The sequence below is a fragment of the Actinoplanes sp. CA-051413 genome (assembly GCF_050955795.1).
Taxonomy (GTDB): domain Bacteria; phylum Actinomycetota; class Actinomycetes; order Mycobacteriales; family Micromonosporaceae; genus Actinoplanes.
Genome location: NZ_CP192100.1, coordinates 5136385 through 5190796 on the forward strand (window position 1 = coordinate 5136385; position 54412 = coordinate 5190796).

62 protein-coding genes and 1 riboswitch (2 of these 63 running past the window's edge) are annotated in these 54412 nt (G+C 72.4%); of the genes, 25 read left to right on the forward strand and 37 right to left on the reverse strand.

The features are described from left to right. Window positions 1–601 carry the 5' portion of an endonuclease/exonuclease/phosphatase family protein gene (locus tag ACQP2Y_RS24245; RefSeq protein ID WP_433717135.1) on the reverse strand. The gene continues 191 nt to the left of window position 1, outside the view, so 601 of the gene's 792 nt are visible here — the first part of the coding sequence; its start codon is at window positions 599–601; its stop codon lies beyond the left edge, outside the window. Window positions 602–767: 166 nt separating this feature from the next. Here ACQP2Y_RS24245 and ACQP2Y_RS24250 point away from each other — a divergent pair, with 166 nt between their 5' ends. The 5 genes from ACQP2Y_RS24250 to ACQP2Y_RS24270 all read left to right on the forward strand — a co-directional run bounded on the left by ACQP2Y_RS24250 (window position 768) and on the right by ACQP2Y_RS24270 (window position 4297). Continuing rightward, window positions 768–1238 (forward strand): heme-degrading domain-containing protein, encoded by a 471-nt coding sequence (locus ACQP2Y_RS24250; RefSeq protein ID WP_433717137.1) that lies wholly within the window; start codon window positions 768–770, stop codon window positions 1236–1238. A 3-nt stretch (window positions 1239–1241) separates the two neighbouring features. Further along, on the forward strand, window positions 1242–1631 hold the full coding sequence (locus ACQP2Y_RS24255) for a VOC family protein (RefSeq protein WP_433717139.1): 390 nt from the start codon (window positions 1242–1244) through the stop codon (window positions 1629–1631). After that, a complete protein-coding gene (locus ACQP2Y_RS24260; RefSeq protein WP_433717141.1) occupies window positions 1628–2167 on the forward strand; it encodes a GNAT family N-acetyltransferase in 540 nt (179 codons plus the stop codon). Before ACQP2Y_RS24255 ends, ACQP2Y_RS24260 begins: the two co-directional genes overlap by 4 nt. A gap of 220 nt (window positions 2168–2387) precedes the next feature. Then, window positions 2388–3404, forward strand: a complete 1017-nt coding sequence (locus tag ACQP2Y_RS24265; protein WP_433717143.1) for a beta-ketoacyl-ACP synthase 3 — start codon at window positions 2388–2390, stop codon at window positions 3402–3404. A gap of 17 nt (window positions 3405–3421) precedes the next feature. Then, window positions 3422–4297, forward strand: coding sequence for an aldo/keto reductase (locus ACQP2Y_RS24270; RefSeq protein WP_433717145.1), 876 nt, complete (start codon window positions 3422–3424; stop codon window positions 4295–4297). Here the strand turns inward: ACQP2Y_RS24270 and ACQP2Y_RS24275 are convergent. The 3 genes from ACQP2Y_RS24275 to ACQP2Y_RS24285 form a co-directional block, all read right to left on the reverse strand. After that, a complete protein-coding gene (locus ACQP2Y_RS24275) occupies window positions 4294–4650 on the reverse strand; it encodes a DUF6204 family protein (RefSeq protein WP_433717147.1) in 357 nt (118 codons plus the stop codon). The genes ACQP2Y_RS24270 and ACQP2Y_RS24275 overlap by 4 nt on opposite strands. A 40-nt stretch (window positions 4651–4690) precedes the next feature. Further along, window positions 4691–6379: a sulfatase gene (locus tag ACQP2Y_RS24280; RefSeq protein WP_433717149.1), complete on the reverse strand. Its 1689-nt coding sequence runs from the start codon at window positions 6377–6379 to the stop codon at window positions 4691–4693. 281 nt (window positions 6380–6660) lie between these two features. After that, window positions 6661–7086, reverse strand: a complete 426-nt coding sequence (locus ACQP2Y_RS24285; RefSeq protein ID WP_360552087.1) for an Hsp20/alpha crystallin family protein — start codon at window positions 7084–7086, stop codon at window positions 6661–6663. Window positions 7087–7429: 343 nt separating this feature from the next. On the opposite strand from ACQP2Y_RS24285, the gene thrS reads away from it, so the two are divergent. Continuing rightward, window positions 7430–8653, forward strand: coding sequence for a threonine--tRNA ligase (gene thrS / locus ACQP2Y_RS24290; protein WP_433717152.1), 1224 nt, complete (start codon window positions 7430–7432; stop codon window positions 8651–8653). Between the two features lie 23 nt (window positions 8654–8676). Here thrS and ACQP2Y_RS24295 read toward each other — a convergent pair whose 3' ends face one another. Next, complete coding sequence (locus ACQP2Y_RS24295; RefSeq protein WP_433717154.1) at window positions 8677–9258, reverse strand: GNAT family N-acetyltransferase; 582 nt, start codon at window positions 9256–9258, stop codon at window positions 8677–8679. A 286-nt stretch (window positions 9259–9544) separates the two neighbouring features. After that, window positions 9545–10975 carry a rifampin monooxygenase gene (gene rox / locus ACQP2Y_RS24300; RefSeq protein WP_433717156.1) on the reverse strand — a complete coding sequence of 477 codons (1431 nt, stop codon included), beginning with the start codon at window positions 10973–10975 and terminating at the stop codon, window positions 9545–9547. Window positions 10976–11230: 255 nt separating this feature from the next. On the opposite strand from rox, the gene ACQP2Y_RS24305 reads away from it, so the two are divergent. Together ACQP2Y_RS24305 and ACQP2Y_RS24310 are read left to right on the forward strand one after the other, a co-directional pair. Then, window positions 11231–12313, forward strand: a complete 1083-nt coding sequence (locus ACQP2Y_RS24305) for an FAD-dependent monooxygenase (RefSeq protein WP_433717158.1) — start codon at window positions 11231–11233, stop codon at window positions 12311–12313. Next, entirely contained in the window at window positions 12286–12789 is a 504-nt protein-coding gene (locus ACQP2Y_RS24310; protein WP_433717160.1) for a hypothetical protein, read from the forward strand. The genes ACQP2Y_RS24305 and ACQP2Y_RS24310 overlap by 28 nt, the downstream gene beginning before the upstream one ends. On the opposite strand, the gene ACQP2Y_RS24315 is transcribed toward ACQP2Y_RS24310, so the two are convergent. Beyond that, window positions 12743–13207 (reverse strand): tetratricopeptide repeat protein, encoded by a 465-nt coding sequence (locus ACQP2Y_RS24315; protein ID WP_433717162.1) that lies wholly within the window; start codon window positions 13205–13207, stop codon window positions 12743–12745. The two genes, ACQP2Y_RS24310 and ACQP2Y_RS24315, sit on opposite strands and share 47 nt — an antisense overlap. A 113-nt stretch (window positions 13208–13320) precedes the next feature. Here ACQP2Y_RS24315 and ACQP2Y_RS24320 point away from each other — a divergent pair, with 113 nt between their 5' ends. From ACQP2Y_RS24320 to ACQP2Y_RS24330, 3 genes are read left to right on the forward strand one after another with little or no spacing between them, the layout of a single operon-like run. Next, window positions 13321–13818, forward strand: coding sequence for a pyridoxamine 5'-phosphate oxidase family protein (locus ACQP2Y_RS24320; protein WP_433717164.1), 498 nt, complete (start codon window positions 13321–13323; stop codon window positions 13816–13818). 37 nt (window positions 13819–13855) lie between these two features. Then, window positions 13856–14263 (forward strand): YciI family protein, encoded by a 408-nt coding sequence (locus ACQP2Y_RS24325; RefSeq protein WP_360819236.1) that lies wholly within the window; start codon window positions 13856–13858, stop codon window positions 14261–14263. Between the two features lie 3 nt (window positions 14264–14266). Beyond that, complete coding sequence (locus ACQP2Y_RS24330; RefSeq protein ID WP_433717166.1) at window positions 14267–15412, forward strand: RNA polymerase sigma factor; 1146 nt, start codon at window positions 14267–14269, stop codon at window positions 15410–15412. 6 nt (window positions 15413–15418) lie between these two features. Here ACQP2Y_RS24330 and ACQP2Y_RS24335 read toward each other — a convergent pair whose 3' ends face one another. From ACQP2Y_RS24335 to ACQP2Y_RS24345, 3 genes are all read right to left on the reverse strand, one after another. Then, window positions 15419–16315, reverse strand: coding sequence for a hypothetical protein (locus ACQP2Y_RS24335; protein WP_433717168.1), 897 nt, complete (start codon window positions 16313–16315; stop codon window positions 15419–15421). Next, complete coding sequence (locus ACQP2Y_RS24340; RefSeq protein WP_433717170.1) at window positions 16308–16844, reverse strand: SigE family RNA polymerase sigma factor; 537 nt, start codon at window positions 16842–16844, stop codon at window positions 16308–16310. Before ACQP2Y_RS24340 ends, ACQP2Y_RS24335 begins: the two co-directional genes overlap by 8 nt. Window positions 16845–16928: 84 nt before the next feature. Next, entirely contained in the window at window positions 16929–17816 is an 888-nt protein-coding gene (locus tag ACQP2Y_RS24345; protein ID WP_433717172.1) for a LysR family transcriptional regulator, read from the reverse strand. Between the two features lie 71 nt (window positions 17817–17887). Between ACQP2Y_RS24345 and ACQP2Y_RS24350 the strand changes: the two genes are divergently transcribed. Then, entirely contained in the window at window positions 17888–18742 is an 855-nt protein-coding gene (locus tag ACQP2Y_RS24350) for a dihydrodipicolinate synthase family protein (protein WP_433717174.1), read from the forward strand. On the opposite strand, the gene ACQP2Y_RS24355 is transcribed toward ACQP2Y_RS24350, so the two are convergent. From ACQP2Y_RS24355 to mycP, 6 genes are all read right to left on the reverse strand, one after another. Further along, the gene (locus ACQP2Y_RS24355) at window positions 18739–19866 is read right to left on the reverse strand and encodes a serine hydrolase domain-containing protein (RefSeq protein ID WP_433717176.1); all 1128 of its coding nucleotides are present in this window, start codon (window positions 19864–19866) and stop codon (window positions 18739–18741) included. The two genes, ACQP2Y_RS24350 and ACQP2Y_RS24355, sit on opposite strands and share 4 nt — an antisense overlap. Window positions 19867–19919: 53 nt before the next feature. Next, window positions 19920–20537 carry a DJ-1/PfpI family protein gene (locus ACQP2Y_RS24360; protein ID WP_433717178.1) on the reverse strand — a complete coding sequence of 206 codons (618 nt, stop codon included), beginning with the start codon at window positions 20535–20537 and terminating at the stop codon, window positions 19920–19922. A 3-nt stretch (window positions 20538–20540) separates the two neighbouring features. Next, a complete protein-coding gene (locus ACQP2Y_RS24365; protein ID WP_433717180.1) occupies window positions 20541–21491 on the reverse strand; it encodes a GlxA family transcriptional regulator in 951 nt (316 codons plus the stop codon). A 73-nt stretch (window positions 21492–21564) separates the two neighbouring features. Next, window positions 21565–22095, reverse strand: coding sequence for a DUF6817 domain-containing protein (locus tag ACQP2Y_RS24370; RefSeq protein WP_433717182.1), 531 nt, complete (start codon window positions 22093–22095; stop codon window positions 21565–21567). Beyond that, complete coding sequence (locus ACQP2Y_RS24375) at window positions 22092–22979, reverse strand: Vgb family protein (RefSeq protein WP_433717184.1); 888 nt, start codon at window positions 22977–22979, stop codon at window positions 22092–22094. Before ACQP2Y_RS24375 ends, ACQP2Y_RS24370 begins: the two co-directional genes overlap by 4 nt. Window positions 22980–22998: 19 nt before the next feature. Continuing rightward, on the reverse strand, window positions 22999–24213 hold the full coding sequence (gene mycP, locus ACQP2Y_RS24380; protein WP_433717186.1) for a type VII secretion-associated serine protease mycosin: 1215 nt from the start codon (window positions 24211–24213) through the stop codon (window positions 22999–23001). Between the two features lie 142 nt (window positions 24214–24355). Beyond that, a riboswitch (cobalamin riboswitch) is annotated at window positions 24356–24428 on the forward strand. A 60-nt stretch (window positions 24429–24488) separates the two neighbouring features. On the opposite strand from mycP, the gene ACQP2Y_RS24385 reads away from it, so the two are divergent. From ACQP2Y_RS24385 to ACQP2Y_RS24395, 3 genes are read left to right on the forward strand one after another with little or no spacing between them, the layout of a single operon-like run. Further along, entirely contained in the window at window positions 24489–24695 is a 207-nt protein-coding gene (locus tag ACQP2Y_RS24385; RefSeq protein WP_433717188.1) for a CbtB domain-containing protein, read from the forward strand. After that, window positions 24686–25471 carry a CbtA family protein gene (locus ACQP2Y_RS24390; protein WP_433717190.1) on the forward strand — a complete coding sequence of 262 codons (786 nt, stop codon included), beginning with the start codon at window positions 24686–24688 and terminating at the stop codon, window positions 25469–25471. The genes ACQP2Y_RS24385 and ACQP2Y_RS24390 overlap by 10 nt, the downstream gene beginning before the upstream one ends. Further along, window positions 25468–26046, forward strand: coding sequence for a histidine phosphatase family protein (locus tag ACQP2Y_RS24395; RefSeq protein ID WP_433717192.1), 579 nt, complete (start codon window positions 25468–25470; stop codon window positions 26044–26046). Before ACQP2Y_RS24390 ends, ACQP2Y_RS24395 begins: the two co-directional genes overlap by 4 nt. 12 nt (window positions 26047–26058) lie before the next feature. Here the strand turns inward: ACQP2Y_RS24395 and ACQP2Y_RS24400 are convergent, their stop codons facing one another. Then, window positions 26059–27087: a phosphotransferase gene (locus tag ACQP2Y_RS24400; protein WP_433717194.1), complete on the reverse strand. Its 1029-nt coding sequence runs from the start codon at window positions 27085–27087 to the stop codon at window positions 26059–26061. A 54-nt stretch (window positions 27088–27141) separates the two neighbouring features. On the opposite strand from ACQP2Y_RS24400, the gene ACQP2Y_RS24405 reads away from it, so the two are divergent. From ACQP2Y_RS24405 to ACQP2Y_RS24415, 3 genes are read left to right on the forward strand one after another with little or no spacing between them, the layout of a single operon-like run. Beyond that, the gene (locus ACQP2Y_RS24405) at window positions 27142–27729 is read left to right on the forward strand and encodes a winged helix-turn-helix domain-containing protein (RefSeq protein WP_433717196.1); all 588 of its coding nucleotides are present in this window, start codon (window positions 27142–27144) and stop codon (window positions 27727–27729) included. Beyond that, window positions 27729–28463, forward strand: a complete 735-nt coding sequence (locus tag ACQP2Y_RS24410) for an SRPBCC family protein (protein WP_433717198.1) — start codon at window positions 27729–27731, stop codon at window positions 28461–28463. Before ACQP2Y_RS24405 ends, ACQP2Y_RS24410 begins: the two co-directional genes overlap by 1 nt. A gap of 12 nt (window positions 28464–28475) precedes the next feature. Further along, window positions 28476–29267, forward strand: a complete 792-nt coding sequence (locus ACQP2Y_RS24415; RefSeq protein ID WP_433717200.1) for an alpha/beta fold hydrolase — start codon at window positions 28476–28478, stop codon at window positions 29265–29267. Here ACQP2Y_RS24415 and ACQP2Y_RS24420 read toward each other — a convergent pair. Beyond that, a complete protein-coding gene (locus tag ACQP2Y_RS24420; protein ID WP_433717202.1) occupies window positions 29264–29968 on the reverse strand; it encodes a bleomycin resistance protein in 705 nt (234 codons plus the stop codon). The two genes, ACQP2Y_RS24415 and ACQP2Y_RS24420, sit on opposite strands and share 4 nt — an antisense overlap. 325 nt (window positions 29969–30293) lie before the next feature. On the opposite strand from ACQP2Y_RS24420, the gene ACQP2Y_RS24425 reads away from it, so the two are divergent. Together ACQP2Y_RS24425 and ACQP2Y_RS24430 are read left to right on the forward strand one after the other, a co-directional pair. Further along, on the forward strand, window positions 30294–31706 hold the full coding sequence (locus ACQP2Y_RS24425) for a serine/threonine protein kinase (RefSeq protein ID WP_433717204.1): 1413 nt from the start codon (window positions 30294–30296) through the stop codon (window positions 31704–31706). A gap of 211 nt (window positions 31707–31917) precedes the next feature. Beyond that, the gene (locus ACQP2Y_RS24430) at window positions 31918–32256 is read left to right on the forward strand and encodes an RNA polymerase-binding protein RbpA (protein ID WP_015622005.1); all 339 of its coding nucleotides are present in this window, start codon (window positions 31918–31920) and stop codon (window positions 32254–32256) included. Window positions 32257–32323: 67 nt separating this feature from the next. On the opposite strand, the gene ACQP2Y_RS24435 is transcribed toward ACQP2Y_RS24430, so the two are convergent. The 9 genes from ACQP2Y_RS24435 to ACQP2Y_RS24475 form a co-directional block, all read right to left on the reverse strand. Then, window positions 32324–32857, reverse strand: a complete 534-nt coding sequence (locus ACQP2Y_RS24435) for an FxsA family protein (RefSeq protein WP_433717206.1) — start codon at window positions 32855–32857, stop codon at window positions 32324–32326. 61 nt (window positions 32858–32918) lie between these two features. Then, window positions 32919–33728 (reverse strand): polyprenol monophosphomannose synthase, encoded by an 810-nt coding sequence (locus ACQP2Y_RS24440; protein ID WP_433717208.1) that lies wholly within the window; start codon window positions 33726–33728, stop codon window positions 32919–32921. Then, window positions 33725–35344, reverse strand: coding sequence for an apolipoprotein N-acyltransferase (lnt, locus tag ACQP2Y_RS24445; RefSeq protein ID WP_433732053.1), 1620 nt, complete (start codon window positions 35342–35344; stop codon window positions 33725–33727). The genes ACQP2Y_RS24440 and lnt overlap by 4 nt, the downstream gene beginning before the upstream one ends. Window positions 35345–35838: 494 nt before the next feature. Continuing rightward, on the reverse strand, window positions 35839–37104 hold the full coding sequence (locus ACQP2Y_RS24450; RefSeq protein WP_433717210.1) for a glutamate mutase L: 1266 nt from the start codon (window positions 37102–37104) through the stop codon (window positions 35839–35841). Window positions 37105–37138: 34 nt separating this feature from the next. Then, on the reverse strand, window positions 37139–37504 hold the full coding sequence (locus tag ACQP2Y_RS24455; protein ID WP_433717212.1) for a hotdog domain-containing protein: 366 nt from the start codon (window positions 37502–37504) through the stop codon (window positions 37139–37141). Next, window positions 37501–38235 (reverse strand): OAM dimerization domain-containing protein, encoded by a 735-nt coding sequence (locus tag ACQP2Y_RS24460; protein ID WP_433717214.1) that lies wholly within the window; start codon window positions 38233–38235, stop codon window positions 37501–37503. The genes ACQP2Y_RS24455 and ACQP2Y_RS24460 overlap by 4 nt, the downstream gene beginning before the upstream one ends. Continuing rightward, complete coding sequence (locus tag ACQP2Y_RS24465; RefSeq protein WP_433717216.1) at window positions 38232–39791, reverse strand: lysine 5,6-aminomutase subunit alpha; 1560 nt, start codon at window positions 39789–39791, stop codon at window positions 38232–38234. The genes ACQP2Y_RS24460 and ACQP2Y_RS24465 overlap by 4 nt, the downstream gene beginning before the upstream one ends. Window position 39792: 1 nt before the next feature. After that, window positions 39793–41337, reverse strand: a complete 1545-nt coding sequence (locus ACQP2Y_RS24470; RefSeq protein WP_433717218.1) for an amidohydrolase — start codon at window positions 41335–41337, stop codon at window positions 39793–39795. A 5-nt stretch (window positions 41338–41342) separates the two neighbouring features. Continuing rightward, window positions 41343–42380 carry an L-erythro-3,5-diaminohexanoate dehydrogenase gene (locus ACQP2Y_RS24475; protein ID WP_433717220.1) on the reverse strand — a complete coding sequence of 346 codons (1038 nt, stop codon included), beginning with the start codon at window positions 42378–42380 and terminating at the stop codon, window positions 41343–41345. Between the two features lie 131 nt (window positions 42381–42511). Between ACQP2Y_RS24475 and ACQP2Y_RS24480 the strand changes: the two genes are divergently transcribed. After that, window positions 42512–43888 carry a KamA family radical SAM protein gene (locus ACQP2Y_RS24480; protein WP_433717222.1) on the forward strand — a complete coding sequence of 459 codons (1377 nt, stop codon included), beginning with the start codon at window positions 42512–42514 and terminating at the stop codon, window positions 43886–43888. Window positions 43889–43946: 58 nt separating this feature from the next. On the opposite strand, the gene ACQP2Y_RS24485 is transcribed toward ACQP2Y_RS24480, so the two are convergent. Further along, window positions 43947–44138: a CsbD family protein gene (locus ACQP2Y_RS24485; protein WP_212990512.1), complete on the reverse strand. Its 192-nt coding sequence runs from the start codon at window positions 44136–44138 to the stop codon at window positions 43947–43949. 133 nt (window positions 44139–44271) lie between these two features. Between ACQP2Y_RS24485 and ACQP2Y_RS24490 the strand changes: the two genes are divergently transcribed. Then, entirely contained in the window at window positions 44272–44997 is a 726-nt protein-coding gene (locus ACQP2Y_RS24490; protein ID WP_433717224.1) for a class I SAM-dependent methyltransferase, read from the forward strand. Here the strand turns inward: ACQP2Y_RS24490 and ACQP2Y_RS24495 are convergent. Then, on the reverse strand, window positions 44983–45777 hold the full coding sequence (locus ACQP2Y_RS24495; protein WP_433717226.1) for a phosphotransferase enzyme family protein: 795 nt from the start codon (window positions 45775–45777) through the stop codon (window positions 44983–44985). The genes ACQP2Y_RS24490 and ACQP2Y_RS24495 overlap by 15 nt on opposite strands. Continuing rightward, entirely contained in the window at window positions 45747–45914 is a 168-nt protein-coding gene (locus ACQP2Y_RS24500; RefSeq protein ID WP_433717228.1) for a hypothetical protein, read from the reverse strand. The genes ACQP2Y_RS24495 and ACQP2Y_RS24500 overlap by 31 nt, the downstream gene beginning before the upstream one ends. Before the next feature lie 184 nt (window positions 45915–46098). Between ACQP2Y_RS24500 and ACQP2Y_RS24505 the strand changes: the two genes are divergently transcribed. Further along, window positions 46099–46908 carry an ArsR/SmtB family transcription factor gene (locus ACQP2Y_RS24505; protein WP_433717230.1) on the forward strand — a complete coding sequence of 270 codons (810 nt, stop codon included), beginning with the start codon at window positions 46099–46101 and terminating at the stop codon, window positions 46906–46908. A 4-nt stretch (window positions 46909–46912) separates the two neighbouring features. Beyond that, a complete protein-coding gene (locus ACQP2Y_RS24510) occupies window positions 46913–47407 on the forward strand; it encodes a hypothetical protein (RefSeq protein WP_433717232.1) in 495 nt (164 codons plus the stop codon). Window positions 47408–47763: 356 nt separating this feature from the next. Here the strand turns inward: ACQP2Y_RS24510 and ACQP2Y_RS24515 are convergent, their stop codons facing one another. Beyond that, window positions 47764–48228 carry an Lrp/AsnC family transcriptional regulator gene (locus tag ACQP2Y_RS24515; protein ID WP_360552003.1) on the reverse strand — a complete coding sequence of 155 codons (465 nt, stop codon included), beginning with the start codon at window positions 48226–48228 and terminating at the stop codon, window positions 47764–47766. A 43-nt stretch (window positions 48229–48271) separates the two neighbouring features. Next, window positions 48272–49414 (reverse strand): acyl-CoA dehydrogenase family protein, encoded by a 1143-nt coding sequence (locus ACQP2Y_RS24520; RefSeq protein WP_433717235.1) that lies wholly within the window; start codon window positions 49412–49414, stop codon window positions 48272–48274. A gap of 61 nt (window positions 49415–49475) precedes the next feature. On the opposite strand from ACQP2Y_RS24520, the gene ACQP2Y_RS24525 reads away from it, so the two are divergent. Continuing rightward, window positions 49476–50417: a 5'-3' exonuclease gene (locus ACQP2Y_RS24525; RefSeq protein WP_433717237.1), complete on the forward strand. Its 942-nt coding sequence runs from the start codon at window positions 49476–49478 to the stop codon at window positions 50415–50417. Between the two features lie 47 nt (window positions 50418–50464). On the opposite strand, the gene ACQP2Y_RS24530 is transcribed toward ACQP2Y_RS24525, so the two are convergent. From ACQP2Y_RS24530 to ACQP2Y_RS24550, 5 genes are all read right to left on the reverse strand, one after another. Further along, window positions 50465–51178: a DUF1775 domain-containing protein gene (locus tag ACQP2Y_RS24530; protein WP_433717239.1), complete on the reverse strand. Its 714-nt coding sequence runs from the start codon at window positions 51176–51178 to the stop codon at window positions 50465–50467. An 82-nt stretch (window positions 51179–51260) separates the two neighbouring features. After that, window positions 51261–52679, reverse strand: a complete 1419-nt coding sequence (locus ACQP2Y_RS24535) for an MFS transporter (protein ID WP_433732055.1) — start codon at window positions 52677–52679, stop codon at window positions 51261–51263. An 80-nt stretch (window positions 52680–52759) separates the two neighbouring features. After that, window positions 52760–53593 carry a MerR family transcriptional regulator gene (locus ACQP2Y_RS24540; RefSeq protein ID WP_433717241.1) on the reverse strand — a complete coding sequence of 278 codons (834 nt, stop codon included), beginning with the start codon at window positions 53591–53593 and terminating at the stop codon, window positions 52760–52762. Next, a complete protein-coding gene (locus ACQP2Y_RS24545) occupies window positions 53586–54086 on the reverse strand; it encodes a hypothetical protein (protein ID WP_433717243.1) in 501 nt (166 codons plus the stop codon). The genes ACQP2Y_RS24540 and ACQP2Y_RS24545 overlap by 8 nt, the downstream gene beginning before the upstream one ends. Before the next feature lie 81 nt (window positions 54087–54167). Further along, on the reverse strand, window positions 54168–54412 hold the final stretch of the coding sequence (locus ACQP2Y_RS24550) for a discoidin domain-containing protein (RefSeq protein ID WP_433717245.1). The gene runs 1663 nt beyond the window's last position; 245 of the gene's 1908 nt are visible here — the last part of the coding sequence; its start codon lies off the right edge, out of view; its stop codon occupies window positions 54168–54170.

Sequence of the window (54412 nt, forward strand, 5' to 3'; positions counted from 1 at the left end):
AGAACGCGCGTACCGGGCCGGAGGGCATGTTGAGGTCGCCGAGCAGGACCCGCGGGGCCGGCAGGCCGCGCAGGGCGCGGACGGCGGCGCGCAGCTGGCGCACGTTCCAGCCGGGGACGAACGACAGGTGGGTGTTGGCGACGGTCATCGGGCCGGTGGGGGCGTCGATGACGGCGGCGATCAGCACCCGCGGCTCGTCCTTGAGCATCATCAGTCCGCCGCCCGGGCCGGGGATCCACACCGGAGAGCGCACCGGGGCGGCGGGCAGCTGGGTGATCTGCCAGCGCAGGACGGGCCAGCGGCTGATCAGGGCGATGCCGTACAGGGGGTGGGCGTTGTCGTCGTCGGAGCGCCAGGGCTGCCACTTCTCCCCCGGGGTGCCCACGACGGCCGCGGCGAAGCGGTGTGCGGGCGCGCCCATGGCCTCGGCGGCGATGGCGGTCAGGTCGAGCAGGCCGCTGCGGGGCTGGGCGCGGTCGACCTCCTGCAGGCCCAGTACGTCGGCGTCCAGGTCGGCGACGGCGGCGGCGACCCGGTCGGCGTGTACGTTGCCGTCGGACAGGGATCTGCCGTGCAGCAGGTTGAAGGTGGCCAGGCGCACGGGGTAAGACCTTAGCCGGGATGAGGGGTGGGGGCTGTGTTCAAAGCGGTGTGCTGTGCCATGACGGTGTTCGTGATCCTGGGGTCGCTGGGGATCTGGCTGCGGCGCAGCCGTGGTCGCGGGTGATCTTTGCCGGAGAGGTGATCTTTGCCGGACAATGGGCGCCATGACCGACGACGATCTCATCACCCGGCTCGAGGAGCAGGAGCAGCGCCTGACGTTCGCCCGGTTCGACAACGCGGACGCGTGGCACCTGGGCAGCCTGCTGGTCGACCTGGCGACGACCCGGGAGCTGCCGGTGGCGGTGGACATCCGCCGGGGCACGCAGCAGCTGTTCCACGCGGCGCTGCCGGGCAGCACAGCTGACAACGACGTGTGGATCGCCCGCAAGGTGCGCGTGGTGGAGCGTTTCGCCGCGTCGTCGTTCCTGGTCGGGCGGCGGCTGGCGGCCAAGGGCGACGCGCTGGACGCCAAGTACGGCGTGGACCCGGCCGACTATGCCGCGCACGGCGGGGCGTTCCCGGTGCGGGTGCCGGACGTGGGGGTGATCGGCGTGGTGACGGTGTCGGGGTTGCCGCAGGCCGACGACCACGCCCTGGTGGTCGAGGCCATCGAGGCCCACCTGAGCGGGGTCTGACCCATGTCGCTGAACCCCGTGCGTCACATCACGATCGACGCCCATGACCCGCACGCGCTGGCCCGGTTCTGGATCGAGGTCACCGGCTACCTGCCGGACGAGGAGCCCGACGACGACGAGGTGCTGATCACCGCGCCGGTGCCGGACGCGCCCGGCCTGCTGTTCATCCGGGTGCCCGACGACAAGGCCGGCAAGAACCGGGTGCACCTGGACATCCAGCCGCCGGCCGGCACCCGCGACGAGACCGTGCAGCGGCTGCTCGCGGCGGGCGCGACCGTGTACGAGGACCATCGGACCCCGGACGGGATGGGCTGGGTCACCATGCGTGACCCGGAGGGCAACGAGTTCTGTGTCGAGCGCAGCGCCGCCGAGCGTGGCCTGACCACGTCGTGAACGACCCGGAGGCGGTGGCGGGACTGACGCTGCGGCCGTGGCGCGACGACGACGCGGCCGCGTTGATCACCGTGGTGGGTGACCCGCTGCTGGAGCGCTGGACCAGGGTCCGGGCCGGTGACCCGGGCGAGGCGCGGCAGTGGCTGGAGATGCAGCACGCCGGCCGGCGTACCGGCAGCCGGTTCAGCTTCGCGGTGCTCGACGAGGCCGGGAAGCTGGTCGGCAACGTGGCGCTGAAGCGGCCCGACCCGGCCGCCGACGACGCCGAGGTCGGCTACTGGACCGCCGCGTACGCCCGCGGCCGCGGGATAGCCCCGCGGGCGCTCGGGTCGCTGACCCGGTGGGCGTTCGCCACCTTTCCCGGCGTGCGGCGGCTGCGGCTGCTGCACCAGGTCGACAACACCGGCTCCTGCCGGGTCGCGGTCAAGAGCGGCTACGTGTACGAGCAGACCCTGTCGGCGTGTCACCCGTATCCGCTGGAGGGTCACCTGCACGTGTGCCATCGGCAACTCCAGGACCCAGAATTGGCACGCTGAGTGTCTGTCTGGTTACACAGGAAAAACTACCGCCGGGTAGAGCTTGTGCCTGCCGGGACCGCCCGACATACGGTGGGCGTGGTGCTGCGCGACCCCGGCTGGCAACTCGAACGGCGGATTTCCCCCGGCGGTGTGCGGTGACGAGGTGCGGGTATCGCGAGACGGAGCCGATGCTGGTGGTCGCGTCACCGGCACCGGACCACCCCGCCGAAGGAGAGATGTGAGCAGAGTCGCCGTACTGCAAGGGCTGGGCACCGCGGTGCCCGGCCGCACGGTGTCCAACGCCGAACTGGCGCCGGCCCTCGGCGTCAGCGACGAGTGGATCCGCCGGCGCACGGGCATCGCCCAGCGCCGCGTCGTGGACCCCGGCACCACCACGGCTGACCTGGCCACCACCGCCGCCCGCAACGCGCTCAAGTCGGCCCAGACCGACGCCGTGGACGCCGTCGTGGTCGCCACCACGACCCCGGACCGGCTCAGCCCGGCCACCGCCCCCGAGGTCGCCTGGCGGGTCGGGGTCGCCCCGGCCGCCGCGTTCGACATCGCCGCGGTGTGCAGCGGCTTCGTCTACGGCCTGGCCACCTGCGCCGGGCTGATCGCGGCGGGCATCGCCGAGCGGGTCCTGCTGATCGGCGCGGAGACCAACTCGTACTTCCTGGAGCACACCCCGGAGGCCCGCGGCCCGGCGATCCTGTTCGGCGACGGGGCCGGCGCGGTCGTGCTGCGCGCCGGTGAGACCGGCGAGCCCGGCGCGATCGGCCCGTTCGACCTGGGCAGCGACGGCGCCGCCGCCGACCTGATCCGCATCGAGAACGGCGGCTGCCGCCAACGGGCCCGCACCACGGCCGAGCCCGGCGACCCGTACTGGGCCGTCTCCGGCCAGGAGGTCTACCGCCGCGCGGTCGAGCACATGACCGCCTCGGCGCTGAAAGTGCTGCGTGCCGCCGGGAACATCGTCGCCGACGTCGACCGCTTCGTCGCGCACCAGGCCAACCAGCGGATCCTGGACCGGGTCGCCGAGCAGATCGGCGTACCGGCCGACCGCTGCATCGGCAACGTGGCTAGCGTCGGCAACACCGGCGCGGCGTCCATCCCGCTCGCACTGGGCGACGCCTGCCGCGACGAGGCCCTGCTGGCCGGCCACCGGCTGCTGGCCACCTCGTTCGGCGGGGGCCTCACCTGGGCCTCGGCGATGATGACCTGGCCCCAGGTGGATGTGATCGCCACCGAGCAGTGACGCGCTAGGTTGGCGCGATGCCCACCGACAAGATCGACGCCGCTGCCGCCGGAACGTTCACCCTGGCCGGGCACACCGTGCGCCGGCTGGGATTCGGGTCGATGCGCCTGACCGTCGACCCGGACCCGGCCCCGGCTGTGCGGGTGCTGCGGCACGCGGTGGAACTGGGCGTCAACCACATCGACACCGCCGCGTTCTACGTCTCCCCCGGCGGCACCCTGCAGGTCGGCACCGGGGACAAACGCTACGCCACCGAGCTGATCCGGGCGGCGCTGTGGCCGTACCCGGAAGATCTGCTCATCGCGACCAAGGTCGGCCCGGGCGAAGAAGGCTGGGCCCGCAGCGCGGCGCAGCTGCGCGCCCAGGTCGAGGAGAACCTGCGCCGGCTCGGCCGCGACCACCTCGACCTGGTCAACCTGCGGCTGCGCGGGCCCGGGCACGGCAGCTGCGCCGAGGAGTTCGCGGCCCTGGCCGCCCTGCGCGAGCAGGGTCTGATCCGTCACCTCGGGCTGTCCGCCGCGACCCTCGCCCACGTCGACGAGGCGCAGGCGATCGCGCCGGTCGTGTGCGTGCAGAACAGCTACGGCCTGGACTACCGCCGCAGCCACGACGACCTCGTGCGGGTCTGCGGCGAACGCGGCATCGCGTTCGTGCCGTTCTTCAGCCTCGCCGGCGACGCCCGCGAGAAAGGCGCCGGCGAGGAGACCAACGAGGCGGTGCGGACGGTCGCGGCCGCGCACGGGGCCACCACCGGACAGGTACGCCTGGCGTGGGCGCTGCACCAGGGCCCGCACATGCTGGTGATCCCCGGCACGAGCAGCGTGAAGCACCTCCGGGAGAACGTCGCCGCCGGAGCGCTGCGCCTCACCGCCCAGCAGTTGGCGACGCTCTAGTCGCCGCGGGCGGCGAGTTTGCGGCCGCGTTTGCCCAGCGGGATCTGCGACATGTCCACGGCCTGCGAGCTGAGGTCCTTGAAGCCGTAGCCACGCCCGGTCAGGTACGCCGCGGCGGCGGTCTCGGCGCGGGTCACCGCGGCCGGGATGTCCTGCTCCTGCTCGACGGTGTCGGCGAAGCGGAAGGTGAAGAACGGCCGCGCCGCGATGTCGTAGGTCAGCGACCCCTCAGGCGTGTACGCGGCGAACGCCACGTCGTGCTCGCCGGCGTGGGCCAGCAGCTCGGCGCGCTGGGCGTCGGTGAGACCGGCGAAGGCGCCGCGGACGGTGACCCGGATGGTGCGTGTGCTCATGCGCCGACCGTAGAGGGCGCCCGGGCCGCGCTCCACCGGTTTACCGCTTGGGTGGTGCGAGGGGCCGCGGCGGATCGTTGGACGGGCCGAACGCGGTCAGGAACTTGTCGCGGAACGCGTCCATCGGCCACACCGGCGCCTGCGGGGCCGGTTCGAGCCCGTCGGTCCAGCCCCAGTCCGCGATGCGGTCCAGCACGGCTGAGTCCCGGGCGACGACGGTGATCGGCACATCGTGGCTGGCGGTGGCGCCGACGACGATCGGGGCCGGCTGGTGGTCGCCGAGCATTACCAGGACCAGGTTGTCGTCGCCGTACTCGCGGACCCAGGACACGACGCTGTCGATCGAGTACTTGATCGACTTCGCGTACGCCTCGCGGACCCGGGCCGCGTCCTTCCACACCTCGCCGGCCGACGGGGCGCCGCGCTGCTGGGCGGTGTAGACCGAGCCGTCGCCGACGTCGGCCCAGTCCAGCAGGGCCGGCAGCGGCGCCCACGGGGTGTGGCTGGACACGAAGGTGATCTCGGCCATCAGCGGGTCGCGGCCGGGCCGGGTGTACTCGCGGTCGGTGAACGACTTCAGGGTGAACTGGTCGGGCATCGTGGCCCAGCTAAACGCCGGGCCGCGGTAGCCCAGGGTGTGCGAGTCGTAGACGCGGTCGAAGCCGTAGAACTGCCCCTCCGGCCACGCGTACGTGACGCCCGGCTCGACGCCGACGGTCTGCCAGGCCGCGGTCTTGCGGAAGGCGCTGGTCAGCGTCAGCCGGTCGCCGGAGACCAGGCTGCGGTAGCGCTGCTCGTTGTTGATCCACACCCCGGACTGGAACGTCGAGTGGGCCAGCCAGCTGCCGCCGCCGGTGGTCGGCGAGGTCAGGAAGCCGCTGCGGGCGGCGAACCCGTCCGCGGTGAGCTGCCGGCCGCCCTCGGCCAGGGTGGCGTCGACGCGCTGGTTGAGCTTGGGGTCCTCGATCGCGGACCGCCCGTAGCTCTCGATGAAGGTGAACACCACGTCCTTGCCGCGCAGCCCGGTCAGCAGCTGCTCGGCGGGCACGTCACGGAACGCGTCGTCGCGGGCCTCCGCGGCGAACGCGCGCCGGTCCTGCACGGCGGCCGGGACCTTGAGCACGTTGTCGTGGGCCAGCACGAAGGCGCTGTCGGAGGCCACGTACACCCCGGGGACGAAGGAGGTGCCGAGCAGGGCGCAGGCCAGCCAGGCGAGGCAGGCCGCGGCGATGCCGCGGGTGCTGGCGGTACGGTGCGCAGCCGCGACCGCCGCCAGCCGGCGCACGGCCAGGATCATCAGGACCAGGACGGCCACCGCGAGCAGGATCGCCCCGGCGACGGCGGCGACGGCCCCGGGCTTGCCGACCGAGCCCTTGACGAAGCGGTAGCCGTCGGCGAGCAGCGGCCAGTCCAGCACCGGGTCGAACTGGCGGGCCAGCACCGTGAAGAAGCCCATGTCGATGACCTTGATGATGGTCAGCAGCCCTAGCGCGGCGCCGAGCACCGCGGCGGTGACCCGGCGGGCGCGGGCCGGCAGGGCCAGCAGCAGCGCGAACGCGGCCAGTGCCTCGATCGGGATGCGCACGAACGCCGCCGGGACCGACGAGCCGGGCGGCAGCCGGGTGATCTGGTCCGGCACGACCAGCGCGAGGAAGACCAGGACCGCGGCCAGGACGGTGAGCACGGCCGCGGTGACGCGGCGCCGGCGCAAGCGCGTGAAGAACGACAACCCGACGATCCTTAACCAGCTGCGGTGGAGCCCCCTGTCAGGTGCGAACTGTACTCACCGATCCTGACGCCGCCCGGCGCGCGTTGTGCCAGGCGGTGTCAGGTTGCGGTCAGAGCAGTCCTCGTCAGATCAGGGCCGGCACTCCGGTGAGCCGGTCCAGCGTGCCGGTCAGGTCCAGCACGCGTCGGCCAGCAGGTCGGCGGTGCCCAGGTCCAGCTCGCCGGACACGGCCAGCCGGATCACCCCGTCGTTGACCAGGTGGGTGGTGATGCGCATCGTGCTCAGCCCTTGATCTGCCGTGGGGTTCCCGAGCCGGCGGCGACGCTGATCCGGCGCGGCTTGGCGCTGTCGGAGACGGGGATGCGCAGGTGTAGCACCCCGCTGTCGTACTCGGCCTCGAGCTTGTCGGTGTCCAGCGTGTCGCCCAGGAACAACTGGCGGGTGAAGACCCCCATCGGGCGTTCGGCGATGACGCTCTCCACGCCGTCGCGGCGGGCGCGCTGGCGCTGCGCGCGGACGGAGAGCACGTTGCGCTCGACGGTCAGGTCGATGGACTCGGGGTCGACGCCCGGCAGATCGAAGTAGACGTGGAACCAGTCGCCGTCACGTTCGGCGTCGACGTGCATCACCGCCGGGCGCGCCGCGGTGCCGGCGAGCTGCTCGAACATGCGGTCGATGTCGCGGAACGGATCCGTGCGCATGAGCATGGTCATCTCCTCCTTGGTGCTCCCTCACCAGGCTTCTTGAGTCCGGCAGACTCAACTTCTTCTGAAATACAACGACCGTCGGTGTGCTGTCAAGCACTCAGCGCCATCCTCTACGGCCGAGGCGATGGTGGTCCGGAAGACGGCGACGAAAACGCTTTGCCGGTCGCGCGGCTGCGCCCGTACCGTGATCGCATGAACCTCAGGTCCGCCACGACGACGCCGGGATGTCCCGGCGGAGCACCGCGCTGATCTGATCTGCGACGACGTGGCCCCGGGCGATCCGCCCGGGGCCACGTTCGTTGTCCCTGGACCGGTTGCCGGGCCCGCAACCAGGGAGAAACCGATGCACGTGGACCACCGCAAACTCGGCCGTGAACTCGACATCTTCGACTCCGACCCGCTGATCGGCGCGGGCCTGCCGTTCTGGCTACCGGCCGGCGCCGCCGCCCGTCACGAGGTCGAGAGCTACCTGTACGACCTCGAACGGCGCGCCGGCTACCAGCACGTCTACTCGCCGGTGCTGGGCAAACGCGCGATGTTCGAACTGTCCGGGCACTGGCGCAACTTCGCCGACGACATGTTCCCGCCCATGAACCTGGGCGACGAACTGGTCCTGCGGCCCAGCCTGTGCCCGCACCACGCCCTGATCTTCAAGGCGCGGGCCCGCTCGTACCGTGACCTGCCGCTGCGCCTCGCCGAGATCGGCGGCATGTACCGCGCCGAACGCTCCGGGGTCCTCGGCGGCCTCAGCCGCGTCCGGGCGATCTCGCTCAACGACGCGCACACCTTCTGCCCGGTGTCCCAGGTCGGCCAGGAGGTGTCGGCCGTGCTGGACCTGATCCGCCAGGCCCACGCCGCGCTGGGCCTGCACGTGTCGTCGTACCAGCTGTCCCTGCGCGGCCCCGGCGGCAAGTACGCCGGCTCCGACGACGACTGGGACCAGGCCGAACGACTGCTGCGCGAGGCGTTGGACGCAGCCGAGGTGCCGTACGAGGCGGTCGAGGGCGAAGCCGCGTTCTACGGCCCGAAGATCGACATCCAGATCGCCGACCCGGCCGGCCGCGAATCGACCCTGTCGACCATCCAGATCGACTTCCACCAGCCGGCCCAGTTCGACCTGTCCTACACCGACCCGGCCGGCGCGAAGGCCCGCCCGGTGATGGTGCACCGCAGCCTGGTCGGGTCGATGGAACGGCTGTTCGCGGCTCTGCTGGAGATCCACGCCGGGGTGTTCCCGGTCTGGTACTCGCCGGTGCAGGTCAGTGTTCTGCCGATCGGGGCGGAGCAGGACAAGGCGGCCGACGACTTCGCCCGGGAGGCGATCGAGGTGGGGCTGCGGGTGCAGGTCGACCGGGACGGGACCGTGGGGGCGCGGATCCGGGATGCTGCGCGGCGGAAGATCCCGTACGTGGCGGTGATCGGTCCGCGGGAGCAGGCCGAGGGGCTGGTGGCGCTGCGGTTGCGTGACGGGCGGCAGGTGCCGGCTATGTCTCGGGCGGAGGCTGTGGGGTTGGTGCGGGCGGTGGCGGCGGCTCGGTCGCACGAGCTGCTGCCGGCCGAGGGCTGAGGCGAGGTCAGGGCGGCAGCGGGTCAGGGATTGGTCGTGCCCGCCTGCTGCTGCCTTGTCCGCCATTCCTGGGCCAGGATGGCGAAGACCAGCTGGTCCGCCCACGTGCCGCGGAACAGGTAACTCTCCACGTGGTGGGCCTCCTGGCGCATGCCGAGCCGGGTCACCAGGCGGGCGGACGCCGCGTTGCTGCTGTGGCACCGGGCGTAGACGCGGTGCAGGCCGAGCTGGTCGAAACCCCAGTCCAGCAGGGCCGCGGCGGCTTCCGTGGCCAGACCGCGACCCCCGTGGTCGGGATGGAAGACGTAGCCGAGTTCGGCAGTCCGGTCCTGCTCACTGCGCCAGACCAGCTCCACGGTCCCGACGACGCCGGCCTCGGTCGTCGCGGCCAGCGTCAGGCAGTCGCCCTCGGCCCGCAGCGCGTCCTCGCCGACCATGGCCAGCACCGAGGCCCGTGACTGCTCGCGGGTACGCGGCTCGGCCCCGGCCATCCACTGGACGACGTCGGGTCGGCTCTGCCAGGCATGGACGTCGTCGAGGTCGTCCACGGTGATGGGCCGCAGAGCGAGGCGCGGCGTCCGCATCGGATAGCTCGGCTGGAACATCAGCCGATCGTAGGCCGACGCGACGATCCAGTGGCTCCATCGCCCGTCCCCGTTACACCATAACTGTCATTATGGTGTGCTAGCGTTTTGTCCGTTTGCAAGCCTCGCTCTGGATTATTGGATTATTGATAATTGCAATCCAGTAAACCAGGCACGACGTGACCGCTCCGGAGCGCCGACGATCCGCAGGGGATCGTCGGCGTCTTCCGTAGGACGGTCTGAGAGAGAGCTGGCTGGCCGGACCGATCGAGAGAGCGTCGCAATCGCTGAGAGAAAGCCGTCCTGATCAGAGAACGGGCTTGCCGAACCAGCGGGACAGCTGAGCGTCCAGGCCCTGCTGGTCGTCCCCGGTCCAGGCGACGTAACCGTCGGGCCGCACCAACAACCCCGGAACAGACACCGCCGCAGTCGGATCCCCGAGGTAGTCCACCCGGTCCGCCCATCCGCCGACGCTCAGCCGTTCGGTGCGGTCCAGCAGCAGCCCCCGCCCGCGATGCAGCAGATCGTAGAGCCGCCCCTGCTTCACTTCGACGTCCCGCAACCGGCGACCGACCAGATCAGGCCCCGCCCCGAAGTCGTACCGGATGCCGATCGCCGTGATCTTCTCGATCAGGTGGCGGTTCACCTCGTCGAAGTCCATCAGCTCACTGAGCAGCCTGCGCAGCGCCTGCGCCCCCGGCTCGGGCGAGAACAGCGCCATCTGGGCGCGGGTGTTGTCCAGCACCTCCGCCGCCACCGGATGACGTTCGGCCTGGTACGTGTCCAGCAACCCGTCCGGCGCCCACCCGCGCACCTGGCCGGCCAGCTTCCAGCCGAGATTGACAGCATCCTGCACACCCAGGTTGAGGCCCTGCCCACCCGCGGGCGGATGGATGTGCGCCGCGTCGCCGGCCAGCAGCACCCGCCCCACCCGGTAGCGTTCGGCCAGCCGGGTCGCGTCGCCGAACCGGGAAAGCCAGCGCGGCGAGTGCACGCCGAAGTCGGTTCCGGCGACCGTGCGCAGCTCCTGCCGGAAGTCCTCGATCGTCGGCGGTTCCGCCCGCTCGCTGACTTTCGCTGCGGGGACCACGACGCGATAGACACCGTCGCCGAAGGGCTGCACGGTGAACGACTTGTGGGTGTCGCGAACCGAGGTCACCTTGGCGGCGATCTCCTCCGGCGGCGCCCCCGCCTCCATCTCGCCCATCAGGGTGTCGGTCCGGGACGGCTCGCCGGGGAACGCGACACCGAGCAGCTTGCGCACAGTGCTGCGGGCGCCGTCGCAGCCGACGAGATAACGCGAGCGCAGGCGTTCACCGCCGGCCAGTTCGACGGTCACGCCGTCGTCGTCCTGCTGGAGGTCGGTCACCGCGCAGCCGCGGCGGATCTCCGCGCCCAGGGCGGTCGCGTGTTGTTCGAGCAGGTCGACGATTACCGGCTGCGGAATGCCCAGCAGGTAGGCGTGGGCCGAATCCAGGCCCGGCGGCACGGGCTTGTTGATGGCGGCGAAGAAACCGGCGGCCGGACGCTGTCGTGCGCGTTCGCGGATGCGTTCCAGCAGACCGCGCATCGCCAGCAGCTCGATGCTGCGGATGTGCAGGCCGACGATGCGGACGAACGACACGGGCTCGGTGTCCTGCTCCAGGACGAGAACCTGTACGTCGTGCAGCCGCAGCTCGGCGGCCAGCATCGCGCCGGTCGGACCGCAGCCGGCGATGATCACGTCGAAAGTGTGCATAGGTGATGGCCTTTCGGGAGTGCCCAGTGGTGGGGCGCTCCGGCGACACCTACGTCAGTCGCCCGGCCGTGACGGGAGGGGGAGCACCCACAGCGATACAGCGTTCATGGGTCTCACCTCCTCGGGCGGTGTCACGATCGTCTGCAAGCTACAAGTCGCACCCGTCGCCGTCCACCCAATTATCTCACGGGCGCTGTTTCCGACGACCACGGGTGGTGGCGTTTGCCCTGGTCAGCCGCCGCTATGGTGCCCGGCATGTCTGCTGCTGAGGTGATCATCGTGGGTGGCGGCCCGGTCGGGCTGCTGCTGGCCGGCGAACTGGCCCTCGCCGGCGTGCGCCCGGTCGTGCTGGAGCAGTTGCCCGAGCCCAGCACGGCGTACAAGGCCAATGCTCTGGTCGGTCAGGTGGTGCGTTTCCTGGACCACCGGGGGTTCCTCGCGAAGCGGCCGCAGGCCGCACCGGCTTTCCTGTTCGGCGCGCTGCCGTTGAAACTGTCCGGCCTGGCCGACAATCCCCTGTACAGCCTGCAGATCCGCCAGGCGCAGCTGGAGGCGCTACTGGAACAGCAGGCCCGGGAACTCGGCGTGGACCTGCGGCGCGGGCACCGGTTGCTCGAGCTGCGCCAGGACGACGACGGTGTCTCCGTACGGATGCAGGGCCCGGACGGCGCCTACGGGATGCGTACCGGTTATCTGGTCGGATGTGACGGCGCGCGCAGCGGCGTCCGCAAGCAGATCGGGGTTTCCGTCGCCGGCCACACCGATCCGGGCGTCGTCTCGCGGGCCGCCCACGTGAGCGTGCCGGGGTCGTCGATCAGCGCCGAAGCCGCCGCCGTCATCCTGCCCAGCGGGGACCGGATCGGCCTGTACGCCTGGCACCGCACCGAACGCGGCGCCTACGTGATGGTGCCGCACACCCCCGGTGTCCTGATGGTGTCGGTGATCGAGTGGGACGGCCCGGCGCCGGACGGCGACGTCCCGGTCAGCCTCGGCGAGGTACGCGACAGCCTGCACCGGGTCCTCGGGCAGGATCTGCCGCTGGCCGCACCGCCGACGCCGGGGCCGCATCTGCTGCGCCGCGGGTACGTCGCCAACACCCGGATCGCCACCTCGTACCGTCAGGGCCGGGTGTTCCTCGCCGGTGACGCCGCCCACGTGCATCCCTCGGTCGGCGCGCCCGGACTGAACCTCGGGTTGCAGGACGCGGCCAACCTCGGCTGGAAACTCGCTGCGCAGGTGCACGGCTGGGCACCGCCGGGACTGCTCGACAGCTACCACGCCGAGGTCAACCGGCCGCCGGGCGGGTCACCATGCAGACCCAGGCCCAGCTCGCGCTGATGTCTCCCGGTCCTGCGGTCACCGCGTTACGCCAGGTCGTCGGCGAGCTGCTCGACCTTCCCGGTGTCACCGGGCACATCGCCGGGCTGATGGCCGGCTCTGATCTCGCGTACCGGATGCACGCCGGCACCGCCCATGCAGTGACCGGGCGGTTCGCGCCGGAGCTCGACCTGCGGATCAGCAGCCGGACCACCCGCCTCGCCGAACTCCTGCGGGCGGGCCGGCCGCTGCTGGTCGACCTCACCGGCTCCGGGCACCTGGCCGACCTGATCGGAGCGTGGCGCGACCGCGTCGACCTGGTCCGCGCCCACGCACAGACACCACCCGCCGAGGCCCTGCTCATCCTCCCGGACGGCTACGTCGCGTGGGCCCTCGGCCCGGACGGCACCGACGGGCTCCTCGACGCGCTGGCCACCTGGTTCGGCACCCCTAACCCGGAGTCAGCAGGCGGGTCAGCCGGTCCAGGCCGCTCCTGATCAGCTGCCCGTACCCGTCATCGCCGAGCGCGCCGATCCCCGCCTGCGCCTGCCGCAGGTGGTCGCGGGCCTGGCCCAGGTCGCCGAGCTTGCGGTAGCACTCGGCCAGGTTGAGGTGCAGCGACGGATACAGGCCGGCCGCCGTCAGTGGCACCCCGGCTTCGGCGACCCGGGCATCGGTGAGCTGATCGGCCGCGACCAGCGCGCGCTGGTCCCAGATCAGCTCCTGCCGGACGTCGTCCTGCACGTCGGCCAGGGCGTGCGCGAGGACGCAGACATGCAGCGGATCACCGCGTTCGCCGCCGATCTCGTCCCAGATCCGGGCGAACACCTCGCGGGCGGCGTCCGGCCGGCCCTGGTGATGGTGCAGCTCCACGCCCCGGGCGATGCGGGCAAGGGTGGGATCAGTGTCCGTCACCGGAAAATTCTGAACTCGGTCGGCGTCGCGTGTCGAGAACGTCAGGGCGGCTGCGTCCCAGGGGACACCAGCGGCCACCACCGGCGGCCGGGGACGAGGAAAGAGGGACGACCGTGCACCAGGATGAGATCACCGAGGTTCTGCACCGGCCACTCAGCCAGGAGATGCTGGCCCGGGACCTGACCCGGCTGGCGTACGTCGCCAAGGACGGCACCCCGCGCAACGTGCCGATCGCGTTCACCTGGAACGGCTCGCAGATCGTCATGTGCACCTCGACGAACGCCCCGAAGCTGCCGTCCCTGCGGGTCAACCCGATGGTCGCGCTGACCATCGACACCGAGGTGCACCCGCCCAAGATCCTGCTCATCCGCGGCCGGGCCGAGCTCGACGCCGTCGACGGCATCCCGCAGGAGTACCTGCAGATGAACGGCTCCTACACCATGACCGCCGAGCAGCGGGTGCAGTGGGAGGCGGAGGTGCGCTCGCTGTACGACGGCATGGTTCGCATCGTGGTGACGCCGACCTGGGCCAAGCTCATCGACTTCGAGACGACACTGCCCAGCGCCGTCGAGGAACTGGTGCGGCAACGCGAGCAACGGCAGCGGGCCTGAGCACAATGAGCCGTACCCGAACCGACAGGAGACCGTGATGGCCAAGTATCTGCTGCTCAAGCATTATCGGGGCGCGCCGGCACCGCCCAACGACGTGCCGATGGACCAGTGGACCCCGGAGGAGGTGTCGGCCCACCTGCAGTACATGCGTGACTTCGCCGCCCGGCTCGAGAGCACCGGCGAGTTCGTCAGCGAACAGGCACTCTCCCCGCAGGGCACGTTCGTGCGCTCCGACGGCGAGGGGCGCCCGCCGATCACCGACGGACCGTTCGCCGAGACCAAGGACCTGATCGCCGGCTGGATGATGATCGACGTGGACAGCTACGAGCGGGCGCTGGAACTGGCCGCTGAGCTGTCCGCGGCGCCGGGGGCCGGCGGCAAGCCGATCCACGAGTGGCTCGAACTGCGCCCGGCCTACACCGAGCCCGAGACCATCACGGAGTGAGAAGTGGACGAGGCCCTGCTGCGCAGCCTCACCCCCACGGTGATCGGCGTTCTCGTGCGTCGCGGCGCCGACTTCGCGGCGGCCGAGGACGCCGTGCAGGACGCCCTGCTCGAAGCCGTACGCGGGTGGCCCGGTGACCCGCCCCGCGATCCCAAGGGCTGGCTGGTCACCGTGGCCTGGCGCAAATTCCTCGACGCGACGCGCGCGGAAGCGTCCCGCCGGCACCGGGAGGTACGCGTCGAGGCCGAACCGCCGCCCGGCCCGGGTGAGGTGGTCGACGACACGCTCCAGCTGTACTTCCTGTGCGCGCACCCGTCGCTGACCCCGGCCTCGGCGGTCGCGCTGACGTTGCGGGCGGTCGGCGGGCTGAGTACCCGCCAGATCGCGCAGGCGTACCTTGTGCCGGAGGCGACCATGGCCCAGCGGATCAGCCGGGCCAAGCGGACCGTCGCCGGGGTGCGGTTCAACCAGCCCGGCGATCTCGCCACCGTGCTACGGGTGCTCTACCTGGTCTTCAACGAGGGCTACTCCGGTGACGTGGACCTGGCCGGCGAGGCGATCCGGCTCACCCGCGAGCTGGCCGCCCGGGCCCTGGACGAGGAGGTCGCCGGGCTGCTCGCGCTCATGCTGCTGCACCACGCCCGGCGCGAGGCGCGTACCGGGCCCGGCGGCCGGCTGGTGCCGCTCGCCGAGCAGGACCGCAGCCGGTGGAACACCCGGCTGATCGCCGAGGGCGTCGACGTGCTCCAGGCCGCGCTGGCCCGCGACCGGCTGGGCGAGTTCCAGGCCCAGGCGGCCATCGCCGCACTGCACGCCGACGCCCGTACGGCCGGGGAGACCGACTGGGTGCAGATCGTCGAGTGGTACGACGAACTCGTGCGCCTCACCGACAGCCCGGTGGCCCGCCTCAACCGGGCTGTCGCGGTCGGTGAGGCCGACGGCCCGCGCGCCGGACTCGCCGCCCTGGCGGAGCTGGACCCCGCGCTGCCGCGCCACCCGGCCGTCGCGGCATACCTGCACGAGCGTGACGGTGACCGGGTGGCTGCGGCGCGGCTCTACACCGCGGCTGCCGAGGGCGCGGCCAGCCTCGCCGAACGCGAGCACCTCACCCGGCAGGCCGCCCGGCTCAACGCCCTGCTGCGTGGCTGAGCGGCGTCAGCTCCTGACCGGGATGGGCACGGAGTTCCGGGGCCTGGTGGACTCCGCGGTGACGACGACCTGACTGATGTCGATGTGGACCGCATCAGCGGCCCGGCGGCGCATCTGGTCGAACAGGGCCCGGGTGATGGGCGGTCCGACGTACGTGCCGCGGACCCAGACCGTCGGCCGGCCCGTGGTGATGTCCTTGCCGCTGCCGCTGGCGGTGCCCCGCATCTTCAGCCCGGCCGGGTCCAGGACCGGCGGCTTCTCGGTCCGGCCGTTGGTGGTGACGGCGGGCCGGGCGGCCGACACGGTGAACCACAGGCCGGTGACCACGACGACCTTCGCGTCACGCACCCCGTCGATCTCAAGCAGATCCGTCGCGGCGCGTTCCAGCTGGGCCCTGGTGGTCGACTGGTCGATGGCGATCGCCGGGCCGGCGGCCGGGGCGTCGGCAAAGACCTTCCTGAGGTCCTTGATGTGGGAGTAGTCGTGGTCACCCTGGCCCAGGGCGGAGAACACCGCGGTGTAGAACTGCCGCTGGCGGCTGACCGAATCCGCGTCCCGGCCGGGGTCCGGTGTCCAGGTCAGCACCGGGATCTTGGTCTCGTACTGGCGCAGCGACGGATCCAGCGCGACAGCCGAGGCCGCCGGTGGCTGACGGTCCGGCGTTCTGTCGTTGTCGCCGCGCCCGGCTCCGGCGATGACCGCCCCGCCGATCGACAGGCCGAGCACCACCGCGAACAAGCTGCTGGCGGCCACTCGCGCTGTGCGGCGGCCGCGGGCCACACCTTCGACCGACTCGTACGTGGGCACGAACGCCCGCCGACGCGCGTCGGCGGCGGCGTCCCGCAGCAGGGCCTCCAGCTCGGGCAGCGGATTGTCCAGTAGGGGGTTCTCGTTGTCAGACATGGCGGCCCTCCAGGCTCACGATGGTGTCCTGCCCCGCGGGCAGGGCCGGGGTGGTGTCGGCCTCGTCGAGGATCTGGCGCAGGGCTTCGCGGCCGCGCGAGAGCCGGGCCTTGACCGTGCCCGGCGGCGCCCCGGTCTCCGCGGCGACCTGATCGACGGAGCGGTCACACAGGTGGTGCAGCACGATCGCGCGCCGCTGCTCCTCGGGCAGCCGCTGCAGCGCTGCCACGATCAGCGGCGTCTCCACCCCGGGCGCGGGTACGTCCGCGATCGGTCCGTGCCGCCGCCACGCCGCCAGCCGCGACCGGCCGGACCGCCAGCGGCTGACCGCGATCCGGCGCGCGACCGTCCTGATCCACGCCTCCGGCTCGTCGCCGTCGGCGAAGCGCCGCCGTCTGCTCCAGGCCCGGATGAACGCCTCCTGCACGGCGTCCTGGGCCTCGCCGAAATCGCCGGTGAGCAGGTAGACCTGCCCGACCAGCCGGGCGAACGCCGAAGCATAGAACGCCCTGTAGTCCTCGTCCGTCACGCCGAACCCGCTTCCCCTCGGTGCGTGCCTCTGCCCCTGGCACGCCGCCGGGCGGCCCGCCGGTTGCAGCGAACCGGAGATTTCTCAGCGCGGGTCGCCGAAACCGCTGCTGGCGGCGCGGATCTCGGTGATGAAGGCGGCTACCGCCGGGTGGGTCGCGGCGCCGCGACGGTACGCGATCCGGGTACGCCGGCGCGTCTGCAACGGCACGAGCCAGACGCCGGTGGGTGGCTTCGCCGTGGCCAGTTCGGGCACCAGCGACACGCCCTGGCCGGCGGCGACCAGCGCGAGCACCGTGGTGAAGTCGTCGGCCTGGTGCCGGGCCCGGGGCGTGAAGCCCGCCGCTCGGCACACGTGCAGGGTCACGTCGTGGCACAGCGTTCCGGGGCTCGCCACGATCCAGTCCGCGTCACGCTGGTCCCGCAGCGACCCCGAACCGGTCGACGGCAGCGCCAGGTACACCGTCTCGTCCAGCAGCGGCACGGCGTCGAGCATCGGGTCGGGTTTGACCGGGACGACGTCGTAGTCGTGCAGCAGGCCCACGTCGAGCCGGTGCTCGCGCAGCGCGTCCGGGACGGCCGCCGGGTCCAGCTCGGTGACCATGAGCTCCAGCCCGGGGTGGCGTTCGGCCAGGGCGACCAGGGTGGCCGGCAGCAGGGTGCGGACCGCGGTGGGGAACGCGCCGATGCGCAACGGCCCGGACAGGCCGGTGGCCAGCGCGGCGATCGCCGTGGTGGTCTGCTCGAGCGCGGCCAGCACGCACTCGCCGTGCTGGACCAGGACCCGGCCGGCCGGGGTCAGGGCGACGCGCCGGCCGGTGCGTTCCAGCAGGGGCAGGCCGACTTCGCGTTCCAGGGCCGACAGCTGCTGGGAGACCGCGGACGGCGTGTACATGTGCGCCTGCGCGACAGCGTTGATCGTGTCGAGGCGGGCGAGGTCGCAGAGCAGGCGCAGGCGCCGGACATCCAGCATCAGCTGAGCTTACGGTTCTGCGCAGAAATGTGAACTGGACCTTATGGCAGTTGGTGCCAGAGGCTGGGCCCATGACCTTCTCCGGTGTGTACGTCCCGCTGATCACCCCGTTCGACGCCGACGGGTCGGTGGCCCTGGACGCGCTGGAAGTGCTGGCCCGGGAGGTGCTGGCCGGGGGTGCGGCCGGGCTGGTGGCGCTGGGCACGACCGGGGAGCCGGCGTCGCTGAGCGCGGACGAGCAGCGGGCCGTGCTGGACGTGGTCACGCGGGTGTGCCGGGACGGCAACGCCGCGCTGGTGGTCGGGGCGAACTCGGTCGAGGCGTTGCGGGCGTTGCGGGAACGGCCCGGGGTTGATGCCGCGTTGAGTCTGGTGCCGCCGTTCCTGCGCCCCGGGGAGGACGGTGTTGTCGCGTACTTCGAGGCGCTGGCCGCGGCGAGCCCGGTGCCGGTGCTGGTCTACCACGTGCCGTACCGGACGGGGCAGCCGTTGTCAGCGGCGGCCCTGCGGCGCCTGGATGCGATCCCGGGGGTGGCCGGGGTGAAGCTGGCGGCGGGTGGCATCGACGCGGCGACCGTGGAGCTGCTGGCCGATCCGCCCGCCGGGTTCGCGGTGCTCGGCGGTGACGACGCGTTCGTGTCGCCGCTGCTGGCCCTGGGTGCGCACGGCGGGATCCTGGCCTCGGCGCACGTGGCCACCGACCGCTTCGCCGAGCTGGTGCGGGCGTGGGCCGCGGGGGATGCCGTGCGGGCGCGGGCGGTGGGTCATGCGCTGGCTGGGCTCGCGCTGGCGTTGTTCGCCGAGCCGAACCCGACGGTGATCAAGGGCGTGCTGCACGCGCAGGGCCGGATCCCGACTGCCGCCGTACGGCTGCCGCTCGTGCCGGCCGCCACCCACAGTGTCGAGGCGGCCTTGAAGCACCTCTAGCCGAGGGCGTCGCGGACGGCGGCGATGAGGCGGGTGGCCCGGGCGTCGCCGTAGCCGACCATGCGGTTGGCGACGTACGCGAAGCCGACGCCGTACTCGTCGTCGCCGAAGGCGAACTGCCCGCCCGCGCCGTCGTTGCCGAAGCTGCGCGCGCCCGGCAGTGCCCGGAAGGCCGAGTCGAGCAGGAAGCCCGAGCCCCACCGCTGTCCCGCGTCCATCCCGGACCAGCTCGCGCCGGCGGACTGCTCACGGAGCAGGTCCGTCACGGTCTGCGCAGTGAGCAGCCGGTCGTCGCCGGTCACCGCAGCGGCGAACAGTGCGGCCAGGCCGGTCGCCGACGACACGGCGCCCGCACCGGGGATCTCGGCGGTGAGCAGCTCGGGATCGTTCCAGCCGTGCGGCTCGTCCAGGCCGGGGAAGACGAACGCGCCGTTCATCGTGACCATCCGCATGATCAGCGTCTCGGGGCCGGGCATCGGCGGGCGGCCCGGCGCCTCGGTGAGCCGGGCGAGATCCCCGAGCTCCTCGCGGGGTACGCCGATCCTGGTGCGCAGCCCGAGCCGGTCCGCGATAGCCGCGCGGAAATAGGCGCCCGGGCTCAGCCCGGTGATCCGCCGGATCAGCTCACCGAGCAGGAAACCGAAGACATGAGCGTGATACTCGTACGCCGTGCCGGGCTCCCACAGCGGCGCCTGCTCCTCGATGGCCCGCACGACCGGCGTCCACGCGGTGACCTCTTCGAACGACAGACTCCGGTCGAGGACCGGCAGCCCGGCCCGGTGCCCGAGCACCATCCGCGTGGTGATGCCCTCCTTGCCGTGCGCGGCGAACGCCGGCCAGTACCGGCTCACCGGCGCGTCGAGGTCCAGTTCACCGCGCTGGGCGAGCAGGTGCGTGCAGATGCTCACCACGGCCTTCGCGCACGAGAACACCGGCACCGCGGTGTCGACGGTCCACGCCCGGCCGGTGCGCTCGTCGGCGACGCCCCCGCACAGCTCGACCACCTTGCGGCCGCCGGCGTAGACGGTGACGGCCGCGCCGAGCTCCGGGAAGTCGCCGAAGTTGCGGGTGAAGACGTCGGCCACCGCGCCGAAACGCTCGTCGGCCTCTCCCCTGATGTCCACAGCGGGACACGGTAGGCGGCCCGCGGCGCCGCCTCCACCGATTTGCGACGGCCTCAGCGGATCAGGGCCAGGGCCCGCTCGGCCAGGCCGGGCGGCGCGGACCGGGGCGATCCGGCGGTGAACGGCGGGTCCGGGTCGTACTCGACGGCCAGCTGGACGGTTTGCGCGGTCTCGTCGTCGCGCAGCCGGGCCAGCAGGGTCAGCGCCATGTCGATCCCGGCGGAGACGCCCGCCGCGGTGATCACCGGGCCGTCGGTCACGACCCGCTGCTCGACCGGCTGCGCCCCGAACGCGGCGAGCCCGTCACGCCACCCCCAGTGGCTGGTGGCCCGGCGCCCCTCCAGCAACCCGGCCGCGGCCAGCACGAACGAGCCGCTGCAGACCGAGGTCATCCACTGTGGGCGGGCCGCCAGCAGCCAGGCGCGCAGCTCGGGATCGTGCATCGCCTCGGCGGTGCCGGGGCCGCCGGGCACGACGATGACCTCCGGGTGCGGCAGGTCGGCGTAACCGGCGGTCGCGGACAGGGTGAGGCTGCCGAGGTCGTCGGTCACCGGGCCGGGCGCCGCGGCCACGAACGTCACGGTGACCTGCGGGGCGAAGCCGAGCACGGTGTACGGGCCGACGGCGTCCAGGGCGGTGAACCGGGGATAGAGCGGAATGGCGACGTGCATGCCTCAGGCCTCTCTGTGCTGGAAGCGGCGGCGGTAGTCGGCCGGTGAGATCCGCCAGCGGCGCCGGAACGTGCGGTACAGGGTCTCGGGCAGGCCCAGGCCGCAGTCGCGGGCGACCCGGGCCAGCGGCGCGTCGGTGGACTCGAGCAGGCGGCGGGCCGCCTCGGCCCGGCTGTGCTCGACGTAGCGGCCGGGCGGCAGGCCGACCTGGCGGGTGAAGACGCGGGAGAAGTGCCGTTCGCTCATCGCCGCCCGCCGGGCCAGGGCCGGCACGCTCAGGTCCGCGGCCGGGTTCGCGTCGATGTAGGCGCGCAGCTCACGCAGGGGTTCACTGCGCGGGACGCCGGTGCGCATCGGCGTGCTGAACTGGCTCTGCCCGCCGGGCCGGTGCAGGTAGACGACCAGGCCGCGGGCGACGTCGGCGGCCAGGGCGGTGCCGTGGTCCTCGGCCACCAGCGCCAGCGCCAGGTCGATGCCCGCGGTGACCCCGGCGGAGGTCCAGACGGTGCCGTCGCGCACGTAGATCGGGTCCGCGTCGACCTCGACCCGCGGGTAGGCGGCGGCGAGGTCCTCGGCGACCAGCCAGTGCGTGGTCGCGCGGCGCCCGTCGAGCAGCCCGGCCTCGGCCAGCAGCAGGGCGCCGTTGCACACCGACGCGACCCGCCGGGCGCGGCCGGCGAGCCGGGCGATCGGCGCGGCCAGGTGCAGGTGCTGCGGCGCGGACAGCCCGCCGGCCACCAGCAGCGTGTCGATGTCGGTGAGGTCGTCGAAGGCGACCGCGGTGGTGGTGACGCCGTTGTGGGCCCGGACCGGGCCGGCCTCGGCGGCCGCCACGTCGAGGTGGTAGCCGCCGCGGGCGATCAGGGCCGCGGTGGCGAACACGTCGGCCGGGCCGGCCAGGTCGAGCAGCTGGAATCCGTCGTAGACGACGACGGCGATGCGGCGGTCCCCCATGGCGTCGATGATCGCCGGGTACGCGGGGCGGCGTCCACGCCACAACCATGACGATTTCGGCCATCGGGCGGGATCAGCCCAGGATGCGGCGGGCCTCCGCGAGGACGGCAGGCGATGCCAGCGGCGCCCAGGACGCGAACAGCTCGCGGAAGTAGGCGCCGTGGCGGGCGACGAACGTCGGGTCCTGTTCGGCCACGTCGAGCTCGTTGACGATGCTCAGGTCGGTGAACGGGCCGGTCTGCTCCGGGGCCAGCTCGTGAGTGCCGCCGGTGAAGCGGTCCCGCACCTGCCGGGTGTCGGGCAGAGGCCGCCAGGTGCGGGAACGGTCGCAGGCGCCGTACAGGTAGATCAGTGCCTCGGCGGGCTCGCCGACCAGGTCGCGCAGGACCGCCCGGTCCGCGACCGCCAGCAGGGTCCGGTCGAAGCCGTCGGTGCCGTAGGCGGCGTGGGCCAGCCCGGCCAGCTGCACCTGCGGGTCGTGGCCGAGTGCGCCGAGCCGGTCGTGGACCCGGCCGAGGTGGGCGTAGAGGGTGCCGCCGGGGTGCGCGATGCTCTCGGCGCCGCGTTCGCGCAGCCAGGCCCGCACGGTCTGCTCGGTGCTCATCGCGCCGGGCCTGCGCCGGTCAGCACGGCGACCTTGCCAGTCTCCAGCGCCACCCACACGTTGCCGTCCGGGCCGATGGTCAGGCCGTGCGGTTCGGATTTCGGGCTCGGCAGGTCGTGCTCGGTGACGGTGCCGTCGGCGCTGATGTGCGCGACGCGGTTGGCGCCCCACTCGGTGAACCAGCAGCCGTCGCCGCCGGCGACGATCGCGTGCGGTCGGGCCGCGCGGTCGGGCAGCGGGAACTCGGTCACCGTGCCGTCCGGGGTGATCCGGGCGACCTGGCCGGCGCCGATCTCGACGCACCACAGCGCGTCGCCGCCGGCGGTGATGCCGACCGGCGCGGCGGCCGGGGTGGGCAGGTCGAGCAGGGTGACCGTGCCGTCGGTGGTGATCCGGCCGACGGCGTTGGCCTGGTTGAGGGTGAACCACAGGGCTTCGTCGGGGCCGGCTGTGATGGTCGAGACGAACGCCTGCGAGACCGGCAGGGCGAACTCGCGCAGGTCGCCGTCCGGGGTGAGACGCCCGATCCGGTCGGCGTTCATCTCGGTGAACCAGAGCGCGCCGTCGGGGCCGGCGGTGATCCCGTACGGGCCGCAGCCGCGCGTGGGCAGCGCGAACTCGCTGAGCTGCCCGTCGGTGGTGATCCGGGCGATCCGGTCGTCCTGGGTGCGGGTGAACCACAGCGCCCCGTCCGGGCCGGCGGTGATCAGGCTGGGCTGACAGTCGGGCGCGCCCAGGTCGAACGTGCGCAGGTCACCGCCGGTGGTGAGCCGCGCGACCCGCCCGGCGTGCACGAGGGTCAGCCACAGGGCACCGTCGGGGCCGGTCGTGATGCCGTACGGGCCGGCATCCTCGTCGGCGACCGTGATCTCCCGGATGTCCATGCCGTTCCTCTCCGCTGCCTCAGGGCACTTCCGGGTCGGGCGGGCGCCAGCCGCGGCGCCGGCCCCGGCGCAGGGCGGCGGCGACGACCACGACCAGCAGCACCACGCCGGCGCCGATCCCGGCGACCAGCAGGGACATGTCCTGCGCGTGGGCCCGGCGTGCGGCCAGCGCCAGCGCCGCGGGGTCCTCGGTGTGCATGACCGCCGGTGCCGGCGGCGGCGGGGACTCCGGGCCGAGGGTCTCGGTCAGCGCCCGGTACGGGTTCAGCACGCCGAAGCCGTACAGCTCGCTGCGGCGCCCGCCGGGGGCCGGGTCCGCGGTGGCCAGGATGCGCCGGGCCACCTGGGCCGGGGTCAGCGACGGGAACCGCTGCTTGAGCAGTGCGGCGGTGGCCGCCACGAACGGTGTCGCGTAGCTGGTGCCGTCGCCCTGGGTGTGCCCGGAGCGGCGCGCGGCGATGGTCACCCCGACGCCCGGGGCCATCACGTCCACGTAGTCGCCGTGCTGGGAGAAGTCGCCGGCCACGCCGTTGGCTCCGATGGCCCCGACGCCGATGACGTCGGGATAGGACGCCGGGTAGGGCCGCGGGTTGCCGTCGTCGGGGCGCCCGTCGTTGCCGGCCGCGGCGACCACGACGACACCGGCGGCGACGGCCCGGGCGACGGCGGCGCGGACTCTGCCGTCGTCGGTGGTCATCACCAGCGACATGTTGATCACGTCGGCGCCGCCCTCGTCGACGGCCCAGTCGATGGCGGTGGCGAACTTGGCCGGGCTGACCGGCCCGCCGGTGCTCTGGTCGGTGTCGGTCTGCTCGCTGACCCGCACCGGCACGATGGTCGCGTCCGGGGCCAGCCCGCGCAGGCCGGCGCCGGCGACGGGCTCAGCGGCGATGAGGCTGGCCACGGCCGTGCCGTGGCCGACGCAGTCCTGGCGCCCGGTCGCGTCGCCGTGCAGGAAGTCCTGGCCGGCGGCGACCCGGTCGCGCAGCTGCGGATGGTCGGCGTCCACGCCGGAGTCGATGACCGCGACGCGCACGCCGGCGCCGGTGGCGAACGGCGCGAGCCGTTCCGGGGCGAACAGCTGTGTCTCGTACGGCTTGGCCGCGCTGACCTTGGCCGGGCCGGGCAGGGTGGGGCAGACGAAGGCCCGGGCCTGGGCGGGCGCGGCCGGCAGCAGCACGGCAGCCAACCCGGCCAGCGCACCCAGCGCTGCCGTAACCCTGTGCAACCTCATCGCCACTCCCCCGCACCACGACCGGCTTGGATGTTACCGAGCCGGGCCCCGCAACGGTGACCCGGAGGCTGTGAGCACCGGCTCGATTGACCGGTTCCGGCGCTCGCCGCTAGGTTGTGGGGACCATCTGCGGCGTCGTGAGGGAAACCGGTGGGAATCCGGTGCGGTCGCGCCACTGTGAACGGAGCCCTGCGGGGTTCCGTGAGTCAGGACGCTCACACGTACGCAGGCCTGTTGAACGGGACGCGTCATCCCGGTAGGAGGTCTACCCAGTCATGTCGAACAACACTCAGTCGGTACGCCCGCTGAACCCGCCCGCTGTCTCACCGCGGGTGCTCTGGACCGCCGTCGTCGCGGTCACCATGCTCCTGCTGCTGGCCTACCTGGTCGCCTTCGACCAGGGCGCGGTCTCGCAGAGCGGTATGTACCTGCACGAGCTGATGCACGACGGCCGTCACCTGCTCGGCGTGCCGTGTCACTGAGCTCGGCCCGCACCACCCCCAGCTACGGCGCCATCCTGCTGCGGGGCCTGCTGGCCGGCCTGATCGCGGGCCTGCTGGCGGGCGTGTTCGCGTACGCCACCGGGGAGAGCCGGATCGACGCGGCCATCGCCATTGAGGAAGCCGCGGCCCACGCGGAGACCCCCGGCGCGGCCGACGACGGTCACCACGACGAGGAGCTCGTCTCACGCACCGGCCAGAAGGGCGGCCTGTTCCTGGCCACGGCCCTGTACGGCGTGGCCATGGGCGGGTTGCTCGCGACGGCGTACACGTTGCTGCGCCGGCGGTTGCGCACTTCCAGCGACACCCGGGCGGCGTTCGGCCTGGCCGGGGCGGCCCTGCTCGGCATCGTGCTGGTGCCGTTCGTGAAGTATCCGGCCAATCCGCCCGCCGTCGGCGATCCCGCGACGATCAACCAGCGCACCATCGGCTGGCTGTCGATCGTGGTGATCGGCGTGGTCGCGGTCTGGGCCGGAGTGCTGGCGTCCCGCTCACTGCGCGCGAGCGCGCCGGAGTGGCTGCGGGCGGCGGCGGCGCTGGGCGGCTTCCTGGTGGTGGTGGCGATCGGGTACGTGCTGTTGCCCACGTTCGACGAGGTGCCCGACACGTTCCCGGCGAGCCTGCTGTGGACGTTCCGGCTGGCCTCGCTCGGCACCCAGGTGACGTTGTGGACGGCGCTGGGGCTGGCTTTCGCGGCGCTGCTGGACAGGCTGGCCAAGCGGGTGCCGGCCGAGCAGTCCGGGGCCGTGACCGTGTGAGCGGTGTGCGGTTGCTCGCCGCCGCCACCACCCCGGCCCTGCGCCGGGCGGTCTTCGCCGGCGACGACGACGATCTCGACGAGGGCGGCCTGCGGGCCGCCCTCGCCCTGTGCGACCCGGACGGCCCGGCCGACCTCGGCGGCCGCGGCGACGTGTGGGTGTGCGCGCCGTCGCAGGCGGCGCTGCAGACCGCGCGGGCGCTGGGCCACGACGACCCGGTGGTGGACAAGGCGCTGGCCGACCCGGCGTTCGGCACGTGGAGCGGGCTGGGCCTGGGCGACGTGGCCGGCCGTGACCCCGAGGGTCTGCAGGCGTGGCTGACGGATCCGGGCGCGGCCCCGCACGGCGGGGAGTCGCTGGCGGCGGTGCGGCAGCGGGCCGGCGCCTGGCTGGACACCCAGCGCGAGGAGCGCACGGTGGCGATCGCCCATCCGGTGGTGGTCCGGGCGGCGCTCACGCACGCGCTGGGGCTGCCGGACGCGGCGGTGTGGCAGCTGGACGTGGCGCCGTTGTCGCTGATCCGGCTGACTCATCGCACGAGCCGCTGGCACGTGTCTTTCCCGCCGGCCGGATAGCGGACCGGCGGTTCAGTTCAGGGCTTCGCGGGCCCAGCGGGTCACCTGTGACAGCACCGGGGCGCGGCCGGCGAAGACCTCCGCGGTGTCGCGGGAGTCGTAGGCGCCCCGGCCGCTGCCCTGCGCGGCGGCGAGCAGCATCCGCGGCGCCAGCCAGTAGTACTTGGCCGCGCCGGTCAGTTTGATCGCCCGGCTGATCGTCGCGTCGTCCAGGACGCCGCCCAGCCCGCGCCGGTAGCCGTCGGCGACCGTGGCCGTCACGTCGTCGATCAGGGTGATGTCGATCAGCCCGTCGAAGAACGCGTCCAGGGTCAGGTTGGCGACGTCCTCCCCGATCGCTCCCGGCCCGGTGAACGCCCAGTCCAGCAGGACCGGCCCGGCCGCACCGATGATCAGGTTCATCGGCCACAGGTCGTGGTGGCACAGCGTGCGCGGCACCGTGTCGGCCGCCGCGAGCAGCTGGGTGCGGCGGTGCCACAGTGTGCGCAGGTCCTGCCGCAGCCGCGGGGACCAGCCGGCGACCGCGGCCGGGTGCTCCCAGTCCGGCTCGCCCACCGGCTGGGCGCTGGTGTAGTCGCGCAGGAAGTCGCGGGCCAGCCAGGCGTCGGTGGGCGGGCGGCCGAGCCAGCGGGCCTGAGCGATCCCCATCCGGTTCGCGACGTCGCCGAGCTCCGCGCTGCCACAGGCAGGGCCGGGGACGCCCTCGACGTGCTCGAGCCACAGGGCGACGGAGCCGTCGGCGCGTTCCTCGGTGCCGAGCAGGGCGGGCGCGCTGATCCCCGCGTCGGCGAAGGCGGTGCGGGCCAGGCCGCTGCGGTACGCCAGCAGCTCACGCCGCCAGTAGTTCCAGTGCCCGGGCTCGTCGGAGGCCTGCAGGTGCGCCGCCGCGTCGGCCCGCCCGGGCGTGGAGAGCTTCAGCACCGCCGGGACGCCGTCGCGGCGGACGCGCCAGATGCCGCCGGTGGCGCCGTTGCCCGCGTTGTGGGTCAGCTCCTGGGCGGTGCCGGGCTCGGTGATCAGGTCGTCGGGAGGGGTGCGCACGACGGTGATCGTACCCGCTGGACAAATTTTTTTGTCGGTGGGAGAGTGGGCGCCATGGAAGACGTCGCAGTGATCGAGGACCCGGCCGCCGCCGAGGTCAGCCTGGACCCGATCCGCAGCCGGCTGCTGGCCGCGCTGGCCGTGCCCGGCTCGGCCACGATGCTCGCCGCCCAGGTCGGCCTGCCCCGGCAGAAGGTCAACTACCACCTGCGCACCCTGGAGCAGCACGGGCTGCTGGAGCTGGTCGAGGAACGCCGCAAGGGCAACGTCACCGAACGGGTGCTGCAGGCCACCGCCGCCTCGTACGTCATCTCCCCCACCGCGATGGCCGCCGTCGCCCCCGACACGTCCCGGGCGCCGGACCGGCTGTCGGCGCGCTGGCTGCTCGCCGTCGCGGCGCGGCTGGTCCGCGACGTCGGCGAGCTGATCACCGGCGCGGGCAAGGCCCGGCAGAAGGTCACCACGTTCGCCATCGACGGCGAGGTCCGCTTCGCCAGCGCCGCCGACCGGACCGCGTTCGCCGAGGAGCTGACCGTGGCCGTCACCGCCCTGGTGAGCCGCTTCCACGACGAGGACGCGCCGGGCGGGCGCAGCCACCGCCTCGTCGTCGCCGTGCACCCCACCGTGACCCGGGAGCAGTGATGGGCAAGGACTTCGAGGCCCACCTGGACGCCCAGGTGCCGGCCACCCCCGAGCAGGTGTGGGACACGGTGGCCACCGGGCCCGGGATCAGCTCCTGGTTCGTCGGACGCACCGAGATCGACGGCGAGACCGTACGCACCTCGTTCGGCGAGGGCTGGATGCCGGAGGGGCACGTCACCGCCGCGCAGCCGCCGCACCGGTTCGCGTACCGCAGTGACACCGGCGAGGACGGGCGCTTCGTCGCGTACGAGTATCTGATCGAGGGCCGCGCCGGCGCGTCCACCGTCCTGCGGACGGTGACCAGCGGCTTCCTGCCGGGCGACGACTGGGCCGACGAGTACGAGGCGATGCGGTACGGCACCGAGCTGTTCTTCCACACGCTGACGCAATGCCTGTACTGGTTCCCCGGCCGCTTCGCCATCCCGGTCGACGCCTTCGGGCCGCCGGTCAAGGACTGGCCGCGCACCTGGCAGCGCCTGCACCACGCGCTGGGACTCGACGACGCACCCCGCGTCGGCGACCCGGTGCGCAGCACGGTGATCCCGGACGGCGTCGTGTCGTTCACCAACCCGCACACCCTCGCGGTACGCGCACCCGACGCCATCTACCGCTTCCTGCGCGGCTTCCACGGCGCCTTGGTCGTGGCCCACGCGCTGTTCACCCCCGCGGAGCCGGGGATCTGGCCCGCCTTCCTCGAATCCCTCGAAAGCCCCGACCTCGACCGCCTCGACTGAAGGACGATCACCATGCCTACCGTCACCTCCGCCGACGGCACCACCATCGCGTACGAGACCACCGGCACCGGGCCGGCACTGATCCTCGTCGACGGCGCCATGTGCTACCGCGACCAGGGCCCCGCGCGTGGCCTGGCCGCGGCGCTCGCCGACACCCACACCGTGTACTTCTACGACCGTCGCGGCCGCGGCGACAGCGGCAACACGCTGCCCTGGTCACCGCAGCGGGAGATCGAGGACCTGGCCGCGGTGCTCGCGGCGGCCGGCGGTACGGCGTATCTGGTCGGCACCTCCTCCGGAGCGGTCCTGGCCGCCGACGCCGCCGACCGCCTGCCCGGCTTCAGCCGGCTCGCCCTCTACGAACCGCCGTTCATCGTCGACGACACCCACGCGCCGCGCCCGGACACGTTCCTGGCCGAGACCGAAGCGCTGATCGCGGCCGGCGACACCGGCGGCGCGGTCAAGAAGTTCCTGCGCTCGGTCGACATGCCCGGCTTCGCGGTCCAGATCCTGGCGCTGCTGCCACCGTTCCGCAAGATCAAGGCGGCGGCCCACACCCTGCCCTACGACCTGCGCATCCTCGGCGACACCGGACGCGGGAAGCCGCTGGATCCGGCCCGCTGGTCCGGCGTGACGGCCCCGGCGCTCGTGCTGGACGGCGGCGAAAGCCCGCAGTACATGCGCAACGCGGCCCGAGCGCTGAGCGAGGCGCTGCCGAAGGCGGAATACCGCACACTGCCGGGTCAGACCCACCTGGTGAAGCCCGCCGCGCTGGCCCCGGTGGTCAAGGAGTTCTTCTCCTAGAGCAGGTCAGCGGCGTTCTCGAACGCGGCAGCCGCTCGGATGGTCTCGTCGGCGGTCAACGGCACTTGCCGGGCGCGGCTGAGCATCTCGGCGGCGGTCGCGGGATCGTCCAGGACCAGTGCCACCTCGGCGCGGTAGACCAGGACTTCGACGTACGTGACGGGGTCGCCGTCGTCGGGGTGGGCCAGGGCGCTGTCGAGGATGCGGGCGGCCTGGCGCGGGTCTCCTTTGGAGTCGGCCAGCACGACCGCGTTCGCCAGAGCCTTCTCCAGTCGTCCCGCCGGCGCCTGGGACGGGGCCGGGGCGGCCGGGGTGTGCTGCACGATGCGGATCCAGTTGCCGCCGGGGTCGATGACGCTGAAGCCGGTCACCCCGTCGTAGTTCTTGCGCGGCCGGGGCCGGGTCATCCGCGGGGTGCCGGAGACCAGCACTTTGCCGTACGCGGCCCGCATTCCCGCCGCGAACGCCCGGTGCAGCCCGCTGATGTCGGGGGTCAGCACGAGGCAGGAGCTGTAGGACTGGGCCGGGTCGAAGCCCGCCATCTCGAAGAAGTGCAGGTAGAGGTCTTCGCGCTGCATGGCCGCGTACGGGTTGGGTTTGCGCTGGCGGTACGTGGATTGGAAGCCGAGCACCTCGTAGAAGGCGACGGTGTCGTCGATGGAGGCGCAGGGCAGCAGGGGGACGGTGACCTCGTTGCTCATGCGCTCTTCCTAGCTGTCGCCGTAGTGGTGGTGCACATGGAAATGTCCGAACGGTGCGCCGGTGTCACCGAACGCCCGATGACGGGTGCCGGATCGTGGGGGTGGTGCGGCGCGGTGGCGGGAAAGTGTCGGTGGGTGGCGTTAGGGTCGGTCCGCGATGGTGGATGACGACGCTTCCGTGACGAGTGACCCGACTTCGACCGGTCCGACTGCGACTGGTCCGGCCTTGGCGGGTCCGGTTTTGGTAAGTCCGACGACCGGTGCCGCAACAGCCCGGCGCTTCGGAGCCGGCTCCTCGGGAGGCCGAGCAGAGACTGCTGCGGCTGTGACGGCCGGTTTTGGGTCCGCCGAGCTGGCGCCCGGGGGTGCCGGTGGCGTCTACTCCGGCGATCCGGTGCCCGAGACCCGTCCGTGTGCCCACTGTGGGCGGCCGGTTCCGCAGCGGGCTGCTGCCGGTCGTCCGTTCCGCTACTGCCGGGACAACGACGGTGAGTGCCAGCGGGCCTCGCGCAACGTACGGATGCGGCACCGGTCCTCGCCCGGGCTAGCCGGTCAGGTGGCCCGCACCTGGGAGGCCGTCGACCGTCTCGATCAGCTCGTCGGCACGCTCAGCGAGGCCCTGCACGCCGAGATGTCGCCGGCCGGGGTGGAGCGGCAGGTGGCCGAGGTCCGGGCGGAGACGTCCCGGCAGGTCGCGGCCGCGCACACCGAACGCGACGACGCCCGCCGTGATGCTGATCGGGCTGCCGAGGCCGCCGGGGCGGCTGCGCAGGAGGCTGCCGTCGCGCGGGCCGAGCGCGATGACGCCCAGCAGGCCGCGCAGCATGCCCGGCGTCTGGCCGAGGCCGCTGCGCAGGATGCTCGGCTGGCCGTTGCGGGGCGCGACGAGGCCCAGGCTGCTGCCAGTGCTGCTGTCGCACTGCGGGAGCAGGCCGAGACGGAACGGGACCGGGCCCGCGCGGAGGCCACCGCTGTCCGGCGTGAGCTCGACGACGCACGCCGGGAAAGCGAAGCCAAGTCCCGCGAGCTCGACGACGCCCGCCGGGAGACCGATGCCAAGTCCCGCGAGGCCGATGCCAAGTCCCGCGAGGCCGAAGCCAAGTCCCGGGAACTGGACGAGGCCCGCCGGGAGACCGAAACGAGAGCGCGCGAGCTGGAGGCCGCACGGGCCGACGTGCAGACGCTGACCCGTGATCTGACCGCGGCGCGGGAGCAGAGTGCGGCAGCCAACGAGCAAGCTGAGGCTCTGGGCCGTGAGCGGGACGCCGCCCGGGCCGAGGTGCAGCAGGCAGTGCGCGATGTCACCGCCGCGCGGGCCGAGGCCGCCCGGGAGCGCGAGAACGCCGAGCGCGCCGCGCGCGAAGTCGAGGCGCTGCGGCGTACCGTAACTGAGGAGCGGGCAGCGCTCGCCGCGGCCCGCGGCGACGCGGATGCCGCGCACACCCGGGTGGCTCAGCTCTCGGCCCAGGTCAGTGACCTGGCCTCGGCGCTGGCGTCACTCGGCCCGGCCCGGGCCGTCCCGGCACAGACGCCGGCCGGCGGACCAGGCCACGGGTCAGGCGCCGGGTCCAGAAGCGGACCTGACGACAGGTCAGGCATCAGGCCCGGCAACGGATCGAGCACCGGACCCGCCAACGGGCCTGGTGATTCGACAAGCGGGCAGGGTGACCGGGGCAACGGGCAAGGAGGCGGACCGGGAAGCGGAACCGCTGAACCAGCCGTCCCGCAGGCACGGTGACCGACATCGCGCTATCCGTAGATCTCGCAAAGTCGCGTAAAGTGGACCAAGGTCCACTTCAGGACGGGGCTGAGTCGGCCGATAGGGGACCCGGGCGGTTACGCTCGAAGCGTTAACACCGTCGACATACGGCGGTCGCGGCAGGAATCTCGCGACCGCCCCTTTCGTTACACCAACGGAAGCAGCACCACGAGCGAGGGGAAAGCCGATCATGGGCGAACGCATGCTGCGTGGCAGCCGTCTAGGCGCAGTCAGCTACGAGTCCGACCGCAACACGGAGCTGGCGCCCCGGCAGACCCGCGAGTACCTGTGCGTGAAGGGTCACCAGTTCGAGGTGCCGTTCGCCGTCGACGCCGAGGTGCCGATCACCTGGGAGTGCAAGTTCGACGGCAGCGTCGCACGACTGGTCGACGGCAACGAGCCGGAGCAGAAGAAGGCGAAGCCGCCGCGTACGCACTGGGACATGCTGCTCGAGCGCCGGTCGATCTCGGAGCTGGAGGACATCCTCAACGAACGGCTTCAGGAGGTCCGCACCCGTCGGGGGCGCTGACCGCAGGTAGCAACGTCATCGCCGTCCCGCACTCCAGCGGGACGGCGATTTTGTCGTGTGCCCGCTGTTAGCGGACGATCTCGCCTTCGACGACCTCGCCCTGCACGATCTGGCCGGGCGCACCGAACGTCGCCGGGCCGGACGGGGAATCCGGGGCCGGCTCGTCTACGGGGGCGGACTGGCGCACCCGCACGTGGCGGGGGCCGAACAGGTCACCGGCGACCGACGCCGGCACCCGCCGCTCGGTGGCGCGTTCCACGCCGCGGCGGGCCAGGATCCGCCCGGGCGGCAGGACCAGCAGCAGACCGGCGACCGCGGAGATGAAGCCGGGCACGGCGAGCAGCAGCGCGCCGAGCAGACCGACCAGGGAGTTGCTCACCTGCGGGCCCGGCGGGCGGCCGGCCTCGGCGGCGGCCCGGAACCCGCGCCAGCCGCGGATGCCCTCGCGGCGCAGCAGCACCAGACCGGCCACGCTCGACGCGGCGATGATCAGCAGGGCCCAGAGCGCGCCGAGCGCGTGCACCACGGCCACGAACACGGATATCTCGGCCACCGCGAGCAGGAGCAGCCCCAGCGGGAGCAGAGCCAGACTTCGGCGCATCATCCCCAACCTTCCGGCGTCGCCTCGACGCCCACGGCAAGCATGACACGCCCCTGCCCGGTCACGGCCAGGTCGAACCCTGCCGCGGCTTGCGCCCGAGCTTGGCCAGGACGGCGTCCTTGCGGGCCGACACCCCCCACACCGTGACCCTGAGCAGCTGTTCCTTGAAGATGTTGCCGCTCATCTTGCTGACGCCGTGTTCGCGTTCGGTGAACGTGATCGGCACCTCAGCCATCCGGAAACCGTGCCGGTAGGTGCGCCAGGCCAGCTCCACCTGGAACGAGTAGCCGGTCGAGGCGACCGCCGCCACGTCGATCGCGTCGAGCACGGCCATCCGGTACGCCCGGTAGCCGCCGGTGGCGTCCTTGAACGGCATGCCCAGCGCCATCCGGATGTAGATGTTGCCGCCGCGCGACAGCAGCAGCCGGTGCAGCGGCCAGTTGTGCACGCTGCCGCCGGGGATGTAGCGGGTGCCGAGCACGGCGTCGGTGTCACGCAGCACGTCGAGCAGCTTGTGCAGCTCCTCGGGGGCGTGCGAGCCGTCGGCGTCCATCTCGACGACCGCGTCGTAGCCCTTGTTCTTCGCCCAGGCGAACCCGGCGACGTAGGCGGCGCCGAGGCCTTCCTTGCCCGCGCGGTGCAGCACGAAGATGTGGTCGTCGGCGGCGGAGATCTCGTCGGCGATGTCACCGGTGCCGTCGGGCGAGTTGTCGTCGGCGACGAGGATGTCGACGCTCGGCACGGCCTCGCGGACCCGCCGCGTGATCAGCCGGATGTTGTCCGCCTCGTTGTAGGTCGGGATGACCACGAGGACACGTCCGACCCCCGGGTATCCTTCCGCGCCCGAGACCGTCGGGTTCGCGTCGCTCACCGTTCCTCCGTCGTCGACTCTACGGCCGCCGCCCGGTCCTCGCGGCGGCGCCGCCGCAAGGGCGCTGCCGCCACGAGGACGAGCACGGCCAGGGCGACGGCCGCCAGCTCCGGCCAATGCCCCAAACGAGTCGCCAGCGTACGCGGTCCGTCCACCCGCATGTCACGCAGGACCACACCCGGCACGTTGAAGCCGGTGGACGAGTACACCTGACCAGCCGTGCCGACAAAAGCGGACACTCCCACCGTCGACACCATCAGCGCCTCCCGGCCGTGCTCGACGGCGCGCAGCTGCACCATGGCGAGCTGCTGGCGGGCCTCGGCCTCGTTGAAGGTGGCGTTGTTGGTCTGCACGGCCAGGATCTGCGCCCCGCCGGTGACGGTGTCCCGCACGATCGAGTCGTAGGCGACCTCGAAGCAGATCACGTCGCCGATGGTCGCCGCCGGGGTCCGGACGACACCCGGGGTGCTGCCGGCGACCATGTTCTTCACCAGGTCGACCTTGTCGCTGACCACCCGGGCGATCGGGCGCAGCGGCATGTACTCGGCGAACGGCACCGGGTGCCGCTTGATGTACACCTGGTCCAGGTCGGGGCCGGTGACCGGCTGCCACAGGATGCCGGCGTTGCGGATCTCACCCTCGACGTCTCCGCGCAGCACCGCCCCGAGCAGAATCGGCACGCCGATGGCGGTGGCCGCCCCGGCGATCTGCTGAGCCGCGTCGGGGTTGCGCAGCGGGTCGATGTCGCTGGCGTTCTCCGGCCAGATCACCAGCTCGGGCTGCCGCTGACGGCCGGCGCGGACATCCTCGGCGAGCTTCTCGGTCGCCCGGACGTGGTTGAGCAGCACCGCCGCACGCTGGGCGTTGAAGTCCAGCCCGAGCCGCGGCACGTTGCCCTGCACGATCGCGACCGTGCGGGTGGTCGCGGCGGGCTCGGCCACCGGCACCAGCGCCGGCCCGGCGATCATCACGGCGGCGACGGCGGCGAACCCGGCCGCCGGCAGCCAGGTGCGCGGCCGGCCCCAGCGGCGCCAGGCCAGCGCGACCAGGGCGCCACCGGCGACCCCGACCGCGAAGGTCACCAGCGGCGCACCGCCGAGCACGGCCAGACGCACCGACGGGGCGTCGCCCTGGCTGAACGCCAGCCGCCCCCACGGAAACCCGCCGAACGGCGCCCGGTCACGCAACGCCTCCTGCGCGACCCACAGCAGCCCGGCGGTCAGCGGCCACAGCGCGCGCAGCCGGTCGTGCAGCGGCGACAGCCACGCCCCGGCCAGCCCCAGCAGCGCCAGGTAGCCGGCCTGGGCGAACGACAGCAGCATCCACGGCAGCCAGCCCGCGGCCAGGTGCGTCCAGTCCAGCAACGGCACGAAGAACACCAGCCCGGCGATCATGCCGACCCCGGCGCCGCCCCGCAGCCGGCGCCGGTGCGTCGCCGCGGCCAGCACCGCCACGGCCACCGGCGCCAGCCACCACAGCCCGTACGGCGGGAACGACACCAGCAGTGCGGCCCCGGCGACCAGCGCGAGCAGCACGGACACCCACAGGCGCAGCGGCCGGGGCGCGACCGGTACGACCGGGTCCGGCGCCGGCGCGGGCGTTGGCTGAAGCGTCAATAAATCCACCCGCGGAAGGCTACCTGTCGGTGGTCACGAAACCGTCGCACACGCTACCCGCCCGGACCTGCCCGTCCGCCCGGGTCCGGACATACGTCGGGGCGCGGCCCGCAGGCCGCGCCCCGATTGCACCTTGAGATCCGTCCGGGCCCGGTGCGGCACGACGGCGCGTGACCTTCGGACCGGCGCGGCGCGGGCTGGCTGCCCCCGACGTGCCGTTGTCTACTGGCCACGTGTCGCCCTGACCGACACCGGAACAGCGCGGCCGGTCCGCGCCGCCCCGCCGACCCCCACCCCCTGGACCTGGCGTACGCGGGCATCCGGGGAACGGGTGCGGGCGTGGCCAGTGGGCGAAGGAACGAAGCGAACAACAGCCGCTTCCCGGAGTAGGACTTGAAGACGGTACGTCGCACCCCCGGCCGTCTGTCAACCGGTGTCCCCGTGTCCGGGCGTGTCGCATTTCCCGGGCGTGTCCCGGCCGTTCACCGGCAGGACTACAGCGCGTCAACAAGACCCGCGGCGGCCCCAGGGTGCTCGGCGGCCAGCAGCCCCGCCGCGGCCAGCACGTACCGGCTGTCGACGACCCGCCGAGCACCCGCCGGAGCCGCCCACCCCCCGGCTGTGTCGCCCAGCACCGCGTCCAGGACCGCGTCGCCGCCGCCGTGACGCAGCACCCCGCCGGAACCCACGACCAGCCGCACATCACGCAGATCCCGGCCCCCCGTCCGCGGCTGCCCCGGCCCCGCCGACGAGCCCCGCGCGTGACGCCGCAGGGCGATCATCGCCGCGGTCGCCGCCAGCTGCCGGTCCGTCACCGCGTCGTACGGCGGCCCACCGGCGATGTCCGGCACCGGCAGCTTCTCCGCCGCCGCGGCCGCGACCACCCCGCTCGCCCCGACCCCGACTCCCAGGTCCCCTTCGACCGTGCGGGACCGCCACAACGTCCCGGCCACGTCACGCCGCGGACCCGTCTCGGCCTCCGCGTCGGGCACCAGCGCCGAGTACACGTCGGTGGTGGCGCCACCGACGTCGACGACCAGCACCCCCGCGCCGCTGCGGTCGGCCAGCAGCTCCACGCCGGCCAGCACCGCGTCCGGGGTCGCCGCGCGCACCAGCGACGCGAACCGCGACCCCCGCGACAGCCGCTTGCCGCCGATCACGTGCCGCAGGAACACCTGCCGGATCGCCAGCCGCGCCGGGCCCGGATCCAGCACCCCGATACGTGGCAGCACGTTGCCCGTCACGGTCACCGGGACCCCGCGTCCGGTCAGCACCGCGGCGGCCTGCTCCCGCACGTCGGCGTTGCCGGCCAGCACCACCGGCACCCGCAGCCGCGACGTGCCCAGCCGGCCCGCGTTGTGCAGCAGCACCTCGCCGTCGCCGCCGTCGGTGCCACCGACCAGCAGGATCACATCCGGACGGGCCGCGCGCAGCGCCGCCACCGCCCGCCCGTCGAGCCGGCCCGCCGCCACGTGCACGACCTGCGCCCCCGCCGACAGGCCGACCCGGTGCCCGGCCTCGGCGGTGACCAGCGACTCGTACCCGATCACGGCCAGGCGCAGGCCGCCGCCGGCCGACGAGCACACGAACAGCTCGCCGTCGCCGCCCAGGGCGGCGACCGCGGCGTCGAGACCGGTCAGCACATCGGAGGCGGCCGTCGTGGGCACCTCCGCACGCCGGACCAGCCGGCCGTCGTCGAGATCGACCAGACAGGCTTTCGTGTACGTGGACCCGACGTCGACACAGACCGCGAAGGTCATCGCCGCGACGATCGCGCGGGCCAGGTGCGGCCGGTCACGGCCGAGCCGGCACGACCACCGTGCCCGTGGCGGTCACCGCGACGATCGGTTCGGCCAGCACCGCCGCCGCCGACCCGCCCGTGCCCCGGCACACCACCACCGACCGGAACTCGATCGTCCGGGACCGGGTGCCCATCCGGGTCACCGTCGCGGTCACCTCCAGCACGTCACCGGCCTGCACCGGCGCGGTGAACTGCACGTCGGAGTACGACGCGAACAGCCCCTCGTCGCCGTCGAGCCGGATGCACACCTCGGTGGCGACATCGCCGAACAACCCCAGCGAGTACGCCCCGTCGACCAGATTCCCCGCGTAATGGGCGTGCGCGTACGGCACGTACCGGCGATGCGTGACGGTGATCAAGAGTTGCTCCCCACCAGTGCGTGTACGAGGTACGAGGCGACCTCGCGTGGTGTCGTACCCCGGCCGAAGATCCGGTCCACGCCCAGCTCGCCCGCCATCAGTTCGTCGAACCGCGGCCCGCCCACGATCAGCAACGGCCGCTTGCCCGCCGGCATCGCCTCCCGGAACGCCGCCGTCATCGCCCGCGTGTTCTGCAGATGCGCGTCGCGCTGGGTCACCACCTGCGACACCAGCACCGCGTCGGCCTTACGCGCCCGGGCCTCCTCGACCAGCTCCGGCACCGACACCTGCGCGCCCATGTTCGTCACCGCCAGCTCCCGGTAGTACTCCAGGCCCTTCTCCCCCGCGATGCCCTTGACGTTGAGGATCGCGTCGATGCCCACCGTGTGCGCGTCGGTGCCGATGCACGCGCCGACCACGTTCAGCCGCCGCCGCAGCTTGCGTTTGATCACCGCGTTCACCTCCTTCGCGCTCAGCAACGGGAAGTCCCGCTCGACGACCTGCACCTTGTCGGTGTCGACGAGGTGATTGACCCGCCCGTAGACCACGAAGAACGTGAACCCGTCACCCATCGGCTTGGCGTGCACCAGCAGCGCCGGGTCCATGCCCATCTTGTTGGCCAGCTGCACCGCGGCGCCCTCGGCCCGCTTGTCGTGCGGGACCGGCAGCGTGAACGACAGCTGCACCATCCCGTCCCCGGTGGTGTCCCCGTAGGGCCGCACGATGCTCACGCGACGCCCTCCAGCTCGAGAGTCACCGGGTTGTAGTAGCCGTCCTCGTGCTTGGCGACGCCGTCCAGGCCCTTGCCGCGGTCCGCCGGCCGCTTCATGATCCCGAACGTGCCGTCGGCGATCGCCGTCAGCATCGTGTCGTCGACGATCCGCTCGAGCAGCTCGATCGCCTCGCCGAGGACCGCGTGCGCCCGCGACTGGATGAACCCGCCCGGCGCCGGCACGAAATCCTCGTGCAGGTTGCCGGCCCCGTTCAGCACGTACCGCACGTTCTGCAGGGCGATGTCACGGTCGGACAGCCACGGCGTCACCACCGCCTCGGTCATCATCCCCACCAGCAGGATTCCCTGCCCGGTCAGCGCACCGACCAGGTTGAAGAACCCGTCCAGCAGGTTCCCGCGGAACACGTCGCCGGTCATGTGCTTGGTCGGCGGCATCCACTTCAGCGGCGCGTCCGGGAACAACTCCCGCGCCAGCAACGCGTGCGCCAGCTCGAGGCGGAACGACTCCGGCAGCTCCGGGTTGATCTCGAACGCGTGCCCCAGCCCCAGCTGCCAGTCCGCCAGCCCCGCCTCGTGCGCGAAGAACTCGTTGAGCAGCTGCGACACCGTCACCGTGTGCGCCGCCTCGACCGCGTCCGCCGTGGTCAGGTAGTTGTCCTCACCGGTGTTGATGATGATCCCGGCCCGGGCGTGCACCTGCCGCGAGAACCGCTGATCCACGAACGTGCGGATCGGGTTGATGTCGCGGAACAGGATCCCGTACATCGAGTCGTTGAGCATCATGTCCAGGCGCTCCATGCCGGCCAGCGCCGCGATCTCCGGCATGCACAACCCCGACGCGTAGTTCGTCAGCCGCACGTAGCGGCCCAGCTCCTTCGACGTCTCGTCCAGAGCCGCCCGCATCAGCCGGAAGTTCTCCTGCGTCGCGTAGGTGCCCGCGAAACCCTCCCGGGTCGCGCCCTCGGGCACATAGTCCAGCAGCGACTGCCCCGTCGAGCGGATCACCGCGATCACGTCCGCGCCGGCCCGCGCCGCCGCCTGCGCCTGCGGGATGTCCTCGTAGATGTCCCCGGTCGCCACGATCAGATAGATCCACGGCCGCTGCTTCGGATCCCCGTACCGCTTGATCAGCCGGTCCCGCTCGGCCCGGCGCCGGTCCACGACCTTCAGGCCCGCGTCGGTCGCCCGCCGCGCGGCCCGCCGGGCCGCCGCCACCTCGGCCTTCTTCTCCGGTACGGCGAAAGTCACCGCCCCCGCCGCGGCCTTCTGCGCCAGCACCGTGACATCCTCCACGCCCTGCGCCGCCAAGGCATGGAACACCGGCAACGCCACGCCCCGGCCCAGACCCACATCGGCGCGCACCGCGTCGACCAGCCTGTTCACCCACGGAATGCCGTCGGAATCCGCCCCCGACACCCCGGCCAGGCGCAGCACCGCCCGCTCCACCGACACCGTCGTGTGCGAGCGCGCCAGGTCCACGACCGGCTGCCCCGCCCGCGCGGCGAGCGCCCTGGCCCGCCGCACCACGTGCGGATCCAGCCCCAGCTTGTTCACGTCACTCCTCGAAGATCGTCTCGCCGTGCAGCACCGTGCGCCGGCACACCGGCCGCGCCGGCACCACCCCGTCCACCCCCGCCAACAACACCGGCAGGCCCCCGTCCACACCCGCCGGCGTCTCCCACACCGCGAACGTCGCCGACCGCCCAGGCGTCAGCACCCCCGCGTCGTCCACCCCGGCCGCCCGCCAGCCACCCCGCGTGCTCGCCCCGAACGCCGACCGCACACTCATCCGGTACGCCGGATTCCGCGGCGCCGCCGCAGCCACCACCGCCGCCCACGGATCCAGCGCCGTCACCGGCGAATCCGACCCGAACGCCAGCGACACCCCCACCGCGTACATCGCCCCGATCGGATTGGTCGCCAACGCCCGCTCCACCCCCAGACGCTGCGCGTACATCCGGTCCGGGCCACCCCACAACGCGTCGAACACCGGCTGCACGCTGGCCACCACCCCGAACTCCACCATCCGGGCGATCATCGCCTTGTCGATCAGCTCCACGTGCTCGATGCGGTGCCGGCCCTCCCGCAACCGGTCCACCCCCACCCGCTTGGCCGCGATCGCGAACCCGTCCAGCACCGCCTCGATCGCCGCGTCCCCGATCGCGTGGAAACCACCCTGCACACCCAGCTCGATGCACTCCAGCAGATGCGCCCCGGCCTGCTCCGCCGACACGAACGCCTCACCACAGCCGCCGTCACCATCCAGATACGGCGACCGCACCGACGCCGTCCGCGACCCCAGCGCCCCGTCCGCGTACAGGTCACCGGCCGCACCGACCGCACCCAGCTCCTTGGCCCGCGCCGCACCACCGAGCTCACCCCAGTAGCCGAACACCTGCGGCAGCCCCGCACCCGACAACGCCAGCACCGACGCGAAATCCGCCTCACTCGACGTGCCCGGACCCGCACACTCGTGCACCGCCGCCACCCCACGCGACGCCGCCAGCCGCAACGCCGAGGTCTGCGCCGCCGTACGCTGCGCCGCCGTCAGCGAACCCAGCGCCACCGCCCGCACCGCGTGATGCGCCTGCTCCCGCACCCAGCCCGACCCGGCGTACCCCGGCACCCCCTCGATGCCGGGGCACGCCGCCAGCAACGACCGCGACGCCAGCGCCGAATGCACCGACGCCTGCGACAGATACACCCGCCGCCCGTCCGCCGCCCGCTCCAGCACATCAGCCGACGGCGGCTCCTGCACCGCCCACGTCGACTCGTCCCAGCCGTGCCCGTGCACCACCCCGTCGACCGGCCGCGTCCGCGCGAACGCCGACACCGCCTCCAGCAGCTCCGCCGCCGACCGCACCCCCGACAGATCCAGCCCGTCCGCCGCCAGCCCCGTATCCGTCGCATGCAGATGCGCGTCCACAAAAGCCGGCGTCACCAACGCGCCGTCCAGGTCCACGGTCACGTCCGCCGACGGGGCATCCGCCGCCGCACCCAGCCACGCGATCCGCCCGTCACGCACCAGCATCGCCGACGCCCGCGGATCCGCCGCCGAGTAGAACCGACCGTTCGCATACACCACCGAGGGGGAAATCATGATTGTCAGTGTGCCGCGATCCGCGCCTCGAACAGAGCCCGCACGGCCGGAGTGCGCCGCACCACATCCAGCGCGAACGCCGCATGCCCCGGCACGTACCCGTTACCGATCAGCATCGTCACGTCCGCCGCCAGACCCTCAGCCCCCAGCGCCGCCGCCGGGAAACTCGTCGCCATCGAGAAGAACACCACCGTGCCGCCCGCCGCCGTCGCCAGGATCGCCCCGTGCTCACACCCCGGCACATCCACACACACGACCGTCACCGTCGCCGGCTCACCCAGCGCCGCCACCACCGCCGACGACACAGCCAGGGGATCCCGGGCGTCAGCGACCGCGACGTGATCAGCCAGCCCGGCCGCCAGCAGCGCGTCACGCTCGGCGTCCGACACGACCACCCCGACCGTACGGGCACCCGCCAGCCGCGCCGCCGTCAATGCGAGCGACCCGCTCTTACCGGCCCCACCGAGCACCGCCACCGACACCGCACCGGACGCCGCATGCCCGCGCACCACCCGGTCGGTCAACGCCGGCGCCCCGCACACGTCGAACACGGCCAGGGCCAGCTCCGGCGCCAGATCATCCGGCAGCACCGCCACCACCGAACGACCGAACAGAATCGCGTGACCGGCCGCCGGCACCTGCTCGCTGCGCCCGTCCCAGCCGGCCAGCCCGTCGGTCACCGCCAGCGGGGTCAGGGTCAGCGACACCAGCGTGGCGACCCGGTCACCCACCTTCACCGGCAACGGCGACTCCGGCCCGACCTCGTCGACCACCCCGATCAGCATGCCGCCCGAACCCGTCACCGGGTTGTGCATCTTGCCGCGCGTACCGATGATCTCCAGCACCTCGGCCCGCACCGCCGCGCCGTCCCCGCCGTGCTTGCCCGACAACTGCCGGAAGCTCGCCGCGTCCAGATTCAGCCGCTCCAGGCGGATCCGAACCTCGTCCGCGCCCAGCTCCGGGCGCGCGTCCAGCCGCCACGCCGCCTGCGGCAGCACCCCTGCGGGTTCGAGCACCCGTGACAGACCCACCGGAAACGACATGCCCACCATCCTCACAAGAAACAACCTGCCGCGCGGCCGTCCTACCGTAAATCCTCCGGGGCGACGGTTTCTAGACCGCAGATTCTCCAGTATCGTCGATCACGATCGCTCCCCGACCCCAGGAGGCCCCGTTGACCGAGCTGAAGAACGACGCGGCCACCGCGGCCGGGCAGCCCTACAACTACCAGCGCCGCCCCCTCGTCGAACCCGACTGGACCCGCTTCCCCGGCTGGAGCAAGATCACCACCCAGCAGTGGGAATCCGCCCAGTGGCAACGCGTCAACTGCGTCAAAAACGTCAAACAGCTCCGCGCCGTCATGGGCGACCTGCTCGACGAACGCTTCTACGCCGACCTCGAAACCGACATGCAGCGCCTGGCCACCATGTCCATGCTGGTGCCGCCGCAGATGCTCAACACCATGGTGCCCGACCGCACCCCCGACACGGAGTCGTTCTACGCCGACCCGATCCGGCGCTACATGATCCCCGTCGCCACCGACCGCCACCTCGACTGGCCCTCACACCCCCACGCCACCCGCGACTCCCTGCACGAGCACGACATGTGGGTCGCCGAAGGCCTCACCCACCGCTACCCCACCAAGGTCCTCGCCGAACTGCTCAGCACCTGCCCCCAGTACTGCGGCCACTGCACCCGCATGGACCTCGTCGGCAACAGCACCCCCACCGTCGACAAACTCAAGCTCACCCTCAAGCCCGTCGACCGCTACGACGCCCACCTGGCCTACCTCAAGGCCCACCCCGGCGTCCGCGACGTCGTCGTCTCCGGCGGTGACGTCGCCAACGTGCCCTGGAAACAACTCGAGACGTACCTGATGGGCCTGCTCTCGGTCCCCACCGTCCGCGACATCCGGCTCGCCACCAAAGCCCTCATGGGCCTGCCCCAGCACTGGCTGCAGGGCGACGTCGTCGAAGGCCTCAACCGCGTCGCGATCACCGCCGAACGCCGCGGCGTCAACCTCGCCGTGCACACCCACGTCAACCACGTGAACTCACTGACCCCGCTGGTCGCCCGGGCCGCTCGCATGCTGCTCGAAGTCGGCGTCCGCGACGTCCGCAACCAGGGCGTGCTCATGCGCGGCGTCAACGCCACCACCGCCGACCTGCTCGACCTGTGCTTCGGTCTGCAGGGAGAAGCCGGCATCCTGCCGTACTACTTCTACATGTGCGACATGATCCCCAACGCCGAGCACTGGCGCGTCCCGGTCTGGTACGCCCAGCAGCTCCAGCACGACATGATGGGCTACCTGCCCGGCTACGCCACCCCGCGGATCGTCTGCGACGTCCCCTTCGTCGGCAAGCGCTGGGTCCACATGCTCGCCGAGTACGACCGCGAGCACGGCATCTCCTACTGGACGAAGAACTACCGCACGTCCATCGAGGCCACCGACGCCGAAGCCCTCAACAAGCTCCACGCCTACTACGACCCCATCGACACCCTGCCCGAGTCCGGCCAGCAGTGGTGGCTCAAGCAGCAGGTCGCCGAGTAGCAGCGGACCAAAAAAGGCCCCCGGGACCGTCGTCCCGGGGGCCTCGCTGTGGGCCGGCTCAGCTGAAGGCGTCGCGTACGTCCTTGCCCGCGTCCTTGACGTGCTCGCCGGCCTGCTTGGCGTGTGCGGAGGTCTCCTGCGCCTGACCCTCGGCGGCGAGCCGCTCGTTGTCCGTGGCGTCGCCGATGCCCTGCTTCGCCTTACCGGTCAGCTCTTCGGCCTTGTTCTTGACCTTGTCAGTGAAGCTCATCGTCAACCTCTCCGAAGACTCGAACTTGATTGTTCTTGTCGGAGAAAAGGTGCCCGAAGGGCGCGTATCTAAAACACGACTCATCCGGAGTGGGGCGGCGCACCGCGTGTACAGCGTCCTAGGATCCTTGGTCATGAGCGATCAAGCCGCTGCTTCCTCCTTCGGACTCGCTGCCGCCGTCTACGAGCGCGGGCGCCCGCCGTACCCTGCTGAAGCTCTTGACTGGCTTTTGCCGGCCGGGGCCGGCCAGGTCGTGGACCTCGGCGCCGGAACCGGCAAACTCACCCGCCAGATCCGCGACCGCGGCCTGCACGTCACCGCGGTGGAACCCTCCGACGGCATGCGCGCCGAACTCAGCCGCGTCCTGCCCGACGTGCCGGCCCTGGCCGGCAGCGCCGAAGCCATCCCCCTGCCGGACCACAGCGCCGACGCCATCCTCTGCGCCCAGGCCTGGCATTGGGTCGACCCCGAACGGGCCGTCCCCGAAGCCGCCCGTGTCCTCAGACCGGGTGGACGGCTGGGCCTGATCTGGAACCTGCGCGACGAACGCGAGGACTGGGTCCGCCGCCTGGGCGAGCTCATCCACTCCCCCGAAGAGCACCGCCGCGCCGAATTCGGGCCCCCGTTCGGGCCGGTGGAGACCCACGACTTCACCTGGACCCACGAGATCACCCTCGACCGGCTCCTCGACCTGGTCGCCTCCCGCAGCTACATCATCCTGCTCAGCGACACCGAACGCGCCGCCGTGCTGGACGCCGTCCGCGAACTGACCGCCACCCACCCCGCCCTCGCGGGCCGCGACACGTTCGCACTGCCGTACGTCACCGAATGCGCCCGGGCGGACCTACCGCAACGCTGAGCGCCACACCGGCAGGTGCGCGGCAAGGTAGTCGGCCGCGCCACCCCAGTGCACGCCGTGGCCCTCGGCCCACAACCGGGCCCATGGCTTCGCGCCGGTCCTGAACCCGTCGGCCAGCAGGTCGTACATGGCCCGGGTACGCACGACGAGCTTGTCGGGCAGTGCGGCCCGTCCCGCGGCGTCGAGGTCGTAGCCGTCGACGACCGCCCGCAGCCGCGGCGCATCCGCCTCTGGATCACCACCGGCGACCAGCGGAGCGAAGGTCTGCGCGAGGTAGGCCAGGTCCCAGAGGCGGGTGCCCGGGGCCGAGGCGTCCCAGTCGATGAAGGTCCAGGTGTCGCCGTCGCGGATCAGGTTCCACGGGGCCAGATCCTGATGGCAGACGAGGTCGGCGCCGTCGGGCGGAATCGCGACGTCCCACCGGGCGCCGGGCGGAGGCACGAAGTCGGCGGACGCGTCGTGGATGGCGCGGACCATGGCGCCCAGCCGGCGCAGCTCGGCCAGGGTCATGGGTGGCGCCGACTCGCCCTGCTGGCCGGGCACGAACTCCAGCACCTGGCGGCCCTGCTCGTCGCGGCCGAGCACCGCTGACACGCCAGCGACGCCCTTGGCGTGCAGGTGGCGCAGGAAGGCGTGGACGAAAGGAGTGGCCGGGGTCCAGGGCTTACGCACGGTGGAGCCGGAGCGGACCACGGACTCGGCTACGTTGCCGCCGGCCAGGGGCTCCTCGCGGTCCGGGGCGTGGCTGGTCAGGCGGTCCAGCCCAGACGGATGCGCCACTCGTCGTCGGTGCCTTCGCGGGGGTCCTGCAGCAGGTGCAGCACGGGCTGCAGAGGAATCATCTGCTCCGGCGTGATCCTCGGGGGCAGCCGGCGGAAGTCCTCCCGGCTGCGTACGGCCCGCTCCCTGTTCTCCACGAGATCAAGGCTAGGCGCCTCGGACACTCCCCACAATCGTTCGTTGTTTGTCGAGGCGGGTCGCCGTAGGCGGCGTTCTGGGTGTGGTGGAGCGCACTGCGCGTAGGGCATCCTAGGATGTTTTCTGAGGACACTGATCTGGGGCTTTGACAATAGGCAGGTGACTGCCTGCATAATGGGGAGCGTGACCCCCGAACCAGGAGCGATGGACCCGGTCTTCAAAGCCCTGGCCGACCCCACCCGACGACTTCTGCTCGACCGCCTGCGCGAGCACAACGGCCAGACCCTGCGCGAGCTCTGCGACCGCCTGGCGATGACCCGCCAGTCCGCGACCCAGCACCTCGACCTCCTGCAGGCGGCCAACCTCGTGACCGTCGTGCGACGCGGGCGGGAGCGGCTGCACTACCTCAACCCGGGGCCCATCCACGAGATCGAGCAGCGCTGGATCTCCGGCTTCGACAAGCCCCGGCTGCGGGCCCTCGACGCGATCAAGAACAAGGCAGAGGAGTACGCCATGAGTGAAGAACCCACCCCGGTGCCGACCTACGTCTACACCACCTACATCCACGCGACCGCCGAGCAGGTGTGGCAGGCGCTGACCGACGCGGACCTGACCGCCCGCTACTGGGGGCATGCCAACGTCTCGGACTGGCAGCCCGGCTCCTCCTGGGAACACCGCCGCACCGACGGTTCAGGCGTCGTCGACGTCGTCGGCCGGGTGCTCAAGGCCGAACCACCGACGACCCTGGTCATCACCTTCGACGACGTACCCGAGGAGCAGCTGACCAGGGAAGCGTCGGTGGTGACGTTCCTGGTCGAGCCGTACCAGGAGATCGTCCGCCTCACCGTGACCCACGAGAAGCTCGCCAACCTCGAGATGCACGGCGGCATCTCCCGCGGCTGGCCGGCCGTACTGGCGAACCTGAAGTCCCTGCTCGAAACGGGCGACGTCCTCCCCCAGGCGCCCTGGGACATGTCCCCCGCGCACAGCTGAGCCGATGGACACCACCGCGCTCACCGCTGCCTACGATGCCCTGCTGGACGCCGCCACCAACGTTGCCGGCAGCGGTGCTTCGCCGGCGCCCGGCGAATGGAACGCCGACGAGATCCTGGCGCACGTCGCCCTCGTCACCGCCGCCACCATCGCCGCCGTGACCGCCGGAGCACACACCACCTACGACAACCGTCTGGCCCAGGACACCTGGACCATCAACCGCGTCATCTCCCTGGCCGGTGGCACCGCGGGCCTTCAGGAACGCATCCGCAGCCAAGGCGAGGTCCTGTGCACCCTCGCGGGCCCCACGCTGAGCGAGACGGAACTCGACACGTCGGTGCCAGCCCTGCTCCTGTCCCACAACACCGCGCTGGTCAACGGCCCTGTAGCCCTGCGCGACATCATCACGGGCCTGGCGGAGGTGGAACTACCCGGCCACACCCGGCAACTCCTCACCCTGCGCCCCTCGGCACGCCCAGAAATCCAACCCACGTCCTGACCCGGCGGTAATTGGCGCGGTCCGCTCGCTCGGATCAGCCGCGCCACGCCGCCTAAGCCATCCTAGGATGTTGCTTTCTGGCTGCGCCCAGGTCAGTTGTGCACGATTTCACCGGTATGTCGGGCGCGCCGACCGTTCGAGCTGGCGGCGGGTCCGGGCAGTCCGACCCGGCACGCGTTTGGTCCGGCATGTCCGCTAATGGAGGGCCTGTCAGCACCCGAGCGCGCCATATCCATACCCCGCGCGCCAAGAACACGCGGCGAGCGACGGGGGCGGGCGTCAGCCTGGGTGCCAGCGGCTGCTACCCCAAGCACAAGACGTCGACCAGCCCACCCCGCCTACGGCGTCCTAGGAGGCTATGCCTCCGGCTTGGCAGCGGGAGCGATCCGCGGCGGCCGGTTCTCGTACGGCGTACTCAGCACCACCGTCGTCCGCGTCGTCACGTTCGCCGCCGTACGGATCTCCTGCAGCAGTCGTTCCAGGTCGGCCGGGCTCGCCACCCGTACCAGAAGCAGGTAGAAGTCCTCCCCCGCCACCGAGTAGCAGGAGTCGATCTCCGACAGGTGGGCCAGCCGTTCCGGCGCGTCGTCGGGCTGCGACGGGTCGAACGGGCGGATCGCCACGAACGCCGTCAGCGGCAGCTCCAGCGCCTCGTACGACACCTTCGCCGTGTATCCGCTGATCACGCCGCGCTGTTCCAGCCGGCGTACCCGCTGGTGCACCGCCGACACGCTCAGGCCGACCCGCTCCGCGAGATCGGTGTAGGACAGCCGGCCGTCCACGGTGAGGGCGCCCACGATCGCCCGGTCGATCTCTTCCACCGCGACAAGATACCGGTCGTGGCCGCCCGGTAACGAACCCGTTTCAGCCGCGGGTCAGCGATCGGCTGATGACCAGGCGCTGGATCTGGTTGGTGCCCTCGACGATCTGCAGCACCTTCGCCTCGCGGAACCAGCGTTCCACCGGGTGGTCGCTGACGTAGCCGGCCCCGCCCAGCACCTGGATCGCGTCGGTGGTCACCTTCATGGCCACGTCGGTGGCGAAGAGCTTGGCCTTGGCCGCCTCCACCGAGAACGGGCGGCCGGCGTCCTTGAGCCGGGCCGCGTTCAGCAGCAGCGCGCGGGCCGCCGAGACCTGCGTGGCCATGTCGGCCAGCATGAAGCCGACGCCCTGGAACTCGGCGATCGCCCGGCCGAACTGCATGCGCTCGCGGGCGTACCCGGCGGCGTAGTCGACCGCGGCCTGGGCCAGGCCGACCGCGCAGGCCGCGATGCCCAGCCGGCCCGCGTCCAGGGCCTGCATGGCGATCCGGAAGCCCTGACCCTCCTCGCCGACCAGGCGCTCGGCCGGCACCCGGGCGTCGTCGAACACGATCTGGGCCGGCGGTGACGAGCGCAGGCCCATCGTCTTCTCCGGCACCTGCGGCAGGATCCCGGGCGTGTCGGCCTCGGCGACGATGCAGGAGATCCCGGCCGGGCCGGGGCCGCCGGTGCGGCAGAAGATGTTGTAGAAGTCGGCCTGGCCGCCGTGGGTGATCCAGGCCTTCGTGCCGGTGACGACCCAGTCGTCACCGTCGCGCACCGCCCGGGTGGTCAAGGCGGCGGCATCGGAGCCGCCCTGGGGCTCGGAGAGACAGTACGCACCCAGCAGGTCACCGCCGAGCAGCTCCGGCAGGGACTTGCGCTGGCGCTCGGTGCCGTACGCGGAGATCGGATAGCACGACAGCGTGTGCACGCTGACGGCTTCGGCGATGGCCAGCCAGGAGCCGGCCAGGATCTCCAGGACCTGCAGATAGACCTCGTACGGTTGACCGGCGCCGCCGTCCGCCTCGGGGTACGGCAGGCCCAGCAGCCCGGCCCGGCCGACCGTCCGCAGCACGTCGCGCGGGAACAGGCCCTCCTGCTCGTACTTCGCGACCCGGGGAGCCAGCTCGCCGTCGGCGATCTCCCGGGTCAGGCCCAGCAACTCGTACGCCTCGTCCGTTGGCAGCATCCGCTCGACCGTCACACCAACCAGCTTAACGGTCGTTTGGTTTCCCGTCAGCCTCAGCCCCGGCGCGCCCGCGGAAGTGTCGGTGGTTGGCACTAGGTTGGGATCCGTGACTCAGCGACCTCTGCTGGCGGTCGACGCCCCCAGCCTGTATTTCCGCGCGTTCCACGGCATCCCCGAGTCCGCGGCCCGCACGCAGGCGGGTGAGCCGGTCAACGCCATCCGCGGCTTCCTCGACATGATCGCCCAGCTGATCCGCACCCGGCACCCGGACCGCCTGGTCTGCGCCCTGGACGCCGACTGGCGCCCGGCTTGGCGGGTCGCGCTCGTCCCGTCGTACAAGAAGCACCGCGTCGCCCACGGCGCCGTCGAGGAGGTCCCCGCGGCCCTGGAGAAACAGGTCCCGGTCCTGCTCGAGGTCCTGGCCGCGGTCGGCATCCCGGCCTTCGGCGTCTCGGGGTACGAAGCGGACGACGTCCTGGGCACCCTCGCCGCCACCCAGCCCGCCCCGGTCGAGGTGGTCTCGGGTGACCGCGACCTGTACCAGCTCGTCGACGACACCCGCGGCACCCGCCTGCTCTACTGCGGCCGCGGCGTCGCCAAGCTGGAGGACAGCGACAACGCCGCGGTCGAGGCCAAGTACGGCGTCCCGGCCCGCTGGTACGCGGACTTCGCGGCGATGCGGGGCGACCCGAGCGACGGCCTGCCCGGCGTGCCCGGCGTGGGTGAGAAGACGGCCGCCCGGCTGATCGCCCGCTACGGCGGCATCGAGCAGATCCTGGCCGCGCTGGACGACAAGGACGCCGGCTTCGCCCCGGGCCTGCGCACCAAGCTCGACGCCGCCCGGGACTATCTGGCGGCCGCGCTGCCCGTCTGCAAGGTCGCGCTGGACGTCGAGCTGCCCGCCTTCGACCCGGCGCTGCCGACCTCGCCGAAAGACCCGGAGGCGCTGCTCGCGCTGGCCGAGCGCTGGAACCTAGCGGGATCGGCACGCCGCCTCGTCGACGCCCTCGCAGGCTGAGCGCAGCGCCCGGGCCGGCCACCGCGCGGCCCGGGCGTGCCGCCGGGCTAGTTCGCTGGTGGTGTCGAGCGGCGGCGAATCAGCATTGTGGCCAGGGCCGCGCCGCCCAGGACGACGGCGATCAGGACCCAGAGCCACCAGAGCGACGATCCCTCGTCTGACACCGGCTCGGCCAGGATCGTGGCCGTTACCGTCGGCGCCGCCGATGCGGCCGGCGCAGCGGAAGCACTCGCCGACGGGGCGGCCGAGGGTGCGGCGGAGGCAGTCGCGGGTGCGGTCGACGGCCCCGGCTTGAGCTTGATCAGCGGCGCCGGGTTGTCCGGCTCGTCCTTGCCCTCCTCCTCTACCTCGATCCAGCGGGACACCTCCCCGTCGGCGTACGTCTCCAGGGTCTTGAACGACAGCCGCGTCTCGCCGTCGGGCAGCTTCGCCACCTTGACCTTCCACTCGGCGTCCTTGCCCGACGCCAGCGCCTTGCCGCCCACCGTGAAGCCGTCCGCGGTCGCCTGGAAGGTCCAGCCCGCCGGCGCCTTGACCAGGGTCACATCGGCCGGGGCGATGCCTTCCGGCAGCACCACCCGTTCGCTCTTGATGCCGGACGGGTTCTCGGCCTCGCCGTGGAAGGTCAGGGTCACGTCCGTGGCCCCGGCCCGGTTCTTGTCGGCGCTCACCTCGACGTGCGCCGCCGCCGGCCCGGCCGCGACCAGCACCCCCAGCCCTGCCAGCACACCGATCGTCGTCATCCGGAACCTGTTACGCACGCCGAGAACCACCTTCGCGGGAGAGAGACAACCGGTTCCGTAGTCGCTCGCCGCCGCCGGAAAGTTCCAGTGATCTTGCCGGTCAGCCGACGTGCTGGGGTTCGCGGTCGGGGGTGTGGTCCTCGTGGGCGGCGGCGCGACGGGCGGCGACCACGTCGGCCAGGGCTGCGACCAGCGCCACCAGGACCAGGCCGATCGTCACGAGCAGGGCCGTGCGCAGCGCCGACGACCAGTCGTTGTTCGTCGACGCCAGGCGGTTGAAGAAGACCGCGCCGACCACGGCGATGCCCACCGCCGTACCGATGCGCTGGCCGGTCTGCAGGACCGCGCCCGCGCTGCCCGCCCGCTCGACCGGCACCTCGGCCAGCGTCAGGGTCTGGTTCGGGCTGATCACCAGGCCGCTGCCGAGGCCCGCCACCAGCAGCGGCAGCGCCGCGGCCCAGCCGCCGTTCGTGCCCGGGACCAGGTCCAGGGCCAGGACCGTGCCGGCCAGCCCGGCCGCGACCAGGGCCAGGCCCACGGCGACCAGGGGGCGGCCGTAGCGGTTGACGATCCGGCCGCCGAGGGCGGCCGCACCCGCTGAGCCCAGCGCGAACGGGGTGATCGCGAGCCCGGCCAGCAGCGCGCTGTAGCGCAGGCCGTTCTGCAGGTAGAGCGTGTAGATGAAGAACAGGGTGGTGAAGCCGGCGAAGTACAGCAGGCCGATCAGCGCGCCCAGGCCGTACGAGCGGACCCTGAAGAGGTTGAGCTCGATCAGCGGGGTCTCGCGGCGGGCGTACCGGCGCTCCCAGGCCAGGAAACCGCCCAGCAGGACCAGGCCGGCGACCAGCAGCAGCCACTTCGCCGGGCCCTGCCATTCGCGCTCCTCGACCAGGGGCAGCAGGACCAGCAGTACGGCGACCCCGAGCAGCACCACGCCGACCGGGTCCAGGCTCTCGTGCTTTCGCTGGTCGTCGCGGCGGGCCGGGATCCACTTGTAGCTGAGCAGGATCGCCGCCGCGCCGATCGGCACGTTGATGAAGAAGATCCACCGCCAGCCCGTCTCGGCCCCGAAGAGCTGGATGAGCAGGCCGCCGAGCAGCGGGCCGACCGCCGTGGAGATGCCGATGGTCGCGCCGAGCAGGCCGAACGGGCGGCCCCGCTCGGCCGGGCGGAACAGCTGCTGGATCAGGCCGGACACCTGCGGGTTGACCAGGCCGGCGGCGGCGCCCTGGACCAGGCGGGCCACGATCAGCCAGATCGCGCTGGTGGCCAGCCCGGCCGCGGCGCTGGACAGGGTGAAGACGGCCAGGCCGACGATGAACACGTTGCGGCGGCCGCGGGCGTCGCCGAAGCGGCCGGCCGGCACCAGCAGCAGCCCGAAGGTCAGGGCGTAGCCGGACAGCACCCACTGCAGACCGCCCGAGCTCAGGTCGAGGTCGGCCCGGATCGAGGGCAGCGCGACGTTCACGATGCTCACGTCGAGCAGGGTCATGAAGCCGGCGACCAGGGCGACGGACATCGCCTTCCAGCGGTTGGCATCCTGGGTACTCGTCACGGGCCGCTGATGCCCCGGGGCCCTCGCCACAAACGCGGATGTGCTCAGGCGTACGGGACTGCCACGTCACACATCACGTCGTCCGGGGCGCCGTGGTCCAGGTCGGCCGGGTAGGCGTACACCTCGCGCGGGGGCGCCGTGACCAGCAGGCCGCGCTCGCGGACCCAGCGCCGTGCCGCGTCGTAGACCGACAGGATCTGCGGCGGTTCGAAGTGACCGCGGATCACCGGGATGTACGCCTCGCGGTGCGCGGGTTCGTGGCGGGTCGCGGCCACCATCGGGTCGACCGCGCCGGGGACGACGGGGACGCAGACCTCGACCGGGCCGTCGCTGTCCTCGCTGACCTCGTTGTGGAAGACCACGAAGCGGGGCCCGGCCGGGCCGCCGTGCCGCCGGGCGATGGCGGTGAGCCGGGCGGCGGCCTCGCGGGTCCAGCTCAGCTCGGCTGAGGTGACGTAACGCTGCTCGGTGAGCACGACCTGGGCGGGCACTTCGCGGGTGGCGACCGGCCAGTCGCCGGGTGGGGCGCCGGTCTCCCCGGCGAGGCTGCGGACCAGGCGGTCGGCCAGGTCGCGCTGGGCCGCGAGCCGCCGTTCCACGTCCGTCCAGTAGCGGGCGAGCAGCTCCCCGCCCGCCGCGCCGCCGGCCCCGAGGATCTCGGCGATCTGCGACAGCGGCATGTCCAGGCGGCGCAGCAGCACGATCAGCCGGGCCGCGTAGAGCTGGTGCTCGGCGTAGCGCCGATAGCCGTTACCGGGCTGAACCTCGGCGGGGCGTAACAGGCCGCTGCGGTCGTACAGGCGCAGGGCCTTGACGGACAGCCGGGACCGGCGGGCGAACTCGCCGGTCGTCAGCAGTCCGGACAGCTCCTCAGCCACGGGCGGCGACCGGGAAGGAGACGTCGAAGACCGGGTCCTGCGCCCCCGCGGCAGGAAAGTCGGTCCAGTACGTCTCTCGCGGCGCCGCCGCCACGCCCAGCCCCTGCTCGCCGATCCACTTCTCGATGGCCTCGTACACGCCGCCGAGCGCGCCGCTGACGACCTGTTCCTTGGTGACCCGCACGTACGCCTCGCGGTGCGCGGGGATCGTGCGCGTCGCGGCGGCGGCGTCCGCGATCGGGGCGCAGACCTCGACCGGGGTCTCCCCCTCGTTCGGGTTGCCCTCGTAGATGACCACGAACACCGGCTCCTCGGACCCGGGACGGTCGAGGTAGGTCCACGCGCCGGTGCCGAGCACCCCGCCGGCCTCGGTGGCGGCCGCCGCGACACGGGCCATCGCGCCGGGCAGCCAGGCCTCGAGGGCAGCCTGGTCGACGCTGCGCTGCTCGGTGACGACGTGCTGCTCGGGCACGTCACGGGTACGGATGTCCATCACACTTCTCCTGATCGTCGGACCGGGCCCGCTGGGGCAGGCGTTCAGGGTGCCGCCTGCCCCAGGGGCCGGGTCAAGCGATCACCGGTACAGCCGCAGATCCGCGATGCTCCACCAGCTTCCGCTGCTGCCCGTCGAGGTGACCCGCAGGTAGCGGGCCCGGGTCGGCCGGACGTCGACGTTGGTGAGCTGGCCGGTGCCCGTACCGCGGGCCAGGGTGCGCCAGTGGGTGCCGTCGGTGCTGGCGGTGAGCTCCCAGCCGCGGGCGTAGTCGCCGGTGCTGGCCCCACTGTCGATGGCCACCCGGCGGAACGTCCGGGTACGGC

What these genes read in the sequence shown, in the direction of transcription:
- ACQP2Y_RS24510 (WP_433717232.1), top strand. Translation starts at nt 46,913, where the DNA reads ATGGACACCACCGCGCTCACCGCTGCCTACGATGCCCTGCTGGACGCC.
- thrS (WP_433717152.1), top strand. Translation starts at nt 7,430, where the DNA reads ATGCACGTGGACCACCGCAAACTCGGCCGTGAACTCGACATCTTCGAC.
- ACQP2Y_RS24450 (WP_433717210.1), bottom strand. Translation starts at nt 37,104, where the DNA reads ATGACCTTCGCGGTCTGTGTCGACGTCGGGTCCACGTACACGAAAGCC.
- ACQP2Y_RS24535 (WP_433732055.1), bottom strand. Translation starts at nt 52,679, where the DNA reads ATGTCCGTCGCCCTGGTCGCCGGCTTCATGACCCTGCTCGACGTGAGC.
- mycP (WP_433717186.1), bottom strand. Translation starts at nt 24,213, where the DNA reads ATGAGGTTGCACAGGGTTACGGCAGCGCTGGGTGCGCTGGCCGGGTTG.
- ACQP2Y_RS24375 (WP_433717184.1), bottom strand. Translation starts at nt 22,979, where the DNA reads ATGGACATCCGGGAGATCACGGTCGCCGACGAGGATGCCGGCCCGTAC.
- ACQP2Y_RS24310 (WP_433717160.1), top strand. Translation starts at nt 12,286, where the DNA reads ATGCAGACCCAGGCCCAGCTCGCGCTGATGTCTCCCGGTCCTGCGGTC.
- ACQP2Y_RS24335 (WP_433717168.1), bottom strand. Translation starts at nt 16,315, where the DNA reads ATGTCTGACAACGAGAACCCCCTACTGGACAATCCGCTGCCCGAGCTG.
- ACQP2Y_RS24365 (WP_433717180.1), bottom strand. Translation starts at nt 21,491, where the DNA reads ATGGGGGACCGCCGCATCGCCGTCGTCGTCTACGACGGATTCCAGCTG.
- ACQP2Y_RS24350 (WP_433717174.1), top strand. Translation starts at nt 17,888, where the DNA reads ATGACCTTCTCCGGTGTGTACGTCCCGCTGATCACCCCGTTCGACGCC.
- ACQP2Y_RS24345 (WP_433717172.1), bottom strand. Translation starts at nt 17,816, where the DNA reads ATGCTGGATGTCCGGCGCCTGCGCCTGCTCTGCGACCTCGCCCGCCTC.
- ACQP2Y_RS24270 (WP_433717145.1), top strand. Translation starts at nt 3,422, where the DNA reads ATGCCCACCGACAAGATCGACGCCGCTGCCGCCGGAACGTTCACCCTG.
- ACQP2Y_RS24435 (WP_433717206.1), bottom strand. Translation starts at nt 32,857, where the DNA reads ATGCGCCGAAGTCTGGCTCTGCTCCCGCTGGGGCTGCTCCTGCTCGCG.
- ACQP2Y_RS24275 (WP_433717147.1), bottom strand. Translation starts at nt 4,650, where the DNA reads ATGAGCACACGCACCATCCGGGTCACCGTCCGCGGCGCCTTCGCCGGT.
- rox (WP_433717156.1), bottom strand. Translation starts at nt 10,975, where the DNA reads ATGCACACTTTCGACGTGATCATCGCCGGCTGCGGTCCGACCGGCGCG.
- ACQP2Y_RS24415 (WP_433717200.1), top strand. Translation starts at nt 28,476, where the DNA reads ATGCCTACCGTCACCTCCGCCGACGGCACCACCATCGCGTACGAGACC.
- ACQP2Y_RS24385 (WP_433717188.1), top strand. Translation starts at nt 24,489, where the DNA reads ATGTCGAACAACACTCAGTCGGTACGCCCGCTGAACCCGCCCGCTGTC.
- ACQP2Y_RS24470 (WP_433717218.1), bottom strand. Translation starts at nt 41,337, where the DNA reads ATGATTTCCCCCTCGGTGGTGTATGCGAACGGTCGGTTCTACTCGGCG.
- ACQP2Y_RS24305 (WP_433717158.1), top strand. Translation starts at nt 11,231, where the DNA reads ATGTCTGCTGCTGAGGTGATCATCGTGGGTGGCGGCCCGGTCGGGCTG.
- ACQP2Y_RS24405 (WP_433717196.1), top strand. Translation starts at nt 27,142, where the DNA reads ATGGAAGACGTCGCAGTGATCGAGGACCCGGCCGCCGCCGAGGTCAGC.
- ACQP2Y_RS24250 (WP_433717137.1), top strand. Translation starts at nt 768, where the DNA reads ATGACCGACGACGATCTCATCACCCGGCTCGAGGAGCAGGAGCAGCGC.
- ACQP2Y_RS24360 (WP_433717178.1), bottom strand. Translation starts at nt 20,537, where the DNA reads ATGCACGTCGCCATTCCGCTCTATCCCCGGTTCACCGCCCTGGACGCC.
- ACQP2Y_RS24410 (WP_433717198.1), top strand. Translation starts at nt 27,729, where the DNA reads ATGGGCAAGGACTTCGAGGCCCACCTGGACGCCCAGGTGCCGGCCACC.
- ACQP2Y_RS24430 (WP_015622005.1), top strand. Translation starts at nt 31,918, where the DNA reads ATGGGCGAACGCATGCTGCGTGGCAGCCGTCTAGGCGCAGTCAGCTAC.
- ACQP2Y_RS24295 (WP_433717154.1), bottom strand. Translation starts at nt 9,258, where the DNA reads ATGTTCCAGCCGAGCTATCCGATGCGGACGCCGCGCCTCGCTCTGCGG.
- ACQP2Y_RS24545 (WP_433717243.1), bottom strand. Translation starts at nt 54,086, where the DNA reads ATGGACATCCGTACCCGTGACGTGCCCGAGCAGCACGTCGTCACCGAG.
- ACQP2Y_RS24475 (WP_433717220.1), bottom strand. Translation starts at nt 42,380, where the DNA reads ATGTCGTTTCCGGTGGGTCTGTCACGGGTGCTCGAACCCGCAGGGGTG.
- ACQP2Y_RS24285 (WP_360552087.1), bottom strand. Translation starts at nt 7,086, where the DNA reads ATGCTCATGCGCACGGATCCGTTCCGCGACATCGACCGCATGTTCGAG.
- ACQP2Y_RS24255 (WP_433717139.1), top strand. Translation starts at nt 1,242, where the DNA reads ATGTCGCTGAACCCCGTGCGTCACATCACGATCGACGCCCATGACCCG.
- ACQP2Y_RS24325 (WP_360819236.1), top strand. Translation starts at nt 13,856, where the DNA reads ATGGCCAAGTATCTGCTGCTCAAGCATTATCGGGGCGCGCCGGCACCG.
- ACQP2Y_RS24370 (WP_433717182.1), bottom strand. Translation starts at nt 22,095, where the DNA reads ATGAGCACCGAGCAGACCGTGCGGGCCTGGCTGCGCGAACGCGGCGCC.
- ACQP2Y_RS24485 (WP_212990512.1), bottom strand. Translation starts at nt 44,138, where the DNA reads ATGAGCTTCACTGACAAGGTCAAGAACAAGGCCGAAGAGCTGACCGGT.
- ACQP2Y_RS24490 (WP_433717224.1), top strand. Translation starts at nt 44,272, where the DNA reads ATGAGCGATCAAGCCGCTGCTTCCTCCTTCGGACTCGCTGCCGCCGTC.
- ACQP2Y_RS24420 (WP_433717202.1), bottom strand. Translation starts at nt 29,968, where the DNA reads ATGAGCAACGAGGTCACCGTCCCCCTGCTGCCCTGCGCCTCCATCGAC.